Here is a 54,591-nt window from a genome sequence, read left to right on the forward strand (position 1 = left end):
TCAATCCGGACCCGGGGCGAAGTAAAAAGGGCGAACCTCAAATGAGGTTCGCCCTATGAGGCCGCCAACTGTGGGACAGCAGTGCCCGAACGGGGCCTTTTTTACGCCCACCGTCCCTGGCGGGCGCCCTTTGGGCCGTCGCTGACGCGACGTCAAAAAACGCTACTGGCGTTTTTTCGTTTCAGGGGGCGCCGGCCAGGGCCGCCGCCGTCTCTCCGGCGATGGCCCCCAGCACCACCGCGCTGAGCAGACCGTTGCCGGACATATAGCCATCGTCGCCGGCACCGGACACGCCGCGGGCGGCGCCACCGGCGGCCAGCAGATTGGGCAGCGGCCGGCGGTCCCGGTCCAGCACCCGACCGTCGGTGTCCACTTCCAGACCACCCTGGGTGTGGAACAGGGCACCGGTGACCCGGATCGCGAAGTACGGCGGCGCCAGCCGGTGGGCGGGCTCGAAGGTCCGACCGAAACGGTCCGCCTGGCCGCTGTCCGCGGCCGCCGCCATGGCGTCGAACTCCCCGCGCACCGTCTCCAGCGGCACCGCCAGCCCCTCGGCCAGGGCCTGCAAACTGTCGAATCGCTTCACCGCGCCGGCGGCCTCGGCGTTACGGTAATCCTCGAATCTGAGCGCCTGTTCATGAATGCGCCGGTCGTACAGGTTCCAGGCCTGGCTCTCCGGCTGGGCGTTGACCTTGGCGGCCTGCTCCGAATAGCCCAGGTGTTCGTTGGAGAAGCGCGCTCCGTGCAGGTTCACCTGCACCCCGCCCTGCATCATCACCGCCCAGGAAATCAGGGTCTGGTGGGGCCAGGCCAGGGAGCCGTGGCCCTGATAGGCACCCATGTCCCTGAGGCTGGCGTCCAGCGCCTCGCCCCATTGCACCGCCTCGCCGCGGTTGCCTTCGTGACCGAAGTAGAGAGCCCCGGCCATGGCGGGAATGTGGCGGGCGATCAGCTCCGGATTGCCGCCGTAGCCGTTGCAGGCCAGCACCAGCGCCTCACAGCCGAGACGCTCCTCGACGCCGTCGGGACGTTGGTAGGTCAGGCCGCGCACCCGGCGTCGATCATCCACATGCAGGGTGGTGACCCGCGCCCGGGTGAGCACATCCAGCTCCGCCGCCTCGGCGGCGTTGAGCAGGCAGCTCATCAGTTCCTCGCCGGTACGGCGCGGCGTGCAGTGCATCCGCAGGCGGCTGTGGCCAGGGTAGAGAAAGCCCTCCACCAGCTCGAAGGGCACGCCGTGCCGGTCCGCCAGCCATTCGATCACGGCGCCGGAACGCCGTGCCAGGGTGTCGACGATGGCCGGGTCGGCCTGACCGTGATTCTTGCCCTGAATGTCCGCCGCCATGCGCGCCGCGTCGTCCTCCACGCTGGCGGCGCGCTGGAAACGGGTGCCCGCCGCCGGCACGAAGCCGGACGACATAAAGGTGCTGCCCCGGGGTACCGCGTCCCGTTCCAGCACCACCACCTCCACGCCCAGGGAGCGGATCGCCAGGCCGGCGACCAGACCGCAAGCACCTGCGCCCACCACCACCACCGGCAGGGTCAGCTCGAATTCCAGCTCGGCGCCATCGGTTCGGACCTCGGCCATGCTCAGCGCTCCGACCGGGTCTGGGTGTTGAACGCGTCGAGGATCTCGCCGGCGGTGGCCAGCCAGACGTCGTCACGGCGACTCAGTTGCTCGAGCACCGCTTCCAGGCAGGCGATGCGGTGCGGTTGGCCGATCAGCCAGGGGTGCAGGCTGAGGCCCAGCATCCGTCCGCCCTGCTCGGCGGCTTCGCCAGCGAGAAAGTCCACCGCGTCCTGGACCTGTTCCACCCAGCTGTCCTCGGAGTGCAGGTTCTGCCCGATCACGAACTGATCCTCGATCTCGGTGGGCAGGGGCATCATGGTGAGCGGGCCGTGGTCGGTCCGGAACGGGTACGGCATGTCGTCGTTGACCCAGTCGGCGCAGTATTCCACGCCGTGCTCGGCGAGCAGGTCCGGCGTGTGCCAGCTCTGGTTGCGCGCCGGGCTGAGCCAGCCGCGCACCGGCCGTCCGGCCAATTGATTGAGGGTGTCCAGGGAGCGCTTCACCTGCTCCCGTTCTTCCCGGGGATCCTGGCCACCGTAGTGCAGGTGATCCATGTTCCAGCCGTGGCACAGCAGCTCGGTGTCGCGCTCCAGCAGACGCCGGGTCAGGTAGGGCGTGTCCCGTGCCAGCTGACTGTTGATCGCCACCGTGGGGCGCACGCCGTACCGGTCGAATGCCTTCAGGCAGCGGAACACGCCCACCCGGTTGCCATAGTCGCGCAGGGTGAAGTGGCGCAGGTCCGGGTACGGCATCTTCATGCCGTTGGGCACCTTGAAGGGCTCGCCGCGCTGGTTGAGCGGGTAAAACTCCAGGGACAGGTTCACCCACACCGCCAGACGCTTGCCGCCGGGCCAGGTGACCGGCGGGCGGTCCGCCAGCATGGTCCAGTCGTAGCGGTCGTGGTCATAGCCGTGCCGGCGCCAGGGGTACTCGAAGTAGCGGTCGTCCAGGCTCATTGGGCGCCTCCCTTGCGTCGTTCGATGTCGGCCACGGCGGTGTCGTAATGGTGGGCCAGATAGTGCTCGGCGATTTCCCGGCCGGTGGCCAGCCAGACGCCGTCGTGGCCGGTGATGTATTCCAGGGCCTCTTCCAGCGCCTTGATGCGGTGCGGGCAACTGACCTGATAGTTGTGGGTGGGAATGCACATCACCGTGCCGGACTCGGCGCCCTCTTCGTAGAGCCGGTCGAAGTGCCGCTTGAGCATGGTGGCGTAATGGCGCGGCTCCACCTTGTTGACGGTGTAGACGATGGTGTCGTTCATCTCCAGGGAATACGGCACCGAAATAAAGCGCTTGCCGTTGCGCACCGACACCGGCGTGGGCTGATCGTCGTGGAACAGATCGCAGGTGTAGAAGCCGCCCTCGTCACCGAACAGCTCGCTGCCGACCTCGGCGAACAGGTCCAGGGTGCGCTCGGAGTGGGACAGCGCCGGCGCCAGATAGCCGGCGCACTTCTGGCCGGTGTGGCGATGGATGGATTCCATGGCATCGCGGATCATGGTCCGCTCCTGGGCCTCGCTCATGCCGTAGGTGTAGCGGGTGTTGTAGATGCCGTGGCTGAACAGCTCCCAATCACGCTCCCGGCACATGTCGATGATCTCCGGATGGTGCTCGCACAGCGCCACGGACAGGGATACAGAGCCGCGAATGCCGTACTTGTCGAGCAACGCCATCTGGCGGCGGTGGCCCACCCGGTTGCCGTAATCGCGGATGGCGTAGCCGGGTACCGCCGGGCTCGGCTGCGGCCAGGCCTTACGGTGTGGATTGTCCGGCGGGTCCAGTTCGTAGAACTCGATATTGGGAGCCACCCAGAACGCCACCCGGGCGCCGTTGGGCCACTCCAGCTTGGGGCGATCCTCGTAGGGCCAGTAATCGTAGACGCCGAGACTTTCCTTCATGCGCTTTCACCGTCCAGCCAGGCCAGCACGTCGGCCACGTTCATCACGTCGGCGTACTTGAGATGCAGGTCGGTGAGGTTGGCGTAGTGATAGCTCTCGTGCTTATCCGCCACGCACTCCTGGGGCACGATGGTGCGGTAGCCCCGCGACAGGCTTTCCACCGCGGTGGCGCGGATGCAGCCGGAGGTCGAGCCGCCGGTGATGATCACCGTGTCCACCTGGTGCCAAACCAGCAAGGACTGCAGTGGCGTCTCGAAGAAGGCGGAGGGCATGCGTTTGGTATAGACCACGTCGCGGTCGTGGTCGATGTTGATCCGCTCGTCGAAGGCGGCCCGGTCCGAGCCGTACTTGATGTTCTGTAGGGAGTCCGGGGTGTCGGTGCGGGTGCCCCAGACGCCGGCGTCCTCGGCGGACTCCAGAAAAGCCACATGGGTCCAGACCACCGGCCAGTTCAGCGTGCGGAAGCGTTCGGCCAGCGCGTTGACGTACTCGAGCTGGCGCGGATCGGTTTCATAGGCCGTTTTGTAGAGATCGGTGCGCGTGTACGCCTTCTGCGGGTCCACGTTCACCAGCACCGCCTTCTTGCCGAACCCGAAAGGCACGCGCTGCGGGTTGGCGATCACGTCCTGGAAAATCTGCTTGGCTGTTTTGTCGGTGGTAATCATGCTGTCTCCGCCTAGCTGGTGGGGTCTTCGTATTGCTTGCCCACGGCCAGAATCCGTTCCGTGCCGAGGAATTCATTGAGCTGCTTGAAGTCGAGCATCCGGTCGCGGAAGTTGTCGGTGGTGCCGTCGTTTTTCAGGGTGCCGAAGAAGCGGTTGGCCATGAAGGTGAAGGCCCGCACCAGCGCCCCCGGGAAAATCACCATGGAAAAACCCAGCGCCTGCAGGGCGGCGGCATCCTGGATCGGCGTGTCGCCGCCTTCCACCATGTTGGCCATCACCGGCACGCGCCCCTTGAAACGGCCCATGACCGCGTCGATGTCATCGGCGCCGCGCAGCCCTTCCACGAACAACAGATCGCAGCCCGCTTCGCGGTAGGCCTCGGCGCGCGCCAGGGCGGCCTCGATGCCATCCACCGCCAGCGCGTCGGTGCGGCCGATGATCAGCGTCCGCGGGTCGCGGCGCGCGTCCACCGCCGCCTTGATCTTGCCGACCATTTCTCCGGCCGGCACCAGGCTCTTGCCGCGCAGGTGGCCGCAGCGCTTCGGATAGGTCTGGTCTTCCAGTTGAATGGCGTTGGCGCCGGCGGCTTCCATCAGCCGCACGGTGCGCGCCACGTTCATGGCGTTGCCGAAACCGGTGTCGCCGTCGACCACGATGGACACCTCGGTGCGCTCGCGAATGTGCGCCAGGGTGTCCACCACCTCGGTGAAGCTGGTCAGGCCGATGTCCGGCCGGCCCAGCTTGGTGTAGGCGATACTGGCTCCGGACAGGTACACGGTATCGAAGCCGCTCTGCTCGGCGATCGACGCGCTCAGCGCGTCGTAAACGCCCGGCGCCACCACGATATCATCCTGCCTCAGTCGATCCTTGAAATTACTACTCACTTGACTCATTCGCTCTCTCGGTTGCCGTTTCCCGGTGCGCTGGCGCCGACCGACACCGGACTAAACAGCGGTCCAGAACTGGCCTACAATGCAGATCACACCAAACATCAAAATGACTTATATATAATACATTTATATGTTTAAAGAAGAACAGCGTCAAGCCGGGTCACCGGTCCGTCATCGATCCCAGGGGGCCCCGCGCCATGAATGAATCGTCGTTGCAAACCGCGGTCAGCGGCACCAAATCCCACAACCTCTACCTGCTGCTGCGCGACGCCATCCTCAGCCGCCGCCTGGAGCCGGGAGACAAGCTGCCCGGCGAGCTGAAGCTGGCGGAGCAGTACAAGGTGTCGCGGGTGACGGTGCGCCGGGCCATGGAGGCCCTGCAACGGGCCGGGCTGATCGCGCGCCGCCCCGGGGTCGGCACAGTGGTGCTGGAGCAGCCCCTGGACGCCACCGTGATGACCGCCAGCGTCTCCAATCTGCTGCCCAATATGCTGAAGATGAGCCGCGCCTCGAAGGTGCGCCTGCTGGAGTTCGCCTACGTGACGCCGGAACCGTCGATCCGCGACAAACTCAAGCTGGCCAGCGGCGAAAAGACCCAACGTTCGGTGCGCGTGCGGCAGGTGGAGGACCAGCCGTTCTCCTACCTCACCACCCATGTGCCGGCGCGCATCGCGCACCACTACAGCGAGTCGGATCTGGCCCATACGCCCCTGTTCGTGCTGCTGGAGCAAAGCGGGGTAACCATCGACCACGCCACCCAGACGATCTCCGCCGCCCTGGCCACGCAGACCGAAGCGGAGGCCCTGGGCGTGGCGGTGGGCTCGCCGCTGCTGGCGCTGACCCGGGTGGTCTATGACCGCAACGGCGAGGGCGTGGAACACCTGGACGCCCTGTACCGCCCGGACCGCTACCGCTTCCAGATCGACCTCAATCGCACCGGCGAAGACGACGCCCGCTATTGGGAGCCCCTGCCCGGGGACAAGGAGCCGGGGGCATGATTACGGTTTGACATGCCCTGGGGGGCCGACTATCTTTGCGCGATAGATGTAGTACATTTAATACATATATCGGGCATAGATAAATACATAGCGGAGTGCCGTTCGGGGCATTCCGCGACGGCGAACCCCCAAAGGCATGGTCGTGAAAAAAGCACCGAGAACCCTCTTCGACAAGATCTGGGACGCGCACGAAATCCTGCGTAACGAAAGCGGCCAGAGCCTGCTCTGGATCGACCGGCACTTCGTTCACGAAGGCTCCTTCCACGCGTTCAACAAGCTCAACGCCCGCGACCTGAAGGTCGCCCATCCGGCGCTGACCACCGGCATCGCCGACCACTACGTGCCGACCCGGGGCCGCTCCATTCAGGTGGTCACCGACAAGGTGCGCTCGGTGATCGAGCAGCTGGAGCACAACACCCGCGAGCACGGCGTCACCCTGCTCGGCCTGGACGACCCGCGCCAGGGCATCGTGCACGTGGTCGGTCCGGAACAGGGCCTCACCCAGCCCGGCCTGCTGATGGTGTGCGGCGACAGCCACACCTCCACCCACGGCGCCCTGGGCGCTCTGGCGTTCGGCATCGGCGCCTCGGAAGTGGCCCATGTGCTGGCCACCCAGACCCTCTGGCAAACCCGCCCCAAACGTCTGCGCATCACGGTGGACGGCCGGCTCGGCGCGGGCGTCACCGCCAAGGATATCGCCCTGGCCTGGATCGCCCGGCTGGGCGCCGACGGCGCCCGGGGCCATGCCATCGAATACGCCGGCGAGGCGATCCGCGCGCTCAGCGTGGAAGCGCGACTGACTCTGTGCAACCTGTCCATCGAAGGCGGCGGCCGCTGCGGCATGATCGCCCCGGACGACAAGACCCTGGCCTATCTGAAAGGCCGCCCGGACGCCCCCGAGGGCGAGCAATGGGAGCAGGCCGAACACTACTGGCGCACGCTGCACAGCGACGAAGGCGCGGTGTTTGATCGGGAAGTGACCCTGCGCGCCGAGGAAATCGCGCCCCAGGTCACCTGGGGCGTATCGCCGGAGGAAGCCCTGCCCATCGACGGCACCGTGCCCGACCCGGCGCGGGCGGCCTCCCCGGCCAAGGCCCGCCAGATCCAGGACAGCCTGGACTACATGGGTCTGCGCGCCGGCCAGAAACTCACCGAAGTCGCCGTCGATTCGGTCTTCATCGGTTCCTGCACCAATGCGCGCCTGGAAGATCTGCGCGCCGCCGCCGAGGTGCTGCGCGGCCGCCACTGCCGGGTGCCCGGCATCGTCTCCCCGGGCTCCACCCAGGTGAAGCAGCAGGCGGAAGCCGAAGGGCTGGACCGGGTGTTCATCGATGCCGGTCTGGAATGGCGCGAGTCCGGCTGCTCCATGTGCGTGGGCATGAACGGCGACCAGGTGGGCAGTGGCGAACGCTGCGCCTCCACCACCAACCGCAACTTCAAGGGTCGCCAGGGCCCCGGGGCACGCACCCATCTCATGTCTCCGGCGATGGTGGCGGCGGCGTCGCTGACCGGCCATCTCACCGATATTCGCGAGCTGACGAGGTAACCCATGACGCCTTTTACTGAACTTTCCGCGCTCGCCTGCCCGCTGCCCCTGGAAAACGTGGACACCGACCAGCTGATTCCGGCGCGCTTCATGAAGGAGTCCCGGGATAAGGGCTACGGCGGTTTTCTGCTGCATGACATGCGCTTCGGAGCGGACGGCACGCCCACCGATTTCGTGCTCAACGACGCCCGCGCCAAGGGCTCGGAGATTCTGGTGGCACGGCGCAACTTCGGTGCCGGCTCTTCCCGGGAAGCGGCGGTGTACGCGCTGGTGGACTACGGCTTCCGCTGCGTGATCGCACCCAGCTTCGGCGACATCTTTTCGTCCAACTCGGTGAACAATGGCCTGCTTCCGGCGCTGGTCAGCGAAAAAGATTGCGAAGCGATTCTCGACGCCCTCGGCGACCGGCCCGGCGAGCTTCGCGTGGACCTGAACGCGCAGACCATCACCGCCGGCGATCGGGATTTCCCCTTCGAGATCAACGCCACCTGGAAGATCAAGCTGCTGAACGGCTGGGACGACATCGACCTGACCCGGGCCCGGGCGGAGGACATAGAGCGCTTCCGCGAGCACTACACCGCCGCCTATCCCTGGGTCACATCCTGATAGCGGGCGGCCCGCGCTGTCCGCCACGACGCCGATAACCCGAAGAACACAATAAAAGAGGATTTCATGAGACCTTCCCTGCGCCTGATGGCGGCCGGCCTCTCATTGCTGTTCGCGTCCCTGACGCACGCGGACGAGCAGGTGATCACGGCCCTGCATGCCTTTCCGCCTTCCCTGATCTATACGCAAAGCTTTCTCGAATTCGTCGATGACGTGAACGAGGAAGGCCAGGGCGTGATCCGCATCGATGTGCTTGGCGGGCCGGAGGTGATCGGCCTGTCCCAGCAACCTTACGCCGTGCGTAACGGCGTGGTGGACATGGCCTACACCGCCGCCAGTTTCTACGCCGGCACCCTGCCCGAGCGCGACGCCCTGATCTCGTCCAACACCAACGCCATCTATGCGCGGCAAAGCGGCGGCATCGACCTGCTTAACCGCATCCACCAACGCAAGATGGACGTGTTCTACCTGGGCTGGTTCGACAGCGGTATCAAATACAACCTCTACACCATCAACAAGCCGGTGGTGAACGACCAGGGTGATCTGGCCCTGCCCAACCTGCGTCTACGCAGCAACCCGGTGTACGACGCCTTCTTCACCGATTACCTGAAAGCTCAGCCCATCAGCCTGCCCACCACCGACGTCTATTCCGCCCTGGAACGGTCCGTGGTCAATGCCACCGGCTGGACCCAGATCGGCATGAACGACCTGGGCTGGAACAAGTTTCTGCGCTACCGCATCGACCCGGCGTTCTATTCCACCGACATGGGCGTGATCGTCAATCTTGAAAGCTGGAACGCGCTCAGCGACGACGCGCGACGCATCCTTCAAGACGTGGCCATTCGCCACGAACGGGACAGCGCCCTGCGCTTCGCCAAGGCCGCCACTGAACAACAGCGGCAGCTGGAAGCCAACGGCATGACGCCGTTCAAACTCGATCCGGCGGCGGCGGACCGCTACCTGCGCGCCGCCCGCGAAGCCTCCTGGCGGCGCATGAAGCGCTACATGGAACATCAGCCCGGCGGGCTCAGCCATTACCAGGACCTGATCGAAAAATTCAACGACCCCGCGGTCGATGCCGGCAAGGACGCCGACGACACCGCCCGGTCCACCACCCGGTAGCGCGCCATGCATGCACTTTCCCGACTCTATAACAAATTGATCGACGCCATGGCGTTGGTATCCGCCGTGCTGCTGGTGTGGCTGATGGTCGCCATCGTCACCTCCGTGGTGATTCGTAACCTGGGCGTGCAATCGCCGGCCTGGCTGTTCACCTCCACGGAATACGCCATGTTCTATCTCACCTTGCTGGGCGCCCCCTGGCTGGTGCGTGAGAAAGGCCACGTCTACATCGAAATCTTCATCAAGCCGCTGCCCGACGCCGCCCGCAATCTGCTCAGCCGCGTGGTGATGGTGATCTGCGCGGCCATCTGCCTGGTGCTGGCGGTCAAGGGCGTGGAGCTGGTGAGCACCAATATCGACCGGGTGGATTACGACGTGCGCACCTACTACTTCCCGATGTGGATGCTGACCATCACCTATCCGATCAGCTTTTCGCTGATGGGTCTGGAGTTCATCCGCTTTCTGTTTTCCGACCAGCCCTATCACAGTGAAGAACAGGAGACGCACTGATGGAATGGTATTACGCGCTTCTGTTCCTGCTGTCCCTGGTGCTGGTGCTGATGTTCATCGGCGTGCCGGTGGCGATTGCCTTTATCGGCGCCAACCTGGTCGGCGCCTGGGTGTTCATGCGCGGCGACGCCGGTCTGATTCAACTGCTCAATAACGGCTTCGGCGCCCTGTCCAGCTTCAGCCTGGTGCCGATCCCGCTGTTTCTGCTGATGGGCGAACTGTTCTTCCGCACCGGCCTGGGCATGCGCATGTTCAACGCCATCGATCAGTTGATGGGGCGGGTGCCCGGGCGCTTGTCCTACGTCACCGTGGTGGGCGGCACCGCCTTCTCCACCCTGAGCGGGTCCTCCATGGGTTCCACCGCCCTGCTCGGCTCCCTGCTGGTGCCGGAGATGGAACGCCGCGGCTACAAGAAGTACATGTCCATCGGGCCGATTCTCGGCACCGGCGGACTGGCCATCATCATTCCGCCCTCGGCCATCGCCGTGCTGCTCGCCACCCTGGCCAAGATCGACATCGGCGACGTACTGATCGGTGGCGTGCTGCCCGGGGTACTGCTGGCCTCCCTGTACATGTTCACCATCTGGCTGAAGACCCGCCTGAAACCGGATTCGGCGCCGGCCTACGACGTGGATGCGCTGCCCCTGGCCACCAAGCTCAAGGTGCTGAGCCGGGACATTCTGCCCATGCTAAGCATCATCGTGCTGATCATCGTGATGATGCTCACCGGCTTCGCCACCCCGTCGGAATCCGCCGCCTTCGGCGCGCTGGGCGTGATCGTGCTGGCGCTGGTGTTCCGCACCATGACCCGGGAGGCGTTCAAACAGTCGGTGATGGGCGCGCTCAAGGTCACCCTGATGGCGTATCTGATCGTGTTCGGCTCCGCCACCTTCAGCCAGTTGCTGGCGTTTTCCGGCGCTTCCCACGGGCTGATTCAGTGGGCCACCCATTTCGATCTGCATCCGTTGCTGATGCTGGGCGCCATGCTGCTAGTGTTGCTGGTGCTGGGCACCTTCATGGAAGCGATCTCGATCATGATGATCACCGTGCCGTTCTTTTTCCCCCTGGCCCAGTCCCTGGGCTTCGACCTGGTGTGGTTCTCGGTGGTCACCCTGATCGCCCTGGAGATCGGCTTCTCCACCCCGCCCCTGGGTTTGAACCTGTTCGTCATGAAAGGCGTGGCGCCGGCCGGCACCACCATGCGCGAGATCTACCTCTCCGCCATTCCCTACATCCTTTGTTCGCTGTTGCTGCTGGCGGTGCTCACCGCCTTCCCCGGCATCGTGACCTGGCTCCCCTCGTTGTCGGGCTGAGCGCCGACAACGGGTCTCCATGGCGGCCGACCTCCGGCCGCCTTTTTTTTACCACTCCGCTCTCCGAGAGGAACGTATGAAAATCATAACCTCCAAGCGTATTTCCGCTCTTTCCCTGGGTACCGTGTTCACGGTGCTGACCTGTTCCGCCCAGGCGGTCGGCTTCAAGGCCGGCGAAACCGACCTGGAACTGTACGGCTATGCCAAACTCGATGTGATCTATGATCTTGACGCGGACCTGGGCAATGCGATTCTGCGCAATCGGATCCCGCTGGACGACGACCCCGGCGCCGACGGCCATCTCACCATGCACGCCTTCGAAAGCCGGGTGGGCTTCACCACCGCCACCATGGTGGACGGGGACGTACTGCGCACGGTGATCGAAACCGATTTCTATGGCGGCGGCGGCTTCGCCGACGGCGGTGGCGAGCTGCGTCTGCGCCATGCCTACGGGGAGTGGAAGGGCCTGCTGGCCGGTCAGACCTGGACCAACTTCGGCAATGTGCTGAGCCTCTACGAGACCATCGACTTTAACCGGGACCTGGGCCAGGGCGGCGGCCGCCAGGCGCAGATCCGCTACACCACCGGCCCGTTCTCGTTCTCCGCGGAAGACCCGAAAGGCACCGGCACCGGCCACGCCGGTGGCGAAGTGATCGCCGAGGACACCAATCAATTCCGTTTTCCGGATCTCACCGCCCGCTACCAGGGCAGCGCCGGGCCGGTGCAGTTCGCCACCGCCGCGCTGGTGCGTTTCCTGGAATACGACGCGGACGGCGAAACCGTCAGCAACAGCGCCTGGAGCGACGACTCCGCCACCGGCTGGGGGGTAATGGCCGAGGCCCGCGCCCGGCTCACCGACACCCTGACCCTGCGCGGCTCGGTGACCCACGGTGACGGCATCGGCGGCTATCTGTACCTGAGCCCGGCGGCGCCCGGCTACGTCAGCAGCAGCGGCAAGCTGGAAACCATCGAAGGCACCGGCGGCGGCGTCAGCCTCAGCGCCAAGACCGGCCCGGGCCTGCTGACCCTGGCCTACGGCGTGGCCCGAGCCGATGTGGACGACGCCTATCGAGACGGCGCTATCGCCGGCACCGCCGACGAGCGCTACACCAGCACCACGCTCAACTACCTCTGGTCCACTACCAAGTACCTGACGTACGGCGTGGAAGCGGGCTATCACACCCGCGAGCAGGTGGACGGTCGCGACGGCGACGCGGTGCGCCTGCAGGGCATGGTGCGCTTCAATTTCTGAGCCCCTGGATCACCCGGACCCGGGCCGACCCCCATGTCGGCCCGCGGTTTTACCGGCTCCGCGTTCTACCCCACCTCTTTCATCGTCGGCCCGGCGTCTTCCGGCACCGGCAGGCTGTCCATGAACACCTCCAGCGCCCGGCTCCAACTGGCCGGCGGCGGCGTCGCCACCACCGTGGTGACCTGACCCAGAGCGTCCGGCAACGGCAGGGTGTGCAGGTCGAAACGCTGCCGGTATTGCGCCACCGTGGAGGCCGGCAGCACCGCCAGCCCCATGCCGGCACTGACGCAGCCGACGATGGCGTCCAGGCTGCCGAACTCGTGGATGCGCGGCGCCGGCACCCGCCGTTCCGCCAGCAGCAGCTCGATGGTGCGCCGGTACCCGCAGCCCTGGCGGAACGCCAGAAACGGCGTGCGCAGCAGCTCCGCCCGCTCCGGCATGGCCGGCAGCGGCCGCGCGCCGACCAGCACCAGCCGCTCCCGGAACACCGGCCGCAGGGCCAGCTCCTCGCCGGCGTCCTCGGCGGCCACGAAGGCCGCGTCCAGCTGCCCGGCGCGCACCGCCTCGATCAGTTCGCCGCTGGTGCCGGTGCGCAGGTGCACGGCCAGTTGCGGCCAGCGTCGGCTGAACGCGGCCAGCAGCCGGGGCAGGTGCACCGCCGCGGTGGTTTCCATGCTGCCCAGGCGCAGCTCCCCGAGCGGTTCGCCGCCCGGCCGGAAGCGGGCCAGGGCGTCGTCGTGCAGTTCCACGATGCGGCTGGCGTAGGCCAGCAGCTGGCGGCCCGCCGGGGTCGCCACCACCGGGTTGCGCCGGTCCAGCAGGTGCGCGCCGAGCTCGCTCTCCAGCTTCTTGATGTGGGCGGTGACGTTGGACTGCACCGTGTGCAGCCGTTCGGCGGCGGCGCTGAAGCTGCCGGTGTCCACCACGGCGCGGAAGATTTCCAGGGAACGGATCAGCATGGGGGCGTCTCTTCACCGGTTGAGATACCACCCATCTTAAAAAATCATTTCCAGTGATAGAAGGGGTCTGGTTAACTGGCGCCTTTCATCCATCCGACCGGAGCCCGACGATGTCCTCCCCCGCCACCGTTCCCTCCCCCGTCCGCCTGGTGGCCATGGCCGCCTCCGCGACCCTGGTGGGGATCGGCCTGGGCCGCTTCGCCTACGCGGCGCTGCTGCCCGGGGTGATCCAGCGCGGCTGGCTGAGCGAGGCGGACGCCGGCTATGTGGGCGCCGCCAATCTGCTGGGTTATCTGGTGGGCGCGGTGCTGGCCGGGCGCGTCGGCCAGCGCTGGGGGGCGACGCCGGTGATCCGGCTGTCCGCCCTGCTGGTGGCGGTGGGCTTCGCCGCCAGCGCCTGGCCGGGGCCGGTATGGTGGTTCAGTTTGTGGCGGTTCGTGGCCGGGGTCACCGGCGCCTTTCTGATGGTGCTGGCGCCGTCGCTGATCGCCAGTCATTTGCCGGAGTCCATGCGCAAGCGGGGCACCACCTGGATCTTCACCGGCGTGGGCGTGGGGGTGCTGTTCTCCGCCACCCTGGTGCCGTTGCTGATCGACAGCGGTCTGATGCTGGCCTGGCTGGGCCTGGCGCTGGCCTGCCTGCCGCCGATCTGGGTGCTGTGGCGGCGCTGGCCGCCGGTGGCCGCCGCCAATCCCCATGACCAGGGCCCCGGTCGCGGCGCCGGCCTGCTGCTGGGCGTGGTCTATCTGGCCTACCTGCTGGACGCGGTGGGCTTCGTGCCGCACACCGTGTTCTGGGTGGACTACCTGGAACGCCAGCGCGGTTTCAGCCACTGGGCCGGCGCCCTGCAGTGGGCGGTGTTCGCGGTGGGCGCGGTGTCCGGGCCGTTTCTGGCCGGCGCCCTGGCCCGGCGGCTGGGCTGGCACCGTACCCTGATCACCGCCCTGACCCTGAAGGGCACCGGCGTGCTGCTGCCCATGCTGATGCCCGGGCTGGCGGCGGTGACCGCCTCCTCGTTTCTGGTCGGCGCCATGATCCCGACCATGGTGTCCGGCGTCATGGGGCGCACCGCCGAGCTGGTGCCGCCGCGTCTGGCCACCCAGGCCTGGGGCCGTGCCACCGCCCTGTTCGCGGTGGGTCAGGCCATCGCCGCCTACGCGCTGGCGGCGCTCTATGCCCGCCCCGGCGGCGGCCCGCTGATTTTCCAGATCGGCGGCGCGGTCCTGCTGGCGGCGGCGCTGCTGATGGCCCTGTCCGGGGTGGCGGCACGGCGAGCCGGGCACCGCTGACGCGCCGGACGTTTTTCCAGGCGGTTTTGCCGTAGAATCCGGGTCAACGACCACACGGAATGCGGAGAACGCCATGGAACGACGTGCCCTTCTCAAGGCCCTGGGACTGCTGGGCGGCAGCCTGCTGCTGACACCCCGGCGCCTGCCCGCCGCGCCCCCCGGCGCCGGCCCGCTGCGACGCGGTGAACCGTTCAGCTACGCCGCCCTCAAGGGCATGGCCCGGCACTTCGCCGGGCGCCCCTATCACGCCCACGAAAAGACCCTGCCCAAGGCGATCCAGGCGCTCACCTGGGACCATTACCAGGCGATTCGCTTTCGCCCGGACCACGCCCTGTGGGCGGACCGGCCCGGCGCGGATTTCCAGGTGCAGTTCTTCCATATGGGCCTGAATTTCACCACCCCTGTGAAGATGCACGAGGTGATCGACGGCGAGGCCCATCCGATCCCTTACCGCACCGACCTGTTCGATTTCAGCGGCACCGGCGTGGACGCCGGCCAGCTCCCCGAAGGTCTGGGCTTCGCCGGCTTCCGCCTGCTGCATCACAGTGACTGGAAGCGGGACGTGGCGGCGTTTCTCGGCGCCAGCTATTTCCGCGCCACCGGCGCGTCGCGGCAGTTCGGCCTGTCTGCCCGCGGGCTGGCGGTCAACACCGCGCTGCCGGAGCCGGAGGAATTCCCGGAGTTCACCCATTTCTGGTTCGAGCGCACCGACCATCCGGATCGGGTGTTGGTGTATGCCTTCCTGGACGCCCCCAGCGTCACCGGGGCCTACCGCTTCACCATCGAGCGGGTGGACGGCGACGTGATCATGGACGTGGACGCCGCGCTCTACCCGCGCCGGCCCATCGAACGGCTGGGCGTGGCACCGCTGACCAGCATGTACCAGATTGGCGAGAACAGCCGCCGGGTGGCCTGGGACTGGCGCCCGGAAATCCACGATTCCGACGGCCTGGCCCTGCACACCGGCGGCGGCGAGTGGCTGTGGCGGCCACTGGTCAATCCGCCGCAATTGCGCTTCAACAGCTACAGCGACGACAACCCGCGCGGCTTCGGCCTGCTGCAGCGGGACCAGGATTTCGACCATTACCAGGACGACGGCGTGTTCTACGAGCGGCGCCCGAGCCTGTGGGTGGAACCGCGCGGCGACTGGGGCAAGGGCGCGGTGCAGTTGGTGGAGATTCCCACCCTGGACGAGACCTTCGACAACATCGTGGCGTTCTGGCGGCCGGACCGGCCGGTGGAACCCGGGGAGGAATACCTGTTCGGTTACCGCCTGTCCTGGACCGGCCGGCCGCCGCGCCCGCCCCTGGCCCGCTGCGTGGCCACCCGCACCGGCCTGGGCGGTGTCATCGGCCAGGTTCGGGAGTATTTCAGCTGGCGCTTCGTGGTGGACTTCCGCGGCGGGCCGCTGTCCGACGGCGGCCTGCCCGACGACGTGGAGGTGGTGCCGGTGATCGACGCCAGCGCCGGCCGGGTGGAAATCACCTCGGCGCGGCCCCTGCATCAGATCGACGGTTACCGGGCCATGTTCGATGTGGTGCCGCCGGAGGACGACCTGGCGCCGATCAACCTGCGCCTGTTCCTCAAGCGCAAGGACAACGGCGAGCCGCTCACCGAAACCTGGATCTATCAGTGGTCGCCGCCGCCCCTGGAGCAACGCGACCTGCGCAACCCGGGGCACCTGTAGGGCCGGCCACCGTCAGCGCGGGCGCGGCCCCAGACAATCCGGCAGCCCTTCGCGGAACCCCCGGGGCCGCCGGTCCAGCTCGATGAAGCCGGGCACGTCCGGGGCCGCCACATTGTCCTCTTCCATCAGAAACACCTGATCGCGGGTCAGCGGCGCCCCGGGCAGCCGGCGCGCCACCGCCGCCATCAGGTGCCAGGCCTCGAACGGCAGCGGCAGGGTCGGCCCGCGCCGCCCCAGGTAATCCCGCACCGCCACCACCATGTCCCGATAGCGCAGCACCTCGCCGCCGGCCAGCTCGTACAGCGGCGCCGGCGCCCCGGGCCAGGTGGCCAGGGTGGCCAGCCCGCCGGCCACGTCCTGCACCCACACCGGCTGCAGACAGGTGCGCCCGCGCCCGAACAGCGGCAGCACCGGCAGGCGACTCAGGGTGGCCAGGGCACGCACCAGCGCATCGCCGGCGCCGAACATGGAAGCCGGGCGCACCAGGGTGGCGCCGGGGCAGGTCTCGCGCACCGCCATTTCGCCCTGGGCACGGGCGCGCACATAGGGGGACGGGGACAGGTCGCTGACGCCGATGCCGGACAGGTGCAGCAGCCTCGGCACCCGCGCCCGGCGCGCCGCCAGGGCCACCCGCTCGGCGGACTCCACGTGGATGGCGCGGAAGGTCAGGTCGCCCTGCTCCGCGTACAGGGAAACCGCGTTCACCACCGTCCGGCTGCCGGCCACCGCCGCCGCCACCTGACGGTCGTCGGTGACGTCGGCGACCCGCCGCTCCAGACGCGTTTCGTCGTGGAAGCGGACGCGCTCCGGGCGCCGCGCCGCCAGACGTACCGCATGGCCCCGCTGCAGCAGGGCGGTGACCAGGCGACGACCGAGAAAGCCGGTGCCGCCGAAAACCGTGATCGGGGCCGTATCCATGGCGCCACTCCAGAATCCGTTTCGTCGACCCTAGAACAGTGGCGGCCCGGTGAAAAGCGGCGCGGATCACAAAAGGCCGGGCTCAGGACGGGTTGACCAACCCCAGGTTGACCGCCTTGAGGGCGGCCTCGGCGCGGCTGTTCACCTGCAGTTTCTGGTAGATGTCCTTCAGGTAGCCGGCGGCGGTGTGATGGGAAATATTCAGCTGGCGGGCGGCGTGCTTCACGCTCAGGCCCTTGGCGATCAGCGTCAGCAGATCGGTTTCCCGGGGCGTCAGCGGCGTCTCATCGGCCCTCGGGTCGGAGCGGAACTGGTGCAGCAGCCGCCGGGCAATGGACGAGGACAGCGGCGGCCGGCCGTCGAGAATGCCGGTGAGCTGGCGGGTGAATTCCGCCTCGGTGTCGTCCTTGAGCAAATAGCCGTCGGCGCCGGCGCGCAGACAGCCGAACAGATGCTCGGCGTCGTCGAAGATGGTGGTCACGATGCAGGGGGCCTGGGGCCGGGCGCTTTTGAAGTCCCGGATCAGATCGGCCCCGTTGCCGTCCGGCAGCCCCAGATCGAGCAGCAGCAGATCGTAACCGGTCTCGGCGAGGCAGCGGCGCGCCCCGGCCAGGTCGGCGGCGTGGTCGATCCGCCGAGGCGCCAGGGCGCCTTGCAGGCAGGCCCGCAGCCACTGGGCCACGTCCGGCAGATCCTCGACGATCAACACATGGTGCGGGCGGTTCATGGTGTGCGCTCCAGCGACACAAACAGAACGAACTTCGGCGGGAAGCCATTCCGCCGCTCTGTTATTCATGGATACTGCGGTTATAGATACTACAGCCGGACCGGCAAGGGGACCCCTTGAACACGGGGGCGGGCAACAGGGGCGCGGAGAAATGGGGATGTTTTCACTACGGGCAAGAATCATTGCCGGTCTGCTGGCGGTGGCGGCCTACGGCCTGCTGGCCCTGGGCGTGGCGCTGTCCTTACCGCAGGGGGCGCTGCCACAGGGGTCAGTGACCTTCCAGCAGGACGGCGAGCGGCTGCGCGCCGATGACGGCCGGGGCGGCGTGTTCACGGTGGTGGCCTTCGAGGTCGGTGACGAACGGCTGCCGGCGGACCCGCTGCTGGCGGTGGAGGAACCGGACGTGCTGCCGGACTACGCCGCCATGGCGGCGCTGTTCCAGGATCACGAGCGGCTGTACCGGGCGCTGCGCGACGGCCGGCTGGCGGTCCTCGGCGACGACGGCCAGCGCCTGCCGGTGTCAGCGGTGGAACGGGGCCTGACCGATCTGCCCGGCTTGTTCTGGCTGCAGCTGCTGTGCGGGCTGGCGGGCATGGTGATCTGTCTGCTGGTGTGGATTCCGGGCCAGCGCGAGGTGGCGATTCATGCCTTCGCCCTGACCGGGCTGAGCTACGTGCTGTTTTCGTCGGCGGCGGCGATCTACAGCACCCGGGCGCTGTTCATCCCCGGCGACCTGTTCGCGCTGCTGTCCGGGCTCAATCACGTGGGCGCGCTGCTGTTCTCCGCCTCCCTGGGCGCCTTCCTCTGGAATTACCCGCGCCGGGCCCCGTCGGCGTGGCTCACCGGAGCCTTTTACGGCGCCTTCCTGGTGGCCATCGTCATCGACCAGGGGCGCCTGACCGCCTCGCCGGTGTCCGGTTTCCACCTCTGGGTGATGGGCATCTTCCTGATCGGCCTGGCCGGCGCCGGCTGGCAAGGGTGGCGCACCCGGGGCCGCCCCCTGGAGCGGGCCGCCCTGCGCTGGGTGGTGATCTCGATCGTCGCCGGCACCGCCTTCTTCGCCGGCGGCATGATCCTGCCGGCCATCAAGCAATCCGCCCAGGCGGCCTCCCAGGGGCTGCTGTTCACCACCTTCCTGCTGATGTACGCGGGCATGGCCCTGGGCGTGGTGCGCTATCGGCTGTTCGATCTGGAGCGCTGGTGGTTCTCGCTGTGGTCCTGGCTGCTGGGCGGCATCGTGGTGATGCTCACGGACCTGGTGCTGGCGTCACTGCTGAGCCTGTCCGGCCCGGCCACCCTGAGTCTGTCCCTGGCGCTGGTGGGCTGGTGCTATTTTCCGCTGCGCCAGTATGTGTGGGGGCGGCTGTTCGCGCGCCGGGAGCCGGGCCTGGACGCCTGGCTGGCGCGGGCCCTGCCGGCCATGCTGCGGGCCCGCCATGAGCGGCTCGACGATTCCGGCGTGCAGGACGCCCTGCGCGCCGTGTTCCGGCCCCTTTCCCTGGAGCAGACGGTGGCGGATGCGGCGGTGTCCGGCCGGCTCTGCGTGCTGGAGGACAACGGCGCCACGCTGCGGGTCCCCGACCCGGCCGGCGACCGGGTGCATGTGCTGCGCCATTCCCACGAAGGCGCCCGGCTGTTCACCCGCCAGGATGTGGACGTCGCCGGCCTGGTGCTGTCCCTGCACGAACTGGTGAATCAGTCGCAGACCGCCCGGGCGGAAGGCGCCAGCGAGGAACGCAATCGCATTCGCCAGGACATCCACGACGACCTGGGCGCCAAGCTGCTGCACCTGCTGCACGCCGGGGCCGAGGAATACCGGCCACTGGTGCGCGACGCCATTCGTGACCTGCGCGATCTGCTGCAAAACATGGAGGGCCGCTCGGTGCGGCTGGACGCCGCCGCCTCCCAATGGCGGGAGGAAACCGGCCGGCGCTGCGAGGACCACGGCGTGGAGCTGCACTGGCACCAGGTGCTGCCCGCCGTGACCCTGGACGCGGACCAGTACAGCGAGCTGACGCGCATCGTGCGCGAGGCGGTCAGCAACGCGCTGCGTCACGCCCGGGCGTCGGCGCTGGAGGTATCGCTGACCAGCGAACAGGGGGGCCTCGTGATCGTGATCGTCAACGACGGTCTGGCGGAAGGCGGCGACGGAGCCGTGGGGCGGGGTCTGATGATCATGGCCAATCGCGCCCGCAAGCTGGGCGGCGAATGCCAGTACGGCAGCGAGGGGGACCGCTGGCGCGTGCGTCTGCACGCGCCGCTGGTCCGTTATTCCGCCTGAGCGGTCAGCCCCGGGCGCACAGCGCCTCTTTGGCGGCGGCGTATTCCCGCGCCAGCCGCGCCACGTGCTCGGCGGCGGGCAGGATGTCGTCGACCACGCCGATGCCCTGGCCGCAGCCCCAGATGTCCTTCCAGGCCTTGGACTTGCTGCTGCCCCCGGAACCGAAGTTCATCTTCGAGGGGTCGCTTTCCGGCAGGTTGGCCGGGTCCATGCCGGCGTTGACGATGGACGGCGCCAGATAGTTGCCGTGCACGCCGGTGAAGAGGTTGCTGTAGACGATGTCGGAGGCCTTGCTGTCGACGATCATCTGCTTGTAGCCCTGCACCGCGTTGGCTTCCTTGGAGGCGATGAACATGGAGCCGATGTAGGCCAGGTCCGCGCCCATGGCCTGGGCCGCCAGCACCGAGGCGCCGCTGGCGATGGAACCGGACAGGGCGATGGGGCCGTCGAACCACTGGCGCAGTTCCTGGATCAGCGCGAACGGTGACAACTGGCCGGCATGGCCACCGGCGCCGGCGGCCACGGCGATCAGGCCGTCGGCGCCCTTCTCGATGGCCTTGCGGCCGAAGCGGTCGTTGATCACGTCGTGCATCACCACGCCGCCCCAGCCATGCACCGCCTGGTTCAGGTCCTCGCGGGCGCCCAGGGAGGTGATCACCATGGGCACCTTGTACTTCTCGCACAGGGCCAGGTCTTCCTCCAGCCGGTCATTGGTTTTATGCACGATCTGGTTGACCGCGAACGGCGCGGACGGGGTGTCCGGGTTGTCCCGGTCCCAGGCGGCCAGTTCCTCGGTGATGCGGGCCAGCCACTCGTCCAGCTGCGACACCGGCCGCGCGTTCAGCGACGGGAAGGAGCCGACGATACCGGCCTTGCACTGGGCGATCACCAGGTCCGGGTTGGAAATAATGAACAGCGGGGAGGCGATCACCGGCAAACGCAGCCGGTCCGCCAAATGCGCGGGTAAAGCCATGTCGGACTCTCTCCAGGGGGCCATCGTTGTATTAATTTACGGCGTATACTTTATGTCGGCGAAGGGCGTTCGACAACCCCCTTGGTGGCGGCGACGCTCCGCTTCAGTCGCGATCCCCCTCGTCCCAGTAGGGCGGCAGCACGCCCATGCCGGCGAACAGAGTGCGCATGGTGGTCTGGCGCAGGAACTCCACATCCACGTCGCGCCCCAGGGCGCCGGTCTGCTCCAGCACCACGGTGCCGTGCAGGGTGGCCCAGAACATGTAACCGATCAGCTTGGCGTCGCCACGCACCAGCCCGGCGTCGATCATTTCCTGCACGTAGCCAGCCATGGTCTCGTTGGCCCGGGCGTGGGCCTTGACCAGTTCCGGGTAGCGTTCCTCGTCCGCCTGGGTGTGCTCGAACAGCAACTGATAGGTGTCCGGAAAGCGATGGGCGAAATCCAGGTAGGCGACGCCCGCCGCCCGGGCCTTGGCGCGGGCATCGTCGGCGGCGCGCACCGCCTGTTCCAGATTCTCGGCGAACTGGTTGAAGGCGGCGGCGCGCACCAGCGCCAGGATCTCGTCCTTGTCGCGAAAATAGCGGTACGGGGTCATCGGGCTGACGCCCATCTCGGCGGCGATCTGGCGCATGGTCACGTTGTCCGGACCCCGTTCCAGGAACAGCCGGGTGGCGGCGTCGCGCACCCGCTCGCGGAACGCCGCCACCTCGCGGTCGGTCTTCGGTTTCTTGGCCACGGCGCTCAACCGCGCCCGATAAAGGGCATGCGGGTGGCCATCAGGGTCATGAACTGGACATTGGCGTCCAGCGGCAGGGCCGCCATGTGCACCACCGCCTCGGCCACATGGGCCACGTCCATGCGGTCCTCCACCAGAATCTCGCCGTTGGCCTGGGGGATGCCGCGCTTCATCGGCTCGGTCATTTCGGTGGCGGCGTTGCCGATGTCGATCTGCCCGCAGGCGATGTGATAGCGGCGACCGTCCAGGGAAGTGGCCTTGGTGAGCCCGGTCATGGCGTGTTTGGTGGCGGTGTAGGGCGCCGAGTTGGGACGCGGCGACTGCGCGGAGATGGAGCCGTTGTTAATGATGCGCCCGCCCATGGGGTCCTGGGCTTTCATGATCCGGAACGCCGCCTGGGTGCAGTAGAAGGCACCGGACAGATTGACGTCCACCACCCGGCGCCATTGGTCCGGCGTCAGATCTTCCAGGGGCACCGGCGGCGCGCCGGTGCCGGCGTTGTTGAACAGCAGATCGAGCCGGCCGAAGGCCGCCAGGGTCCGCTCGAACAGGGCGTCCACCTGGTCCGGGTCGCCCACGTCGGTGGGCACCGCCAGGGCCTGCTCCGGGCCCAGGCCGGCCTCGGCCAGTACCCGCTCCAGACGGGCGCCGTCCCGGCCGGCGAACGCCACCCGGTAGCCCGCCGCCACCAGTGCCAGGGCGCAGGCCTTGCCGATGCCGGTGCCGGCCCCGGTGACGATGGCCACCTTGCCGTGGCGGGAAGACTCTTGCTGCATGGATTCAGCCTCTTGTTGTGATGGCGCGGACCGTCAGGCCAGCAAATCCGCGAACGGGTAATAGTCCAGGGGATCGCCGGCGGCCACGGTGGCGTCCACCGGCACCACCGCCAGACCGTCCGCCCACACCGCCGAGCTGAGCATGCCGGAGCTCTGGTTGGGATGCCGTTGCAGCCACGCCTGGCCGTCCCGTTCCACCCGGCGCACGCGCAAATACTCCTGGCGCGGCCCGGGCCGGGTCACGGTGAAGTCCGCCGGCAGCCGCTGGGGCACCGGCAGCACCGGCTCCGCGCCCAGGCAACGGCGCAGGTAAGGCAGCACCAGGGTCAGGTAGCACACCAGCACCGCCGAAGGGTTACCGGGCAGGCCGAAGAACGGCAGCCCGGCGTCGCCGAGCCGGCCGAAGGTGAACGGCTTGCCGGGCTTGATCGCCAGCCGCCAGAAATCCAGCTCGCCCCGTTCCTCCAGGGCGGCGCGCAAATGGTCTTCCTCGCCCACCGACACGCCGCCACTGGCCAGCACCAGATCCGGCGGGTCCGCCAGCAGCGCGTCCAGCTGCTCGCGGGTGCGGGCGCGGTCGTCGGGCAACCACAGGGCGGTGACCTCCGTGAAGCCGCTTTGCGCCAGCAGCGTACTCATCAGCGGGCCGTTGCTGTTGTAGATCTTGCCCGGCCCCGCCGGCGTGCCGGGGGGCACCAGTTCGTCGCCGCTGCTGATCACCGTGACCCGCAGGCGGCGCACCGGCAGGGTGGCCACGCCCACGGAGGCGGCCAGGCCGATGGCCATGGGCGTGATCCGCTCGCCGGCTTTCAGCACCACCTCGCCCTGCCGGGAATCCTGACCGGCGGGGCGGATGTTCTGCCCGGTCCGCACGCCGTCGGCGGCGGGCGGCGTCACCGTGCCGTCGCCGAATACGCAGTCTTCCTGCATCAGCACGGTGTCGGCGCCGGCGGGCACCGGCGCGCCGGTGAAAATCCGCGCCGCGCCGCCGGGGGCCAGTTCCCCCGGCGGGTCGCCGGCGGGCACCCGCAGGGTGATCGGCAGGCTCACCGTGCCGTCGCCGAGGTCCGCCCGGCGCACGGCGATGCCGTCCACCGCGGAATTGTCGTGGGGCGGCACCGTGACCCGGGCCGCCACCGGCGCCGCCAGCCAGCCCCCCAGGGCCCGCTCCAGCGGTTCCTCGACCACCCGCCCCAGGGGCCGGGCGGTGGCCAGCAGCCGCTGGCGGGCCTCGTCCACGGGCATCAGCGTCATGATCAGGCTCCGCGGCTGACCAGGCCCGCGAAGTTGCACGGGCGGGTGCGGCTGTCGAGCTGGTTGGCGATGATCTTGTCCCAGCCGGTGGCGCAGGCGTTGTTGGAGCCGGGCAGGCAGAAGATCAGGGTGCCGTTGGCGACCCCGGCCAGGCAGCGGGACTGAATGGTGGACGGGCCGATTTCGTCCAGGCTGACCTGACGGAACAGTTCACCGAAGCCTTCCACGTGCTTGTCGAACAGCACGCCCAGGGCCTCCGGGGTGCTGTCGCGGCCGGAGAAGCCGGTGCCGCCGGTGACCAGCACCACCTGCACCGCCGGGTCGGCGATCCACGCCGACACCACCCGGCGCAGCTGGTAGATGTCGTCGCGTACTAGGTCCCGGGCCACCACGTTATGGCCGGCACCGGTGGCGCGCTCGGCGAGCAGATCGCCGGAGGTGTCGTTGTCCGTGGTGCGGGTGTCGCTGACGGTGAGGACCGCCAGCGCCAGCGGTTGGAAGTCGGTGTCGTGGTGAGCCATGGGTACTTTCCTTAACGAAGGACCTTATCAACGGGACCGCCGATGGTACCAGCGCCCTTACCCGACCGCACAGCACCGTTTGACCGCTGCCGACAGAGGCTGGCGAACGGCGCCGGCCGCCGGGTATGTTGCCGGGCTATACAGGCTGTTTATCGGAGTACGCCATGACCACCCTGGAAGACGCCCAGAACCGGGCCGCGCGCCTGCCGCGCCTGCCCCAGCGCAAACTCGACCATATTCCCGGTGACTACGGCTGGCCGCTGTTCGGCCAGACCCTGGCGTTTCTGCGCGACTATCAGGGTCTGGTGCAGCGTCAGGCGCGCCGCTACGGGCCGGTGCACCGGGGCAGCATCCTGTTCCAGCGCGGCGTCACCCTGCTGGGTCCGGAGGCCAACGAGTTCGTGCTGCGCGATCAGGCCCATGTGTTTTCCAGCCGCGCCGCCTGGAACCCGATTCTGGAGCGCCTGTTCACCGACGGGCTGATGCTGCGGGATTTCGCCGACCACAAGTTCCACCGCCGCATCATGCAGCAGGCGTTCAAGAAGCCGGCGCTGGCCAGCTATCTGGCGCGCATGAACCCCCATATCGAGGCGGGCCTGGCGGACTGGCCGGTGGGCGACACCTTCACCTTCTTCGACCGCATCAAGGCGCTGCTGCTGGACGTGGGCGCGCAGATCTTCTTTGGCCTGGACATGGGCCCGGAGGCGGACCGGGTCAACCGCTCCTTTATCGACGCGGCGGACGCCTCCCTGGCGGTGCTGCGGGTGCCGGTGCCGGGCACCCTGTGGCATCGCGGGCTGAGCGGGCGCCGCTATCTTGAGCGCTTCGTCACCGACCTGATTCCGGAGAAACGCCGGGCGGCCACGCCGGACTTCTTCAGCCAGCTTTGTCAGGCGGCGGCGGAGGAAGGCGGCCTTACCGACCAGGACGTGGCCAATCATATGATCTTTTTGCTGTTCGCCGCCCACGACACCACCACCAGTACGCTGTGCTCGCTGATCTATCTGCTTTGCCGGCACCCGGAGTGGCAGGCGCGGCTGAGCGCCGAGATGGAGCGGGTGGCCGCCGGCCTGGGCGAGGACGAGGCGCTGGGCTATGAGCATCTGGAGGCAATGGTGGAGACCGGCTGGGTGTTCCGCGAGACCCTGCGCATGCGGCCGGCGCTGACCACCTTCCCCCGGCGCACGGTGGAGGACGTGGACTTTCAGGGCTATCGGATTCCGCGCAATACGCTGGTCAATCTGTCGCCGCTGTTCACCCATTACATGCCGGAGTACTGGCGCGAGCCGGAGCGGTTCGATCCGGAGCGTTTCAGCGAGGGGCGCGCCGAGCACAAGGGCCACCATTTCCAGTGGATTCCGTTCGGGGGCGGGCAGCATAAGTGTCTGGGGCTGAATTTCGCGGAGATTCAGGCGAAGGCGTTTCTGTTCCATTTCCTGCGGCGGTATCGGGTGTCGGTGCGGGAGGGGTACGAGATGCCGGTGCAGTTGGTGCCGTTGGCGATGCCGAAGGATGGGTTGCCGGTGTGGATTGAGCGGCGGTAGGTCTCTCGGGGTTTCTCTCCAGCGGGGGCGCGGATCTGCGTTACGCCCGACCGGGAACGCCGTGGACCCGTCCATGGGGGCTCCCTTTCGAACGTCCTGTTCTCAAGGGTCCCGGTCGGGCGTAACGCCGCTTTGCTTCGAGGTAATCCGAAAGCCCTGCCTCCAACGGTCCCGACGGGGCCCACCGCGCATCCGGCCTCTGGAGAGTTGGCCGGGCTCAAGTGTTTGAGGGGGTGGGGGTTGGGAGTAGACTGGGCTCTTTTCTGAGTCTGGTTCGGTGTGATGTCCACGTTTCTGGTGAAGATGCTGTTGTCCGTCGCGGTGGTGGTGGGCGCTCTGGTGTTGTCGTCGTTGTTGCGGGGGGTGACGCGGCGGTTGGGCGCTCGGCGCGGTTTGGCGCGGGGGCGGGTGTTCCAGGTGGCGGTGCTGATCAATGTGCTGTGCCTGGTGTTGAGCGTGCTGCTGCTGGGCGTGGTGTGGGGCTTGAGCGGCGACGGCTTCATGGTGTTCGCCACCTCCCTGGTGGCGTTGCTGGGCGTGGCGCTGTTCGCCAGCTGGTCGATGCTGAGCAATGCCACGGCGGCGGTGATTCTGTTTTTCAGCGCGCCCTTTCGCATCGGCGACCGCATCCGTTTTCTTGATGGCGACAATACGGTGACCGGCTGCATCCGCCATATGGGGCTGGTGTTCGTGGTGCTGGAGGACCAGGAGGGCCATCATTACACCCTGCCCAACAACCTGCTGTTGCAGAAAACCGTGATCCAGTTGCGCGGCGAAGGCATTCCCGCCGATCAGAAGCACTGCCGTTGATGGATCGCCGTTGAGCCCCCGCCTTCGAGGACACCCGCCATGCCGCCGATTCTGACCACCGTTTGTCTGCTCACCCTGAGCAATATTTTCATGACCTTCGCCTGGTACGGCCATCTGAAGAACATGGCGCACAAGCCGTGGATCGTGGCGGCGCTGGTCAGTTGGGGCATCGCCCTGTTCGAGTATCTGCTGCAGGTGCCGGCCAATCGCATCGGTCACCAGGTGCTGAACGTGGGTCAGTTGAAGATCACCCAGGAGGTGATCACCCTGGCCGTGTTCGTGCCTTTTTCGGTTTTTTACCTGAAGGAAAAGCTCAGCTGGGATTACCTGTGGGCGGGGCTGTGTCTGCTGGGCGCGGTGTTTTTCATCTTCCGCGGCCGTCTGATGGGCTGAGCCCGGCCGCCGGGGCGGGTATAGTAAGCGGCGACCACCAAGGAGGAAGACGCATGCGCATATTGATGATGGGGCTGCTGGCGGGATCGCTGGCGCTGACCGGCTGCCAGAGCGGCCGCACCGCCCACCCGCTGCCGGATGCCTGTTTCCAGGCCCCGGACACCGGCCGGTGCCGGGCGGCCATGCCGCGTTACTATTACGACGCGGACGCGGACCGTTGCGAGCAGTTCACCTGGGGCGGCTGCGAAGGCAGCGTGCCGTTCGAGACCCTGGACGCCTGCATGGCCACCTGCTACGCGCCGGCACCGGATTTGCAAGGCGATTCGCAAGAGGGCGACGGCCAGGGCAGTGACATGCCGTGAACGAGCACAGCCGGCAAATGCTGAGGGTGGTGTACGCCCTGCTTTTGATCGGCCTGCTCACCGGCGGCCTGACCGCCCTGGTGGGGGCCGTGATCGCCCACCTGAACGCGCCCGAGGCGGGGGAGCCGGAACGCTCCCACTACCGTTTTCAGTACCGGACGTTCTGGATCGGTTTGCTGTATTACCTGATCGCCGGCGTCACCACCCTGGCGCTGATCGGCTGGCTGCTGCTGGTGATCATCGTGATCTGGTGGCTGGTGCGCTGCGTGCGCGGGCTGCGCGACGTGGCCCGCGACCGGCCACCGGCCAACCTGACCACCTGGGGGTTCTAGCCGTCGGCGGCCCCCGGGGACTTTGTCATAAAATCGTTATCGGAGCCGGTCACACTGCCGGGTCCGCCAATCGGGAGACCTTTCATGGCTTTACTGCGTTCGTTCGTGTTGATTCTGGGTTCCGCGCTGTTGCTTTCGGCCTGCGCCCGCAGCCCGGTGGTGCAGCTCTATGACGGCGCCGCGAAACCGGACGCCCAGGTGCTGACGGTGCGCGTGCCGTCGGATCTGGAAGTGTTCACCATCAACGGCCAGGAGGTGGACGGCGTGAACACCTTCTTCAGCAGCGGCTACAAGGACCTCAAGCTGGCCCCCGGCCGCTACGAAATCATGGCCTACTACAAGCGCCTGTGGGATCTGGACGCGGACAACCACGAGGTGCTCAAGTCCGACCCGGCCAAATTCACCGTGGACGGCGCCGCCGGTGAGTTCTACCGGCTGGCCTTCGACCGCCCCGAAAACGTGGATCAGGCGCGGGTGCTGGCGGAGGACTTTTCCGGCCGGGTGGAGAACGTGACCACCGGCGAAAGCCATCCCTCCGAGCCCAGCGGTCTGGTGCTGAACCGGGGCATTCTGGCGCCGATCACCGGCACCGAGGTGGAACAGAAAACCTCCCGGGCGATCACCCCGCAGGGCGGTGGCGGCACCGAGCAACCGGCCTTCGCCGGCCGCGCCAAGGTGACCACCGTGGCCCCCGCCGGCCAACCGCCGGCCACCCCCGCCCGGCCGGCACCGGCACCTGCTCCCGCCCCCGCGCCGGCCGGCAAGAGCGCCAGCTATCTGGACACGCTGAAGGCGCAGTGGAACCAGGCCACCCCGGAAGAGCGCCGTGAATTCCTGCAGTGGATTTCTCAATAACGCTTTGAGCCGCAAGCGGTAGGGGCGACCCTGCAGGAGCGACTTCAGTCGCGATATCAGGGCCATGATCGCGACTGAAGTCGCTCCTACGGTAGCTCCGACGACGCCGCGTGGCGCCCGCCCTGCCCCTGCAGTGTCGCCACGATCCGCCGGCCACCGGCGTGATCGCGGTGCTCGCACAGATAAATGCCCTGCCAGGTGCCCAGCGCCGGTGCGCCGTCACGGATCGGTAACGTCAGACTCTCGCCGATCAGTACCGTCTTGATGTGCGCCGGCATGTCGTCCGGGCCTTCCAGGGTGTGCGCATAGTAGGGCGCGTTCTCCGGCACCATCACGTTGAAGTGCCGCTCCAGGTCACCGCGCACGTCCGGGTCCGCGTTTTCGTTGATCGCCAGGGACGCGGAAGTGTGCTGGATGAACAGGTGCAGCAGACCCACGCTCAGTTCGCGCAGCTCCGGCAGTTCACCGAGCACCTCCCGGCTGATCAGGTGGAAGCCCCGCGGGCGCGGGGCCAGGGTCAGAATCCGTTGCTGCCACATGGCCGCTCTCGCTTAACGTTATGGCCGCTCAGGCGCTGGTCAGACCGTTGACCAAGTTGCGCGGCTGGCCGTTCTGCCAGGCGCGCAGATTGGCCACCACCCCGTCCAGCAGGCGCTGGCGGGATTCGCGGCTGACCCAGGCGCTGTGCGGCGTGATGATCAGGTTGGGCAGATCCTCCGCCAGCAGCGGATGGTCCGCCGGCGGCGGCTCCTGGCTGAGCACGTCCAGGGCGGCGCCGCCCAGGGTGCCCTCGCGCAGCGCCCGGGCCAGGGCCGGCTCGTCCACCAGCCCGCCCCGGGCGGTGTTGATCAGACCGGCGCCGGGCTTCATGGCGGCCAGAAAATCCGCGTTCACCAGCTTGTCGGTTTCCGCGGTCAGCGGGCAATGCAGGCTGATCAGGTCGGAGCGCGCCAGCAGCTCGTTCAGGGGCACCCTGTCCGCCTGCGGCGCGGCACCGGGGCGCAGCGATTGCGCCACCAGCACGGTCATGCCGAACGCCTTCGCCAGCGCTTCCACCCGACGGCCCAGATCGCCGTGGCCGATCAGCCCCAGGGTCTTGCCGTTGAGATCAAACACCGGGTGGTCCATGCGGCAGAACATGGACGAGCGGGGCCAGGCCTGGCGCGCCTCGCGATCGTACTGGTGCCAGCGGGTGGCCAGCCCGAGCATCAGCGCCAGGGTGTGCTGGGCCACCGTTTCGGTGCCGTAGCCGCTCACGTTGCAGACCACCACGCCTTGCCGGCGGGCGGCCTCCAGGTCCACGTTGTTGGTGCCGGTGGCGGAGATGCAGATGAGCTTGAGATCCGGTGCCGCCGCCAGCGCTTCCGCGTCGATCACCACCTTGTTGGTGACCGCCACGGTGGCGTCCCGCAAACGGTTTTTTACAGCGTCCGGGCCGGTTTGCTCGTAGTATGTCCAGTGGGACAGTTGGCGCTCCAGGGCCGAAGAATCCAGTTCGTCGAGCTTCAGGGTCTGACTGTCGAGAATCACGCCTTTCATGAAAACACCATCGCCGTCGGTGATCCGCAGGGGAGACCCATGCTACCGGATTTGCTGCAGCAAATGGGCTTTATCGCCGCCGACCGGGAGGTCGATCGGCCAGCGGTGGGCGTGAGTGCCTGCCTGATCGGCCGGCCGGTGCGCTACGACGGTGGCCACCGGCGCCACGCCCGGGTGCACGACGAACTGGCCGGCCTGGTACGGCTGGTGGAGGTGTGTCCGGAGGTGGCCGTGGGCCTGCCGGTACCGCGCCCGCCGATCCAGGTGGTACAGATCAAGGGCGCCCGGCGCGTGCGTCATGTGACCGCGCCGCGCCAGGATCTCACCGAGGCCCTGGCCGACCAGGCCGGCGCCGTGGGCCCTGCCATCAGCGGCTTCGTGGTGAAAAGCCGCTCACCCAGCTGCGGCCTCGGCACCACCCCCGTGCACGACGACCAGGGCCGCCCCTTCGCCCTCGGCGACGGTGCGTTCGCCGGCGCCCTGGCACGGCGCCACCCCGATCTGCCAATGGCCAACGACAGCGACCTGGACGCGCCCCTGTTCACCCAGGCGTTTTTGTTGCGGGTGTTCTGTCACCACCATTGGCGCACCCATGGCGCGGACGGGCTGACGACCCTGCGCGCCCGCAGCGGCCGCCTTGACGAACCGTTGCTGTCCGGTACGCGACGCTTTCTCGACCGGCTTGCCGCTATCGAAAAGCCATTAACGCCAGCGCGCTAATCAAACCGAAAAGCAAGGAAAGGCCCACCAGCGTTTTCCAGGGAAAGGGCTTCTTCTCCTCGCGTCCCAGCTCGCGCAACAACTCCGCGCGCAGCAGCCGGGTGTTGCGGGTGTTGGCCTTGTAGATGGCGTCAAAGGCGTCGCCCACCACCGGCACCAGGCCACCGACGAAGTCGATCAGCATATTGCGCAGCATGCGCCGCTGGGTGGTGCCGCTGGCCCCGGCCCGCCGCGCCTCCACCAGCACGTAACCGGACAAAATGAAGCCGGCCAGATCACCGATGCCGGGGATCAGGCCGATCAGCGCCTCCGCGCCCAGCTCGAAACGGGTGAACGGAATACGGAGGCTGGAATCGGTGAAGCGGCTGAAGCGGTCCAGCCGCCGCAGCACCGCTTCCTGTCGGGCCCGGCGTTGTTCATCCATGGTTGGTTTCCGCCTTTATTCCAGGTAGGTGTAGCCGGCGAGCCCGTCGCGGATCTCACCGAGAAAACGCTGCCGCTCGTCGTCGCGCAGCTGCGAATGGTGGCAACGTTCCTCCAGGGTGGCGAGCAGTCGCTCCGGATCGAAGTTCACGTAGCGCAGCACCGAGCTCACGGTGTCGCCCTGGATCGCATGGGTCAGCTCGATCTCGCCGCGCGCGTTCAGGTTCACATCCACCGAATCGGTGTCGCCGAACAGGTTGTGCATGTCGCCGAGAATTTCCTGGTAGGCGCCCACCATGAAAATGGCCAGATGACCGTTCAGGGTCTCCGGCAGCGGCAGGGTGGCCTCCACGCCCTCGCCGTCCACGTACTGGTCGATGCGACCGTCGGAGTCGCAGGTGATGTCCTGCAGCACCCCGCGCCGGGTGGCGGGCTGGTCGAGGCCGGACAGCGGGAGCACCGGAAACACCTGATCGATGCCCCACACATCCGGCACCGACTGGAACACGGAAAAATTCACGAACAGCTTGTCGGCCAGCAGTTCGTTGAGGCGGTCCAGCAGTTCCCGCTGCTGACGCCGGCGCGGGTCGAGCCGGTCGCGCAGGGCCAGCAGGCCGTTGATGTAGAGCTGCTCACCGGCGGCGCGGCCCCGGATATCCAACTCACCGTTCAGGTAGCGGCGGTGCAGATCCTGCCAGGCGCCCACCAGCTCCGGGTGAATCTCCAGCAGATTGACCCCGCCGCTCTCCAGCAGGCCGTTGAGCCGCCACAGTTCACGCAGCTCGATGCAGGCGTCCGCTTCCGGTTCCGCCACCGGCGCCGCCGCCATCCGTTCCTCGTCGGTGATGTTGAGCAGCAGCACCGCGTGGTGGGCGGTGAGCGCCCGCCCGGACTCGGAGATCAGGTGCGGCTCCGGCAGGTCGTGCCGGGCGCATTGTTCGGCCAGGGTGTGCACGATGTGCCAGGCATAATCCGCCAGGTTGTAGTTCATCGAGCAGTAGGAACGGGAGTGGGTGCCTTCGTAGTCCACCCCCAGGCCGCCGCCCACGTCCACCGTGTCCAGCGCCGCGCCCAGGCCGCGCAGTTCGGTGTAGTAGCGGGCCGCCTCGCGCATGCCGGCCTTGATGTCCTGAATGTTGGCGATCTGCGAGCCCAGGTGAAAATGCAGCATGCGCAGGCAGTCCAGCTTGCCGGCGCGGCGACAGTGTTCCACCGCCTGCAGTAACTGCGGCGCGCTGAGACCGAATTTGGATTTCTCGCCGCCGGTGTTCTGCCAGTTGCCCTTGCCGATGCTCATCAACCGCACCCGCAGGCCGATGCGCGGCGCCACTTCCAGGGCTTCCGCCTCCGCCAGCAACATGGGCAGCTCGGACAGTTTCTCCACCACGATCTGCACCTGCAGGCCGAGTTTCTCGCCCATCAGCGCCAGGCGCAGGTACTCCCGGTCCTTGTAGCCGTTGCAGACCACCGTGTCGCCGGGGTTGGAGAGCGCCAGCACCGCCAGCAATTCCGGCTTGGAGCCGGCCTCCAGGCCGACCCGCTCGCCTTCTTCCCGGGCGCGCAGGATTTCGTGCACCACCCGCCGTTGCTGGTTGACCTTGATCGGATAGACCGGCGTGTAATGGCCCCGATAGTCGTGATCCTCGATCGCGCCGCGGAAGGCGCCGGCCAGGCGTCGCACCCGGTCGCGCAGGATGCCCGAGAAGCGGGCCAGCACCGGCGTGCGCAGGCCCGCCGCGCGGCAGGCGGCGAGTACCGCTTCCAGGGTCGCCTCGTCGCCGTCCGCCCCCTGGGGCCGCACCCGCAGATGGCCGTCGCCGCCGATCCGGAAATAGCCGTCGCCCCAGCGGTCCACATTGTAGATGGCGTCGAACGGGGTGGGGGTCTGACTCATGGGCTTTCCTTCGGCGACGAATGGCTGCGGATAACAAGGTTATCGGCATTATGCCTGGACGGGCGCTGGCAAATCATCCTTGCCGCCGTACAATGCCGGTCTTTGAGACTTTCACGCAGCGGACCCCGTGTTATGGCTACCCAAGACGACAACTGGTTCATCGAACATTTCGACTCCGCCGGCACCGCCTTCGGCCTGCGCCTCAAGCGCAAGCTGGAAGAGGCGCGCACGCCCTACCAGCACATCGAGATGTGGGACACCGAGACCTTCGGCTACCTGATGACCATCGACGGCGCCACCATGCTCACCACCCGGGACAACTTTCTCTACCACGAGATGATGGCCCACCCGGCCCTGTTCAGTCATGCCGGGGCCCGCAACGTGCTGATCATCGGCGGCGGCGACTGCGGCACCCTGCGCGAGGTGCTGCGCCACGGCGGCGTGGCCAGCGCCATCCAGATCGACATCGACGAGCAGGTGACCCGCTATTCGGAGAAATACTTTCCGGAACTGTGCGAGTCCAACGACGACCCGCGGGCGGAGCTGCGCTTCGAGGACGGCGTCAAGTTCATGCAGGAGTGCGACGCGGAGCGCTTCGACGTGATCATCGTCGACTCCACCGACCCGGTGGGTCCGGCGGAGGGTCTGTTCAAGGCCGAGTTCTTCCGCCACTGCCACCGCGCCCTGGCGGACGGCGGCGTGCTGGTGCAGCAGTCCGAATCACCGCTGCTGCACAGCGACACCATCATTCGCGACCTGCACCACAACATGCGCGAGGCCGGCTTCAGCCACACCCGTACCCTGCCGTTCCCGCAGCCGGTCTATCCGAGCGGTTGGTGGAGCTGCACCCTGGCGGGCAAGAACCGGGACGTGGGCGCCTTCCGCGAGGGCGACGCCGCCGGCAAGGACTTCGCCACCCGCTACTACAGCGCCGACATCCATCGCGGCGCACTGGTGCTGCCGCCGTTCATGCAGGACGCGTTGTCCTGATCGCGGCGTCAGCCGCGATCAGACCGGCTCACCGCTGAGGGCCGCTTCGACGAAGTCCAGGCGGTCCTGGCCGAAGAACATTTCCTCGCCGACAAAGAAGGTGGGCGCGCCGAACACGCCGCGCGCCACCGCCTCCCCGGTGGTTGCCTTGAGGGCGTCCTTGACCGCCGGCGTCTGGGCGCGGGCGGCCCAGTCCGCGGCGTCCAGGCCGGCTTCCGTCAGGGTGCGCCCGAGCACCTCCGGATCCGACAGATCCCGCTCTTGCAGCCACATCCCCTCGAACAGCGCGCGCAGCAGCGTGTCGTGCTGATCGGTCCCCAAGGCCGCCGTGGCCAGCCGCATGCACATCAGGGTGTTCACCGGGAAATGCGGGTTCATGGTCAGGGTGACGCCGTAGCAGCGGGCGAAGCGCTGCATGTCGTGGCGGCTGTAGCGGCCCTTGGCGGGCACCGCCGCCGGTGAGGCGTTACCGGTGGCCTTGAACACGGCGCCCAGCAACATCGGCCGGTAGCGCAGGGTGGCGCCGGTACGCGCCGCCAGCGCCGGCGCCTGGGTCCAGGCCAGGTAGGAAGCCGGGCTGCCCACGTCGAAGAAAAATTCCAGGGTCTGGCTCATCCGTTGTCCTCGCGGTTGGCAAGCGCGTTCAGAAGGTTTCCATCCAGGGCCGCAGATCCAGCTCGTGGGTCCAGGCGTCCCGGGGCTGGCGGTGCAGCATCCAGTACTGCTCGGCGATGTGGTCCGGGTCAAGGATACCGTCGCGGTCCTTGAGCGCGTAGCGCTCGGGAAAGTTGTCGCGGATAAAGGCGGTGTCGATGGCGCCGTCGATCACCGGGTGGGCCACATGAATGCCCTCCGGCCCCAGTTCCCGGGCCAGACTCTGGGCCAGCGCCCGCAGGGCGAACTTGGCGCCGGCGAAGGCGCTGAAGCCCTTGCCGCCGCGCAGGGAGGCGGTGGCGCCGGTGAAGATCAGGGTGCCGCGCCCGCGCGGCACCATCACCCGCGCTGCCTCCCGGCCGGTCAGAAAACCGGCGAAGGCGGCCATTTCCCAGACCTTGCGGTAAACCCGGGCGGTGGTCTCGCGGATCGGAAAGTTCACGTTGGCGCCGATATTGAACACCACCGCCTCCAGCGGCCCCACCCGCGCCTCGATGGTGTCGAACAGCGCCACCATCTGGCTTTCGTCCCGGGCGTCACAGCCGAAGCCGCGGGCCTGGCCCCCGTCCGCCCGGATGGTCTCCAGCAGCGGCGCCAGTTCCGCTTCCCGTCGCCGGGTCACGCAGGCGATGTAGCCCTCGCGGGCAAAGCGCCGGGCGATGGCGCCACCGGTGGCGTCGCCGGCTCCGATGACCAGCATGGCGGGGGTGGGCATGACGATGTCCTCAGGCAGGGTCTGTTCGAATCCTTCCCGAGTGTATAGCAGGTGTGCCGTCGATGCGGCGAGCGGCGGCGACGGCGCGCCAGGATGGGATGGACGGGGTCAGCCGCTGACGACGATCGCCAGGCCGCAGGCGATCACGCCCAGCACCAGAATCAGCAGTGCGCGACGCGTCACCGTGGTCCAGTCCACCAAGGACAGTTCTTTAAGCAGGCTCACTATGGGTCCCCCCCGGGATCGTTTACTCATTGTTACCCACAACCAAAATTGTGATACAAATCACGTCCAGGGATGCTGCTCCGGGGGTGGCCTTCACGCAATACGGCGAAGGCGTGAAGAGCCTGTCAAAGCGCTACGAATAAAGCGCGAACGTTGCTCTCCAGGTTTCCGGGTTGGCTAGGTTTCCGGATTGGAAAGCTGCTGTTCAGCCAGCATCGCCATCACCCGCTGCCGTAGCCAGCTGTGGCCCGGGTCCGCGCTCTGATCCCGGTGCCAGTACAGGTGCAGTTCCAGCCCCGGCACGTCCGCGGGCAGCGGTTCCAGGTGGCTGCCGGCCGGCGCCAGCTGGCGGGCCAGCAGCCCGGGCAGGGTCAGCAGCAGATCGGTGCCCATGACCGTGGCCAGGGCGGCCATGTGATGCTGGCAGCGCAGGCGGATATTGCGCCGGTAGCCCAGCCGCGACAGCCCGAAGTCCTCCATGCCCGGCCCCTCCCGACGGGACGACACCAGCACGTGCTGGGCGGCCAGATAGGCGGGCAGATCCAGCTTGCCGGCCAGCGGGTGCCCCTGGCGCATCAGCACCACCAGCGGGCCGCTCATGATCGGCCGGTGCTCAATGGACTCCGGCAGCGGCAGCAGCACGTCGGCGGCCATGTCCAGGCGCCCGCTGGCCAGCTCGGTGGCCAGTTGCCGCCGGGCCACCGTCATCGATTGCAGTTTCACCCCCGGCGCTTCGTCCACCAGGCTGGCCAGCAACGGCGGCAGCAGGCACCCCTCCAGCCCGTCGCGCAGCCCCAGCACGAAGGTGCGCTCCGCCTCGTCCACGTCGAAGCCGCCTTCGTCGCTCAGACAACGCTGCAGCCCGCCCAGGGCATGGCGCACCGGCGTGACCATGGCCCGCGCCCGGCTGGTGGGCACCATGCGCGCGCCCTGGCGCACGAACAGCGGGTCGTCGAGCCGCTCGCGCAACCGGCCCAGGGCGTGACTCACCGCCGGCTGGGTCAGGTTGAGCACCCGCGCCGCCCGGGTCAGCGAGCCCTCGGTGTAGATGGCGTCGAAGACCACGAACAGGTTCAGATCGAAGCGCGACACATGCATACGATTTATTCCAGATTATTTCCAAGATTCATTCGATTTATTCAAAACCGCTCCCTAGCATGAGGTCAAGCTGCACTTAGGAGGCTTGAATGCCCGTCGTTTACTTGATCCGCCATGGCCAGGCGAGCTTTGGCGCGGAGAACTATGACGCCCTGTCCGACCTGGGCTGGGAGCAGAGCCGGGTGCTGGGCCGTCATCTTCGCGAGCAGAGCCTGGGCGCCCCCCGAGTGCTGTGCGGCGCCATGCAGCGACACCGGGAGACCGCCGAGGCGGCGCTGGAGGCCCTGGCCCTGCCCCGCGAATGGCACACTGATCCCGGCTTCAATGAGTATGATCACCAGAGCCTGATGCGGGTGCACTGGCCGGAATCCCAGGACCGGGCCGCGCTGGCGCGCTGGATGGGCGAGCAGGCGCAACCGCGCCGTGCCTTCCAGGCGCGCTTCGAGGAGGCCCTGCGCCGCTGGCAGCGTGCCGAGGACGACTACCCGGAAACCTGGGCCGCGTTCCGCGAGCGCGTGCTGGCCTCGCTGTACAGCCTGGCCAATGGCCTGGAGAAGGGCGACAGCGCCCTGGTGTTCACCTCCGGCGGCGCCATCAGCGTGGCCATCCAGCATCTGCTGGGGCTGGACGACGAGGCGCTGATCACCTTCAACCGGGGCCTGATCAACACCAGCGTCACGCGGCTGCTGGTCAATACCGGGCGGCTGCGGCTGGCCACGCTCAACGAACACCTGCATCTGAGCGGCGACCTGCTGACCTACCGCTGAACGAGGATTTACGATGACCACCCGCTCCAACATTCTGATCACCGGCGCCAGCTCCGGCCTGGGCGCCGGCATGGCCCGGCTGTTCGCCGCCCGGGGCCGCAATCTGGCCCTGTGCGCCCGGCGCCTGGACCGGCTGGAAGCGCTGCGCGAGGAACTGCTGGCCATCAATCCGTCGATCCAGGTGGTGATCGAGCCGCTGGACGTGAACGATTACGATCAGGTGTTCCAGGTGTTCCGGCGTTTTCAGCACGCCCTGGGCCGGCTCGACCGGGTGATCGTCAATGCCGGCTTGGGCAAGGGCCAGCCGCTGGGCACCGGCTATTTCCACGCCAACCGGCAGACCGCCGAAACCAACTTCGTGGCGGCGCTGGCGCAGTGCGAAGCGGCCATGGAGATTTTCCGCGAGCAGAACAGCGGCCATCTGGTGATGATGTCGTCCATGAGCGCCATGCGCGGCATGCGCAAGAACATCAACACCTACGCCGCCACCAAGGCCGGCGTGGCCAGCCTGGCGGAAGGGCTGCGCATGGAAATGCTCGGCAAGCCGATCACCGTGAGCACCATCTTTCCGGGCTACATCCGTTCCGAGATCAACGAAAAAGTGGAAAAGGCGCCGTTCATGGTGGACACCGAGACCGGCTGCCGGGCCCTGGTGGCCGCCATCGAGAAGGAACCGGCCAAGGCCTATGTGCCGTCCTGGCCCTGGGCGCCGCTGGGCTTCGCCATGCGGGTGCTGCCGCTGTCGCTGGTGCGGCGCATGACCTGATCCGCGCGGCTCACTGCCAGCCGAGGATCGGCGCCCACTCGGTCCATTCATCCTCGGCTTCGGCATTCAATTCGAAACGCTGGCCGGCCCCGGCCAGCGGTCCGGCCTGGTCCGGGGTGGCGAAGCTGACGCCGCCGCGCAGCAGGTTCTCCACCGAACTGGCGCGGATATCGGCGCCGGTGAACAGGCCGAAATCCACGTCCAGGCCAGAGCTGTTCCAGAATTTCGAATTGGTGCGCACCAGCTTGGCGTAGCGGGGCTGGATCACCACCTCGATTTCCACATGGCGAGCGTCCCGCGAAAGCTGGCTGTCGCCGATGGTGCCCACCGCCAGGTCCCGGTAGAACACCTGGCGCCCCGGCTTCAGGGAGCCCAGGGTGTCGGCCACCAGGGTCAGCTTGAGGCCGGACTCCGGCTGCTGATCCGGCGGCGCCGACAGGCCCTGGAAGCGGGTCTCCGGTTCCCCCTCGCCGGGCTTCACGGCGATGTATTTGCCCTCCACCAGGGTGTCCAGATTGCGCGCCCCGGCCACGCCGATCTCCGGCTCGACGATCCAGAAGCGGCTGTTCTCCCGGGCCAGTGCGCGGGCGTCCCGGTTCAGGCTGGCGTGCACCTCCACCCGGTCCAGGTCGTCGCTGAGACGGATCTCGTCGATCTGCCCCACCGGCACGCCCCGGTACTTCACCGGCACGCCGGGCTTCAGGCCGCTGCCCTGTTCGAAGGTGATCACCACGGTCTGGTCGCTGCTGAGAAATTCCTGATAGAGCAGCCAGCCGGCCAGTACGATGCTGATCAAGGGCACCAGCCAGATCGGCGAGGGCCAGCGGGTATTACGGGTTTGCACCTGATCCATGGTCGGGTTCCCAGAGTTGCGAAGTGACGAAGGCGTGGGCGGACAGCATGGTCAGCACCACGGCCAGGGCGAAGGCGGTGATGCCCGGTTCCGGCACCGCCCGGGCCAGCACGCCGAAACGCATCAGCCCGGCCAGCAGGGCCACCACGAACACGTCCAGCATCGACCAGCGACCGATCCAGTAGACCAGCCGGTAGGCGCGGATCGCGCCGCGCGGGCGCGGGTGCGCCGGGGTGCGCCAGTAGATCACCGCCAGCACCAGAATCTTGAGAATCGGAATCAGCAGGCTGGCGGTGAACACCACCAGGGCCAGACCGGGCATGCCCGACCGCAGCAGCCGCAACACCCCGTCGGCGATGGTGCCGGCCTGCTCCCGGCCCAGCGTGTCCAGGGTCATGATCGGCAGCAGATTGGCGGGCACCAGCCACACCGCGGCGGCCACCAGCAGCGCCCAGGCCAGCGACCGCCGCCGGTCCGCTTTCGGCGACTCAATGGCGGCCGTCATCGCCGGCCTCCCGCCGCCGTTGTTCCAGCAGCCGGTCCAGGGCCGCCGGGTCCGCCAGCCCCTCCGCGATCCAGCGGGTGACCACCAGACCGATCAAACAGAACAGGCCGGTGCCGAGCCGCAGGCTGGCGTTGCCGCCCAGCTCGGTGGTGGCGATCAGCGCGCCGAGCAGAAAGATCTCCGGCATGGCCCACTCACGGCCCTGCCGGTACCACCACAGCCAGCGGCCGGGACGGCCGCCGGCGCGCAGACGGGCCATGGCCATCAGCAGCGCCAGCATCTGCGCCGGCGGCATCAGCACCAGAGTGACGAACACCACCGCCGCCACCAGCCCGTGGCGTTCCTGGAATAGCGCCGCCACGCTGGACAGAATCGACACCGAGCCGCCCACGCCGAACTGGTCCACGTACACCAGCGGCAGGCTCACCGCCGGCAGCCACAGCACCAGGGCGGTGGCGGCCAGGGCCAGCACCGCCTGGGTGCGCAGACGATGGCGCGAGCCCAGACGGGCGCCGCAGCGCGGGCAGAACCAGTGCCCCCGCGGGGCCGCCGGCGGCACCAGGCGCAGGGCGCAGTCGTGGCACACCAGCGCCGGCGCGGTGGGGGAAGACGAAAGTGAATCGGACATGCTGGCACTCTAGCCAGCCGCGCCCCACCGCTCCATGCACGCAACGTAACCAACCGGTAAAAGAGCGCAAAATGGTCGGCCAGGGATGGTGGTCAAAAAAAAGGGCGCCCGAAGGCGCCCAGCATTGTTCCAAGGAAGGAAACAGAATCAGCTTTTCACGAATTCCGGGTAGGCTTCCATCCCGCAGTCGATCAGGTCCATGCCCTCGTACTCTTCCTCTTCGCTGACACGGATACCGATCACCGCCTTGAGCACGCCCCAGACGATCAGGCTGGCCACGAACACCCACACGAAGATGGTGATGGCGCCGACGATCTGACCGGTGAAGGTGGAACCGTCGTTGGTGAAGGGCACCAGCAGCAGGCCCAGCAGACCGACCACACCGTGCACGGAGATGGCACCCACCGGATCGTCGATCTTCATCTTGTCCAGGGCGATGATGCTGAACACCACCAGCACGCCACCCAGGGCACCGAACAGCGTGGCGGTCAGGGCGGTGGGCGTGGACGGCTCGGCGGTGATGGTCACCAGGCCGGCCAGGGCGCCGTTGAGCAGCATGGTCAGGTCGGCCTTGCCGAACAGGAAGCGGCCGACGATCAGGGCGGCCACGGCGCCACCGGCGGCGGCGGCGTTGGTGTTCAGGAACACCATGGCCACGGAGTGCGCGTTGGCGGCGTCGCCCAGCTTCAGCACGGACCCGCCGTTGAAGCCGAACCAGCCCATCCACAGGATGAAGGTACCCAGTGTGGCCAGCGGCAGGTTGGCGCCGGGGATCGCGTGGATCTGGCCGTTGGGGCCGTACTTGCCTTTACGCGGGCCGAGCAGCAGCACACCGGCCAGGGCGGCGGACGCACCGGCCATGTGCACGATGCCGGAACCGGCGAAGTCGGAGAAGCCCAGGTCGCCCAGGTTGTACATGCCGAACACGTCGGCACCGTTCCAGGTCCAGGAGCCTTCCATCGGGTAGATGAACCCGGTCATCACCACGGCGAAGGCCAGGAACGCCCACAGCTTCATGCGCTCGGCCACGGCACCGGAGACGATGGACATGGCGGTGGCCACGAACACCACCTGGAAGAAGAAGTCGGACGCGGCGGAGTACACGGAGTCGCCGTCGAAGCCGTTGGAGGCGGAGTCCGCCAGCACGCCGGCCAGGTCGAAGGACTCGATGCCGTTCAGGAAGATGCCGCCGTCGTACATGATGGCGTAACCGCACACCAGGTACATGATGCAGGCGATGGCGTACAGCGCCACGTTCTTGGTGAGAATTTCAGTGGTGTTCTTGGCACGCACCAGACCCGCCTCAAGCATGGCGAAGCCGGCGGCCATCCACATGACCAGCGCGCCACACACCAGAAAATAAAAGGTGTCGATGGCGTACTGAAGCTCGAAAATTTGATTTTCCACGTTGCAACCCTCCGAGAATTTGGAAGCGTGATCAGGACCTTGGCATGGGTCGTTTTACACGTTGCTTGACTTAGATCGCGTCCTCGCCGGTCTCGCCGGTGCGGATACGAATGGCCTGTTCCAGGGTGGTGACGAAAATTTTGCCGTCGCCAATCTTCCCGGTGTTGGCCGCCTTGGTGATGGCTTCGATCACCTGATCCAGGCTGGCTTCCGCGATGGCCACTTCAATCTTTACCTTGGGCAGGAAATCGACCACGTATTCCGCCCCGCGGTAGAGTTCGGTGTGCCCTTTCTGACGCCCGAAGCCCTTCACCTCGGTGACGGTGATGCCCTGGACGCCGATCTCGGACAGTGCTTCACGCACGTCGTCCAATTTGAACGGCTTGATGATGGCTGTAACCAGTTTCATTTCTATCTCCTTCAAACGCTTATGCTGCGTCCGTTGACGCGTCCGCCGGGTTTCAGGCCCCGCTTTGGTTCCCGATCCGTCCACATGATCGAACGCTCTAGCCCGTTTTCTGCACGACCCATGCCAGTTTTAAAAAGTCACGCATTTTCAGAGGGTTGGAACCTGGACCCTGGCATCCTGCCGGGTCGGTAGCGGCTTTATGGTGCACCACTTTGGCGCACACCCCAAAACGGTGCACGCCGATGCGGTGCTCCGCATCCCGGCCGCCATGCTACCATCGGACTCCTTTTCGCCCGACCCGCAAATAGTGGAGCTTCCGGCCATGCAAAGCCAAGCCTTTATCGACCGCCTGATGGCCGACATCAGCCGCCATCTGCCCGCCGACCTGGGCCGTCTGCGCCAGGATGTGGAGCACAGCGTGCGCGCCGTGCTGGGGGAGACCCTGACCCGCCTGGATCTGGTCAGCCGGGAGGAATTCGAGGTGCAGCGCCAGGTGCTGGAGCGCACCCGGGCTCGTCTGGAAGCGCTGGAGAAGCAGGTGGCGGCGCTGGAAAGCGCCGCCGATCAGTCACCGCGATAACGGATCAGCCGGAGGGGGCCGGCGGCGTGACAATGTCGAAACCCGGGGCGAAATCGTCGAGCAGAGCGAACAGGCGCGCCAGGGCGTCGGCGTCGCCCTGCACCTGAATGGTGCCCTCCTCCAGGGCCGCGTCCAGGGTCAGACGCCCCATGACCACCCGGTCCAGGTCGGTCTTGTTCATGGTCGCCGACACCCGCGGGTGCGGGTGGTGGCGGCCCGCCAGATGAGTGAGCACGCCGTTGCGCAGGGTCAGCGCGAAGCGTTGCTGCTCCGGCGCCTCCAGGTCCGGGAACGTCCAGTTCAGCGCCAGTTCCTCGCCCGCCGCGCGCTCGCCGTTCAGGCGCACCGCCAGGAACGAGAAAAACAGATCCGGCGTCATCGAGCGCACCAGATCCGGGGCCTGGCCGCCGCCCACCCGGCGCACGCCAAGCCGCAACTCCTGGGCGCCGGTCAGGTAGGCGTTGCGCCAGGTGGTGTTTTCGCACTGATAGCCAAGCTGTTCCAGGGCGTCGGCCTGCAGCTCGCGGGCCTCCCGGTTGTCCGGTTCGGCGAACACCAGTTTGTTGACCACCTCGGCCACCCAGCGGTACTCGCCGCGCTCGAACTCCGCCCGCGCCTTCTCCAGCACTGCCCCGGCGCCGCCCATCCAGGCCACCGTGCGGCGGGCGCTGTCCACCGGCGGCAGCGGGTTCAGGTGGGCCGGGTTGGCGTCGTAGAAGCCCATGAAACGCTGATAGACGGCGCGCACGTTATGGCTCACCGAGCCGTAATAGTCACGGGCGTACCAGCGGCTGGCCAGGGGCTCCGGCAGGCGCTTGAGACGGTCGGCGATGTCCAGCGGCGTCAGGCCATGATTGAGCAGGCGCAGGGTCTCGTCGTTGAGGAAGGCGTACATGTCGCGCTGGTCGGCGAGGAATTCGCGGATATTGTCACCGCCCCAGGTGGGCCAGTGGTGCTGGGCGAACAGCACGTCGCTGCGGTCGCCGTAGCGGTCCAGGGTTTCGCCCAGGTAGTAGGACCAGATGCGCGGGTCGCGCACCAGGGCGCCGCGAAGGGTCAGCACGTTGTGCATGCACTGGCAGGCGTTCTCCGCCACGCACAGGGCGCGCAGGGTCGGGAAATACAGGTTCATTTCCGCCGGCGCCTCGGTGCCCGGGGTGAGCTGAAACTCGATCTCCAGGCCGTCGATCACATGGGTCTCGAACGGCTCGACGATGGAATCCGTGGGCGGGATCAGAGTCACGGTGCCCCGCGAGGTGCCCTTGCCCAGGCCGGCGTCCACCTGGCCCCGGGGGCCACGCGGCAGCAGGCCGCCGTACATGTACTGGGCGCGGCGCTGCATGGCCGGGCCGGCGAACACATTCTCGCTGACGGTTTCCTCCATGAACCCTTCCGGCGCGTAGATGCGCACCCGGCCGGCGCGCACGTCCTCCTCGCTGGCCACGCCCTTGACGCCGCCGAAGTGGTCCACGTGGCTGTGGGTGTAAATCACCGCCACCACCGGCTTGCGCGGCCGGTGCCGGTAGTAGGTGTCCAGGGCGGCGGCGGCCACCTCGGCGCTGACCAGGGGGTCCATGATGATCAGCCCGGTATCCCCTTCGATCACGTTCATATTGGACAGATCGAAACCGCGAATCTGATAGATCCGCTCGCACACCTTGAACAGGCCGGCGTGGTTGTTGAGCCGGGCCAGCCGCCACAGGCTCGGGTGCACGGTGTCCGGGGCCACCTCGGTGTCCTGGAAATCGTAGGCGCGGAAATCCCAGACCGCGCGGCCGTCCCGGTCGCGGCGGATCACATCGGCGTGGAAGCCGTCGATAAAGCCGCGGGCGGCGTTGTCGTAGTCGCGGCGGTCGTGGAACGGCAGGCTGTCGCAGCAGCCCCGATTGTGCGCCACGGTGGCGGGCTGGGCGGGTTTGGCGTGCTCTTGCATGGGGGCTCCGTCGTCGGGATCAAACACCGCTCCGTTGTACGCCCCTGGCCGCCATGCTTCCAATGCATTAAATTCAGCTTTTCCATGCAATCGGTGCAATTATGAATCTGCGTCGCCTGGAGCACCTGGTCGCGCTCGCCGACGAGGGCGCCTTCGCCGCCGCCGCGCGCCGCTGCCATCTCAGCCAGCCCGCCTTCAGCCGCAGCATCCAGGCCCTGGAAGAGGAGCTGGGGGTGGCGCTGTTCGACCGCACCCGGCAAGGGGTGGTGGCCACCGCCGCCGGCCGCCATCTGGTGGACCGGGCCCGGCGGGTGCTGCGCGAGGCCCGCGGCCTGCGCCGGGACGCGGACCTGATCCGCCAGCAGGACCTGGGCGAGGTGCGGTTCGGCGCCGGCGCCTTTCCCTCGGCGGTGCTGTTGCCCGGGGTGCTGGCCGACCTGATGAACGCCCACCCGCGCCTGAAAGTACGGGTGGAGGTGGGCGAATGGGCCGGTCTGCTGCGCAAGGTGGAGGCGGAACAGCTGGACTTCGCGGTGGTGGAACGGCGCACGGTGCCCCCGGACTCGGCCCTGGAAACCCGCCTGCTGGCGGTGGAGGCCGCCGGCTGGTACGTGCGCGGCGGCCACCCGCTGGCGGCGCGCCGTGGCCTGGCGGTAACCGATCTGCGCGCCTACCCGCTGGTGTCGGTGCCGCTGCCGGCGGCGGCCCGGGAGCGGCTCGGCCGGGAGCTGGGCCTGGCCCACGGCGAGGCCTTGCCGCTGGCCCTGGAGTGCAACGACCTGATCGCCCTGCGTGAGGTGGTGACGCGCACCGACGCGGTGCTCAGCGCCACCCCCTCGGTGTGCCGTGACGAGGTGGCCCGTGGCCGCCTGGTGCGGCTGGACCTGGAGCGGGTGCGGCCCAAGGTGGAGTTCGCCGTGGCGCGGCTGGCCCAGCGCACCCTGTCGCCGGCGGCGGAGAAGGCCCTGGCCCTGATCGAACGCAGCGTGGGCCGCCTTTAATCGCCAACGGGCAAAACACCTACACCACGACAGGCGGATTTCGCACAGGCCATACCGGCCCGTCGCGCTAGGCTGGCCCCATGAACATCACCAGCCTCAACAGCCGCGCCGCCCGGGGCGTGGACGCCGTGCCGGTGCGGGTGGAAACCCACCTGGCCCCGGGCCTGCCCGGCTTCACCATCGTCGGCCTGCCGGACACCGCCGTGCGCGAAAGCCGCGACCGGGTGCGCTCGGCCCTGGTCAACGCCGGCTTTGATTTTCCCCAGCGCCGCATCACCGTGAACCTGGCGCCGGCGGACCTGCCCAAGGACGGCGGCCGTTTCGATCTGCCCATCGCCCTGGGCATTCTGCTGGCCAGCGGCCAGCTGGGCCGGGTGAACACCGACGGCCTGGAATTCGTCGGCGAGCTGGCCCTGAGCGGCCGCCTCAATCCGGTGCCGGCGCTGCTGCCGGCGGCCCTGGCCTGCGCCCGCGCCGGCCACACCCTGGTGGCGCCGCCGGACAACGCCGACGAAGCCGCCCTGGCCGGGGCCCGCACCCTGGCGCCGGCGAGCCTGGCGGCGCTGTGCGCGCACCTGCGCGGCGCCACGCCACTGACGGCGCACCCGGCCCCGGCGGTGCCGGACGCACCGCTGGACACCCTGCCCTGCCTGGCCGACGTGCGCGGCCAGCCCGCCGGCAAACGGGTGCTGGAGATCGCCGCCGCCGGCGGCCATTCGCTGTTGCTGTGCGGGCCGCCCGGCGCCGGCAAGAGCCTGCTGGCCTCGCGCCTGCCGGGCCTGCTGCCGCCGCTGAGCCGCGCCCAGGCCCTGGAAGTGGCGGCGGTGCATTCGCTGCGCGCGGCGCGGCCGGCGTCGGTCTTTCTGCAACGCCCCTACCGCAGCCCGCACCACACTATTTCCGCCACCGCCCTGGTGGGCGGCGGCAGCCGCCCCCGGCCCGGGGAAATCTCCCTGGCCCACCACGGGGTGCTGTTTCTGGATGAATTGCCGGAGTTCGGCCGGCAGGTGCTGGAGGTGCTGCGGGAACCGCTGGAAACCGGCGAGGTGCACATCGCGCGCACCGCCGAGCAGCTGTGTTTTCCGGCCCGCTTTCAATTGGTGGCGGCGATGAACCCCTGCCCTTGCGGGTATCTGGACGACCCGGAGCGGGGCTGCGGCTACCGCTGCGACAAGGCCCGCCGCTACCAGCAGCGGCTGTCCGGGCCGCTACTGGACCGCATCGACTTGCATCTGAACGTGCCGCCGGTAGCGGCGGACACCTTGCTGGGGGAACCGGACGGGGAGCCCAGCGCGGCGGTGCGCCCCCGGGTGGCGGCGGCGCGGGAGCGGCAATGGCACCGCCAGGGCCGGCTCAACCGGGACCTGCCGGCGGACGCCCTCAACGCCACCCTGCGCCCGCACCGGGACTGGCTGCGCACCGCCATGGAACGGCTCGATCTCACCGCCCGGGGCCTGCACCGCAGCCTGCGCGTGGCGCGCACCATCGCCGACCTGGCCGGCGACGACGAGATTCAGCGCGCCCATCTGCGCGAGGCGCTCAGCTATCGGGCGCCACCGGAGTAGCGCGGCGGCGCCACAGCTCCGCCAGCATCACGCCGGTGAGGGTCAGCATGCCGCCGAACAGGTGGGCCAGGGTGAGCTGCTCGCGCAGCACCACCGAGGCGATGGCGGCGGTGAACAGCGGCACCAGATTGAAGAACCGGCTGACCCGGCTGGGATCGAGCCGGGTGATGCCGTTCATCCACAGCCAGGGCGCCGCCAGGGACGCGGCCACGCCGGCGTAGAGCACCAGGGGCACCGCTTCGGCGCTGAGGCCCTGGCGCGGCGACAGCAACATCAGCGGCAGCAGCACCACGATGCCGACCAGAATCTGCAGATACAGCATCAGCAGCGGCGACAGGGTGGGCTTCCAACGTTTCAGCAGCACCCCGTAGGTGGCGTAGGCGAGAGTCGCCAGCAGCATCAGCAGGTCCCCGAAGTTGACACCGTGGGCGATCAGCGCCGCCGGGTCGCCGGACGACACCAGCACCACCACGCCGGCCAGGGAAATCACCGCGCCGACCACCGCCCCCAGGGTCAGCGGCTGGGCCAGCAGCACGGCGGACAGCAGCAACACCAGCAGCGGCATCAGCGACAGGATGATGCCCATGTTGGTGGCGCTGGTGGTGGTGCCGGCGTAATAGGCCAGGGTCTGGTAGGCGACCATGCCGAGCAGGCCGAGGACCACGTTGTGCCAGAACCAGGGGCGCACCGCTTGGCGCTGGCGCCACAGCGGCACCAGCATCACCGGCGTCAGCAGCACGCCGGCCAGCAGCCAGCGATAGAAGCCGATCTCCGCCGGATAAAGCACCCCGGCCACCAGCTTGTTGACGACGTTGTTGCCCGACCAAAGCATCACCGCGGCCAGCGGAAACAGGTAGGCCAAAACGGACTCCTCGTGGCGGGCGCCGGGAGCGCCCGCGGGATCAGGAAAGCCTCAGAGGCTGTTGCAGAGGTGGGCGCCGTCCACCGGAATGGCGGCGCCACTGATGTACGACGAGGCGTCCGAGGCGAGCAGCAGCAGCGGGCCAACCAGTTCGTCGATCCGGCCGAGACGCCGGAACGGGATACGCTTGATCAGCTTTTCGCCGTGGGGACCCTGGAAGAAATCCCGGTTGATGTCGGTTTCCACGTAGCCGGGACAGATGGCGTTGCAGCGGATGCCGTGGCGGGCGTAGTCCAGGGCGATGGATTTGGTGAGCTGCACCACCGCCGCCTTGGAGGCGGTGTAGGGGGCCAGCAGCGCGCCCACCCGCAGGCCCAGAATGGAGGCGATATTGATGATGTTGCCCGGGCGCCCGTCCCGGCGCCATTGCTGGATGGCGAACTTGCTCACCGCCCAGACGCCGTTGAGGTTGGTGTCGATCACCGCGTTCCAGTCGTCCTCGTCCAGGGTATCCAGGGCGCCTTCACGGGTGATGCCGGCGTTGTTCACCACCACGTCCAGAGCCGGCATTTCCGCGAATGCCTTCTCCACGCTGGCCGGGTCGGATACGTCCATGGGCACCACCACGGCGTCGCGGCCCTGGGCGCGCACCGCCTCGGCGGTTTCCCGGAGCTTGTCCACCCGCCGCGCCGCCAGCACCAGGTCGGCGCCGTTTTCCGCCAGCACCCGGGCGAAATGAGCGCCGAAGCCGCTGGACGCGCCGGTGATCAGCACCCGTTTGCCGGTGATATCGAAACGCGAGTCACTCATGCTCTCTCCTGTTGCACCACCGCCTCTGGCGGGCGGGTGACGATTCAAAAAAGGGAATTCAGTCAAAGGACTTTACTGTAACGGAAAGGGGACGCGGCGGGGAGCCGGCGGTCCGCCAGGGCGGGCCGGCAACGCCGGATCCGCGATCAGTGCCGATAGAAGCTGGGCGGGTGCCCGGTCCAGCGCCGGAAGGCGCGGGTGAAATTGCTGGGGTCGGCGTAACCGAGCAGGTCGGCCACCTTCTGCACCGGCAGATTGGCCTGCAGGTAGCGCACCGCCCGGGCCATGCGCACCTCTTCGAGAAGATGACGGTAGCTGACCCCCAGCGCCGCCAGATGCCGGCGCAGGGTCCGCGAGGTGAGATGGAAGCTGGTGGCCAGTTGTTCCAGGGACGGCAGCATGCCCTCCGCCTGCATCAGGCGGGCACGCACCCGGGACGCCCAGTCCTGGTCCGCCTCCAGCCGCTGCAGTTCCTCTTCGCATTTCTGTGCCGCCATGCGCCGGGAGGCCGGGTCCGACAGGGCGAAGGGTTCGCGCATCAGCGCCGCCGGAAAGCGCAGCGCCGCCACCTCGCCGCCGAACACCACTGGCATGTCGAGCACGGCGGCGTAGCGGTCGGCATGGGCCGGCGCCGGGTAGGGAAGAATCAGAGTGGCGTCACGGAAGCGGTCGCCGAGCAGATAGCGCAGCCCGCCCACCAGGGCGGCGGTGACCACTTCCAGATAGGGCACGCGGATGTCGCCCAGCTCGTAGGGCTCCGCCAGGCAGAACCGCACCCAGGGGCCGTCCACCCGCAGACGGGGCAGGCAAAGGCGGGTGCGGGTGCGGAAGTAGCGCTCCAGCAGCTCCAGGGCCTCGCCCAGGTCGGCGCTGCTGATCGCCGCGTAGCCGAGCAGGCCGTGGGCGGTGACCGTGAGCTGACGCCCCAGGGCCAGGCCGATGGCCGGGTCGCCGCCCATGGCGCGGGCCCCTTCCATGACACGGCGGAACTGATCGAAGCGCAGCGCCGGCTCCGGACTGTACACGGCCTCCGCGTCCAGCCCGACGCGGGCCAGCAGCCGGTCCGTGTCGAGGCCGAAGTCCTCGATCAGTTCCAGCAGATTGCGTACGTAGTTCACCGGCATGGGGGTGCGGTCATCGACACGCTGCCCCTGGCCGGTCCCGGAGGTGTCCATGGGGGAAGAATACGCCGGTTCGCGGCTTTGTCCGAAAATGACAGGTCGCCAGTCTACCCGCGCCGGCGCTGCAAAGCCCGCCACGCTTCGGTACCATGGCCGCTTCGTTCCGCTGGGAGCCGGCCATGGCCCGCGTGCAAGCCCTGTTTATCGCCGCCGAGAAGCGCGGCCCGGTCAGTCGTCATGACGCACTCAAGGTGGAAGCCGGGCGCGGCATCGTCGGCGACCGCCGTTATCGCCGCGACACGCCGCCGGCGGAACAGATCACCCTGATCGAAAGTGAACAGGTGGCGGCCTTCAACCGGGAATTCGGCCTGGCGGTGGACGCCGGCACGCTGCGCCGCAATGTGGTCACGGAGGGCGTGGACCTGAACGCCCTGGAAGGCCACACCTTCCGCGTTGGCGACATCCTGATGCGCGGCATCGAGCTGTGCGAACCCTGCTCGGTGGTGGGTCACCTGCTGGCCGGCCCGGACCTGAGCCCGACCCGGGTGGTGCGCGGCCTCACCGGCCGGGGCGGCCTGCGCGCGGAAGTGCTCGGCTCCGGGGTGCTGCGCGAGGGCGACACCATCCGCACCCACCTTGAGGACCGCTCCGCTTGAACGAACCGGAACGCCGCGTGCGCGCCTGGCTGGAGGGGGCCGTGCTGGGCCTGAAGCTGTGCCCGTTCGCCGCCCGCCCCTACGCCGACGATCAGGTGCGCCTGGTGATCAGCGAGGCCGCCTCGCCGGAGGCGGTGCTGGAGGCCCTGCAGCGGGAACTCCAGCATCTGGACCGGACCCCGGCGGTGGAAACCACCCTGCTGGTGACGCCCCACGCCCTGGCCGACTTTCTGGACTACAACGACTTCCTGGATCCGGTGGACGCGCTGCTGGCCGAACACGGCGGTGGCGGGGTTTATCAGGTGGCCAGTTTCCACCCGCGCTATCAGTTCGCCGGCACGCTCCCCGAGGACCCGGAGAACTACAGCAACCGGGCGCCCTACCCGATCCTTCATGTGCTGCGCGAGGACAGCCTGGAGCGGGCGCTGGCCGCCTACCCGGACGCCGAGGCGATCCCGGACCGCAATATCGACACCCTCAATCGCCTGGGCGCCGACCGGCTGCGCCGCCTGTTCGCCGACTGGTCCTGAGCTCCTCGTCGGTGAGCGGCCGGTACCGCCCCGGCGCCAGGGCCGGGTCCAGGCGGATCCCGGCCACGCTCTCCCGGTGCAGGGCCACCACCCGATTGTTGAAATGGCCGAACAGCCGCTTGATGTGATGGTATCGGCCCTCGCGCAGGGTCACCCGCGCCTCCCGCGGGCCGAGGATATCCAGGGCGGCGGGCAGCGTGGTCAGGTCCTCGTAGCGGAAATACAACCCGTCCCGGAACACCGCCACATAGTCCGCCGTGATCGGGTCCTCGGTGCGCACGTGATAGACCTTTTCGCCGCTGCCCGGGTCGGTGAGCCGCCGTGACCAGCGGCCGTCATTGGTGAGCAGCAGCAGGCCGGTGGAATTGAAGTCCAGCCGCCCGGCCAGATGCAGGTCGGCCTTGCGGTCGGCGGGCTCGTCGATCAGGTCCAGCACGGTGGGGTGCCGGGGGTCACGGGTGGCGCTGACACAGCCCGCCGGCTTGTGCAGCATCAGATACCGGGGCTCGCGGCGGCACAGCGCCACGCCGTCCAGGGCCACCGCGCTGAACCCGTCCACCGGGTGGTGGCCGTCACGGACCGGGCGATCGTCCACGCTGACCCGGCCGGCGGCCAGGGCCTCGCGGGCGCCGCGCCGGCCCAGCCCGGCCCGGCGCGCCAGAAAACGATCCAGTCGCATGCACACCTCTGTTGGTCAATCGCGCATCCGCCACGGGGACACTACGGCGCGGCGTTTGGCTGGTATGATACGCCCTTTCACCGTCCTCTCCCCGGAGCCCTACGCGAAGCCCTATGTCGACGCTCAATCCCCGTCAACAGGAAGCGGTGCTGTACACCGACGGCCCCCTGCTGGTGCTGGCCGGCGCCGGGTCCGGCAAGACCAGCGTGATCACCCGCAAGATCGCCTGGCTGATTCAGGAGCGCGGCGTGCCGGCGCGGCGCATCGCGGCGGTGACCTTCACCAACAAGGCCGCCCGGGAGATGAAGGAGCGGGTGCAGACCCTGGTGCAGCGCGGCCAGACCCGCGGCCTGATCGTCTCCACCTTCCATAACCTGGGCCTGCGCATTCTCAAGCAGGAGCTGGCCGCCAGCGGGCTGCGGCGCGGCTTCTCCATTCTCGACCAGGCCGACAGCAAGGAATTGCTCAAGGAAATTCTGCGCCAGGGGGAATCCGAGGATGACCTGAACGCGGTGGACGCGGTGCAAAAGCGCATCTCGGACTGGAAGAACGAACTGATCCTGCCCCAGGAGGCGGTCAGCCACGCCGAGGACGCCGGCGCCCTGCGCGCCGCCATGGCCTACGAGGGCTACAGCCGCATGCTGCGGGCCTGCAACGCGGTGGATTTCGACGATCTGATCCTGCTGCCGGCGGTGCTGTTCCGGGAACAGCCGCGCATTCTGGAGAAATGGCGGCACCGCCTGCAGTACCTGCTGGTGGACGAATACCAGGACACCAACGGCGCCCAATACGAGCTGGTGCGCATGCTGACCCAGCCCGAGGGGCGCTTCACCGTGGTCGGCGACGACGACCAGTCGATCTATGCCTGGCGGGGCGCCCGGCCGGAGAACCTGGCCCGGCTGCAGGAGGACTGGCCGGCCCTCAAGGTGATCAAGCTGGAGCAGAACTACCGCTCCACCGGCCGCATTCTGAAGGCCGCCAACACGGTGATCGCCAACAACCCCCACGTGTTCGAGAAAAGCCTGTGGTCGGACCACGGCTACGGCGAGGCGATCCGGGTGGCGGCGCTGCGCGACGAGGACGCCGAGACCGACTGGATCGCCGGCGACATCTTCCACCGGCGCCTGCAGGGCAACCGGCGCTGGAAGGATTTCGCGGTGCTCTACCGGGGCAACTTCCAGTCGCGGATCCTGGAGATGAAACTGCAGTCCCTGCAGATTCCCTACAAGGTGTCCGGCGGCACCAGCTTTTTCGCCCGCGGCGAGATCAAGGACCTGATGTGCTACCTGCGGCTGCTGGTCAATCCGGACGATGACAACGCCTTCCTGCGCGTGATCAATACGCCGCGCCGGGAGATCGGCCCGGCCACCCTGGAAAAGCTGGCCGGCTGGGCGGCCAAGCGGGACCAGGGCCTGTACCACGTGTGCGACGACTTCGCCCTGGGCGAGGTGATGCCCGGCAAGGCGGCGGAGAAGCTGCGCGGGCTCAAGCAGTGGCTGGACGAAAAACGCCGCGCCTGCTTCGGCCACAACAGCCTGCAGGCGATCCACGAGCTGATCACCGAAATGGACTACGAGGGCTGGGTGATGCAGAACGCCTCCAGCCCGCGCATCGGCGAAAAGCGCATGGAAAACGTCTGGCAGCTGGTGCGCAACATCCAGCGCATGCTGGAAAAGCAGGAAGAGGAAGACGACGGCGCCTCCGACCTGGAAGCGGTGATCGGCAAGCTGGTGCTGATGGACATGCTCGAGCAACAGGAGGAGGAGGACGACTCCGACCGGGTGCAGCTGATGACCCTGCACGCCTCCAAGGGGCTGGAGTTCCCCCATGTCTACATGATGGGCGTGGAGGAGGAACTGCTGCCGCACCGGGCCAGCATCGAGGACGACAACATCGTCGAGGAGCGGCGGCTGATGTACGTGGGCATCACCCGCGCCCGGGAAAGCCTGTCGCTGACCCAGGCCCTGACCCGCAAGCAATACGGCGAGAAGGTGGACACCATCGCCAGCCGTTTTCTGGACGAACTGCCGCTTGACGACCTGCTGCGCATCGGCGAGGGCGTGGAGAAGGACCAGGAAAAAGAGGATCAGGTGGCGGAGAACAGCATCGCCAACCTGAAGGCGCTGCTCGGCTGAACGCCGGCGCCCGGTTCGGGCCCGGGCGAACCCGGGCCGAAAGGGTGTGCGGTGCGGTTACTTGCTGTGGTCGACGATGTATTCCACGGCGGCGTGGATTTCGTCTTCCGAGCAGTTGGAGCACATGCCCTTGGCGGGCATGGCGTTGAAGCCCTCGTAGGCGTGCTTGACCAGGGTTTCGATGCCCTTGTCGATGCGCGGTGCCCAGGCGGCGGTGTCGCCCAGCTTGGGCGCGCCGGCGGCGCCGGAGGCGTGGCAGGCGGCACAACCGGTGTTGTACACCTCTTCCCCGGAGCGGGGCTCGCCGGACCCTTCGGCGGCGGCCACCTGGCTGCCGCAT

Annotated in this window: 57 protein-coding genes (1 of these 57 only partly in view); 26 read left to right on the forward strand and 31 right to left on the reverse strand. The window is 67.9% G+C overall.

Going from position 1 to position 54,591, the window contains the following annotated elements:
- Positions 1-181: 181 nt before the first annotated feature.
- Genes IM760_RS00005 through IM760_RS00025 form a run of 5 tightly spaced genes read right to left on the reverse strand, consistent with a single transcriptional unit; the run spans position 182 to position 5,025 of the window.
- A complete protein-coding gene (locus IM760_RS00005) occupies positions 182-1,588 on the reverse strand; it encodes an FAD-dependent oxidoreductase (protein ID WP_204426504.1) in 1,407 nt (468 codons plus the stop codon).
- 2 nt (positions 1,589-1,590) lie between these two features.
- Positions 1,591-2,526: a polysaccharide deacetylase family protein gene (locus tag IM760_RS00010; RefSeq protein ID WP_204426505.1), complete on the reverse strand. Its 936-nt coding sequence runs from the start codon at positions 2,524-2,526 to the stop codon at positions 1,591-1,593.
- The gene (locus tag IM760_RS00015) at positions 2,523-3,467 is read right to left on the reverse strand and encodes a polysaccharide deacetylase family protein (RefSeq protein WP_204426506.1); all 945 of its coding nucleotides are present in this window, start codon (positions 3,465-3,467) and stop codon (positions 2,523-2,525) included. Before IM760_RS00015 ends, IM760_RS00010 begins: the two co-directional genes overlap by 4 nt.
- A complete protein-coding gene (locus IM760_RS00020; protein WP_204426507.1) occupies positions 3,464-4,132 on the reverse strand; it encodes an isochorismatase family protein in 669 nt (222 codons plus the stop codon). Before IM760_RS00020 ends, IM760_RS00015 begins: the two co-directional genes overlap by 4 nt.
- Positions 4,133-4,143: 11 nt before the next feature.
- Entirely contained in the window at positions 4,144-5,025 is an 882-nt protein-coding gene (locus IM760_RS00025) for an isocitrate lyase/PEP mutase family protein (protein WP_204426508.1), read from the reverse strand.
- 194 nt (positions 5,026-5,219) lie between these two features.
- Here IM760_RS00025 and IM760_RS00030 point away from each other — a divergent pair, with 194 nt between their 5' ends.
- From IM760_RS00030 to IM760_RS00060, 7 genes are all read left to right on the forward strand, one after another.
- The gene (locus tag IM760_RS00030) at positions 5,220-6,020 is read left to right on the forward strand and encodes a GntR family transcriptional regulator (protein ID WP_204426509.1); all 801 of its coding nucleotides are present in this window, start codon (positions 5,220-5,222) and stop codon (positions 6,018-6,020) included.
- 142 nt (positions 6,021-6,162) lie between these two features.
- Positions 6,163-7,566, forward strand: a complete 1,404-nt coding sequence (gene leuC, locus IM760_RS00035; RefSeq protein ID WP_338021352.1) for a 3-isopropylmalate dehydratase large subunit — start codon at positions 6,163-6,165, stop codon at positions 7,564-7,566.
- A 3-nt stretch (positions 7,567-7,569) separates the two neighbouring features.
- Positions 7,570-8,172 (forward strand): 3-isopropylmalate dehydratase small subunit, encoded by a 603-nt coding sequence (gene leuD, locus IM760_RS00040; protein WP_204426511.1) that lies wholly within the window; start codon positions 7,570-7,572, stop codon positions 8,170-8,172.
- 66 nt (positions 8,173-8,238) lie between these two features.
- Complete coding sequence (gene dctP, locus IM760_RS00045; protein ID WP_204426512.1) at positions 8,239-9,294, forward strand: TRAP transporter substrate-binding protein DctP; 1,056 nt, start codon at positions 8,239-8,241, stop codon at positions 9,292-9,294.
- Positions 9,295-9,300: 6 nt separating this feature from the next.
- A complete protein-coding gene (locus IM760_RS00050; protein WP_204426513.1) occupies positions 9,301-9,804 on the forward strand; it encodes a TRAP transporter small permease in 504 nt (167 codons plus the stop codon).
- Entirely contained in the window at positions 9,804-11,117 is a 1,314-nt protein-coding gene (locus tag IM760_RS00055; RefSeq protein WP_204426514.1) for a TRAP transporter large permease, read from the forward strand. The genes IM760_RS00050 and IM760_RS00055 overlap by 1 nt, the downstream gene beginning before the upstream one ends.
- Before the next feature lie 76 nt (positions 11,118-11,193).
- Positions 11,194-12,369: a DcaP family trimeric outer membrane transporter gene (locus tag IM760_RS00060; RefSeq protein WP_204426515.1), complete on the forward strand. Its 1,176-nt coding sequence runs from the start codon at positions 11,194-11,196 to the stop codon at positions 12,367-12,369.
- 65 nt (positions 12,370-12,434) lie between these two features.
- Here IM760_RS00060 and IM760_RS00065 read toward each other — a convergent pair whose 3' ends face one another.
- Entirely contained in the window at positions 12,435-13,328 is an 894-nt protein-coding gene (locus tag IM760_RS00065; RefSeq protein ID WP_204426516.1) for a LysR family transcriptional regulator, read from the reverse strand.
- A 110-nt stretch (positions 13,329-13,438) separates the two neighbouring features.
- Between IM760_RS00065 and IM760_RS00070 the strand changes: the two genes are divergently transcribed.
- Entirely contained in the window at positions 13,439-14,617 is a 1,179-nt protein-coding gene (locus IM760_RS00070) for a YbfB/YjiJ family MFS transporter (protein WP_204426517.1), read from the forward strand.
- A 73-nt stretch (positions 14,618-14,690) separates the two neighbouring features.
- Positions 14,691-16,304, forward strand: a complete 1,614-nt coding sequence (locus IM760_RS00075; protein WP_204426518.1) for an OpgD/OpgG family glucan biosynthesis protein — start codon at positions 14,691-14,693, stop codon at positions 16,302-16,304.
- Positions 16,305-16,316: 12 nt separating this feature from the next.
- On the opposite strand, the gene IM760_RS00080 is transcribed toward IM760_RS00075, so the two are convergent.
- Entirely contained in the window at positions 16,317-17,222 is a 906-nt protein-coding gene (locus tag IM760_RS00080) for an NAD(P)H-binding protein (RefSeq protein WP_204426519.1), read from the reverse strand.
- Positions 17,223-17,304: 82 nt separating this feature from the next.
- Complete coding sequence (locus IM760_RS00085; RefSeq protein ID WP_204426520.1) at positions 17,305-17,949, reverse strand: response regulator transcription factor; 645 nt, start codon at positions 17,947-17,949, stop codon at positions 17,305-17,307.
- Positions 17,950-18,106: 157 nt separating this feature from the next.
- Here IM760_RS00085 and IM760_RS00090 point away from each other — a divergent pair, with 157 nt between their 5' ends.
- A complete protein-coding gene (locus IM760_RS00090; protein WP_204426521.1) occupies positions 18,107-20,230 on the forward strand; it encodes a sensor histidine kinase in 2,124 nt (707 codons plus the stop codon).
- 4 nt (positions 20,231-20,234) lie between these two features.
- Here the strand turns inward: IM760_RS00090 and IM760_RS00095 are convergent, their stop codons facing one another.
- From IM760_RS00095 to moaB, 5 genes are all read right to left on the reverse strand, one after another.
- On the reverse strand, positions 20,235-21,203 hold the full coding sequence (locus tag IM760_RS00095) for an NAD(P)H-dependent flavin oxidoreductase (RefSeq protein WP_204426522.1): 969 nt from the start codon (positions 21,201-21,203) through the stop codon (positions 20,235-20,237).
- 103 nt (positions 21,204-21,306) lie between these two features.
- Positions 21,307-21,939, reverse strand: coding sequence for a WHG domain-containing protein (locus IM760_RS00100; protein WP_204426523.1), 633 nt, complete (start codon positions 21,937-21,939; stop codon positions 21,307-21,309).
- 5 nt (positions 21,940-21,944) lie between these two features.
- Complete coding sequence (locus IM760_RS00105) at positions 21,945-22,715, reverse strand: SDR family oxidoreductase (RefSeq protein WP_204426524.1); 771 nt, start codon at positions 22,713-22,715, stop codon at positions 21,945-21,947.
- A gap of 33 nt (positions 22,716-22,748) precedes the next feature.
- On the reverse strand, positions 22,749-23,969 hold the full coding sequence (locus IM760_RS00110) for a molybdopterin molybdotransferase MoeA (RefSeq protein ID WP_204426525.1): 1,221 nt from the start codon (positions 23,967-23,969) through the stop codon (positions 22,749-22,751).
- Between the two features lie 2 nt (positions 23,970-23,971).
- Positions 23,972-24,490 carry a molybdenum cofactor biosynthesis protein B gene (gene moaB / locus IM760_RS00115; RefSeq protein ID WP_204426526.1) on the reverse strand — a complete coding sequence of 173 codons (519 nt, stop codon included), beginning with the start codon at positions 24,488-24,490 and terminating at the stop codon, positions 23,972-23,974.
- Positions 24,491-24,654: 164 nt separating this feature from the next.
- On the opposite strand from moaB, the gene IM760_RS00120 reads away from it, so the two are divergent.
- The 6 genes from IM760_RS00120 to IM760_RS00145 all read left to right on the forward strand — a co-directional run bounded on the left by IM760_RS00120 (position 24,655) and on the right by IM760_RS00145 (position 28,786).
- The gene (locus tag IM760_RS00120) at positions 24,655-26,034 is read left to right on the forward strand and encodes a cytochrome P450 (protein WP_204426527.1); all 1,380 of its coding nucleotides are present in this window, start codon (positions 24,655-24,657) and stop codon (positions 26,032-26,034) included.
- 282 nt (positions 26,035-26,316) lie between these two features.
- Positions 26,317-26,844, forward strand: coding sequence for a mechanosensitive ion channel domain-containing protein (locus IM760_RS00125; RefSeq protein WP_204426528.1), 528 nt, complete (start codon positions 26,317-26,319; stop codon positions 26,842-26,844).
- A gap of 39 nt (positions 26,845-26,883) precedes the next feature.
- Entirely contained in the window at positions 26,884-27,237 is a 354-nt protein-coding gene (locus IM760_RS00130; RefSeq protein ID WP_204426529.1) for a DMT family protein, read from the forward strand.
- A gap of 53 nt (positions 27,238-27,290) precedes the next feature.
- Positions 27,291-27,599, forward strand: coding sequence for a BPTI/Kunitz domain-containing protein (locus IM760_RS00135; RefSeq protein WP_204426530.1), 309 nt, complete (start codon positions 27,291-27,293; stop codon positions 27,597-27,599).
- The gene (locus IM760_RS00140; RefSeq protein ID WP_228234118.1) at positions 27,596-27,931 is read left to right on the forward strand and encodes a DUF4870 family protein; all 336 of its coding nucleotides are present in this window, start codon (positions 27,596-27,598) and stop codon (positions 27,929-27,931) included. Before IM760_RS00135 ends, IM760_RS00140 begins: the two co-directional genes overlap by 4 nt.
- An 84-nt stretch (positions 27,932-28,015) precedes the next feature.
- Entirely contained in the window at positions 28,016-28,786 is a 771-nt protein-coding gene (locus IM760_RS00145) for a DUF2057 domain-containing protein (RefSeq protein ID WP_204426531.1), read from the forward strand.
- Positions 28,787-28,872: 86 nt separating this feature from the next.
- Here the strand turns inward: IM760_RS00145 and IM760_RS00150 are convergent, their stop codons facing one another.
- Together IM760_RS00150 and IM760_RS00155 are read right to left on the reverse strand one after the other, a co-directional pair.
- Positions 28,873-29,325 carry a secondary thiamine-phosphate synthase enzyme YjbQ gene (locus tag IM760_RS00150; protein WP_204426532.1) on the reverse strand — a complete coding sequence of 151 codons (453 nt, stop codon included), beginning with the start codon at positions 29,323-29,325 and terminating at the stop codon, positions 28,873-28,875.
- Positions 29,326-29,353: 28 nt separating this feature from the next.
- Entirely contained in the window at positions 29,354-30,325 is a 972-nt protein-coding gene (locus IM760_RS00155) for a 2-hydroxyacid dehydrogenase (protein ID WP_204426533.1), read from the reverse strand.
- A gap of 39 nt (positions 30,326-30,364) precedes the next feature.
- Here IM760_RS00155 and IM760_RS00160 point away from each other — a divergent pair, with 39 nt between their 5' ends.
- Positions 30,365-31,045, forward strand: coding sequence for a 2-thiouracil desulfurase family protein (locus IM760_RS00160; protein ID WP_204426534.1), 681 nt, complete (start codon positions 30,365-30,367; stop codon positions 31,043-31,045).
- Here the strand turns inward: IM760_RS00160 and IM760_RS00165 are convergent.
- A complete protein-coding gene (locus tag IM760_RS00165) occupies positions 31,014-31,469 on the reverse strand; it encodes a DUF4112 domain-containing protein (RefSeq protein WP_204426535.1) in 456 nt (151 codons plus the stop codon). The two genes, IM760_RS00160 and IM760_RS00165, sit on opposite strands and share 32 nt — an antisense overlap.
- A gap of 15 nt (positions 31,470-31,484) precedes the next feature.
- A complete protein-coding gene (gene speA, locus IM760_RS00170; protein ID WP_204426536.1) occupies positions 31,485-33,362 on the reverse strand; it encodes a biosynthetic arginine decarboxylase in 1,878 nt (625 codons plus the stop codon).
- Between the two features lie 132 nt (positions 33,363-33,494).
- Between speA and speE the strand changes: the two genes are divergently transcribed.
- Complete coding sequence (gene speE, locus IM760_RS00175) at positions 33,495-34,352, forward strand: polyamine aminopropyltransferase (protein WP_204426537.1); 858 nt, start codon at positions 33,495-33,497, stop codon at positions 34,350-34,352.
- 18 nt (positions 34,353-34,370) lie between these two features.
- On the opposite strand, the gene IM760_RS00180 is transcribed toward speE, so the two are convergent.
- From IM760_RS00180 to IM760_RS00190, 3 genes are all read right to left on the reverse strand, one after another.
- Entirely contained in the window at positions 34,371-34,967 is a 597-nt protein-coding gene (locus IM760_RS00180; protein ID WP_204426538.1) for a 2-hydroxychromene-2-carboxylate isomerase, read from the reverse strand.
- 28 nt (positions 34,968-34,995) lie between these two features.
- Positions 34,996-35,721, reverse strand: coding sequence for an SDR family oxidoreductase (locus IM760_RS00185; RefSeq protein ID WP_204426539.1), 726 nt, complete (start codon positions 35,719-35,721; stop codon positions 34,996-34,998).
- A 402-nt stretch (positions 35,722-36,123) separates the two neighbouring features.
- The gene (locus IM760_RS00190; protein ID WP_204426540.1) at positions 36,124-37,044 is read right to left on the reverse strand and encodes a LysR family transcriptional regulator; all 921 of its coding nucleotides are present in this window, start codon (positions 37,042-37,044) and stop codon (positions 36,124-36,126) included.
- Positions 37,045-37,133: 89 nt separating this feature from the next.
- On the opposite strand from IM760_RS00190, the gene IM760_RS00195 reads away from it, so the two are divergent.
- Both IM760_RS00195 and IM760_RS00200 read left to right on the forward strand, forming a co-directional pair.
- Positions 37,134-37,811: a histidine phosphatase family protein gene (locus tag IM760_RS00195; protein ID WP_204426541.1), complete on the forward strand. Its 678-nt coding sequence runs from the start codon at positions 37,134-37,136 to the stop codon at positions 37,809-37,811.
- A gap of 13 nt (positions 37,812-37,824) precedes the next feature.
- Positions 37,825-38,577: an SDR family oxidoreductase gene (locus IM760_RS00200; protein WP_204426542.1), complete on the forward strand. Its 753-nt coding sequence runs from the start codon at positions 37,825-37,827 to the stop codon at positions 38,575-38,577.
- Positions 38,578-38,587: 10 nt separating this feature from the next.
- Here the strand turns inward: IM760_RS00200 and IM760_RS00205 are convergent, their stop codons facing one another.
- From IM760_RS00205 to glnK, 5 genes are all read right to left on the reverse strand, one after another.
- Positions 38,588-39,430, reverse strand: coding sequence for a PqiB family protein (locus IM760_RS00205; protein WP_204426543.1), 843 nt, complete (start codon positions 39,428-39,430; stop codon positions 38,588-38,590).
- A complete protein-coding gene (locus tag IM760_RS00210; RefSeq protein ID WP_204426544.1) occupies positions 39,408-39,935 on the reverse strand; it encodes a paraquat-inducible protein A in 528 nt (175 codons plus the stop codon). The genes IM760_RS00205 and IM760_RS00210 overlap by 23 nt, the downstream gene beginning before the upstream one ends.
- A complete protein-coding gene (locus IM760_RS00215) occupies positions 39,919-40,563 on the reverse strand; it encodes a paraquat-inducible protein A (protein ID WP_204426545.1) in 645 nt (214 codons plus the stop codon). The genes IM760_RS00210 and IM760_RS00215 overlap by 17 nt, the downstream gene beginning before the upstream one ends.
- Before the next feature lie 147 nt (positions 40,564-40,710).
- The gene (locus IM760_RS00220) at positions 40,711-41,970 is read right to left on the reverse strand and encodes an ammonium transporter family protein (protein ID WP_204426546.1); all 1,260 of its coding nucleotides are present in this window, start codon (positions 41,968-41,970) and stop codon (positions 40,711-40,713) included.
- Between the two features lie 70 nt (positions 41,971-42,040).
- Positions 42,041-42,379: a P-II family nitrogen regulator gene (gene glnK, locus IM760_RS00225; RefSeq protein ID WP_067612559.1), complete on the reverse strand. Its 339-nt coding sequence runs from the start codon at positions 42,377-42,379 to the stop codon at positions 42,041-42,043.
- Between the two features lie 322 nt (positions 42,380-42,701).
- On the opposite strand from glnK, the gene IM760_RS00230 reads away from it, so the two are divergent.
- Positions 42,702-42,959 (forward strand): accessory factor UbiK family protein, encoded by a 258-nt coding sequence (locus tag IM760_RS00230; protein WP_204426547.1) that lies wholly within the window; start codon positions 42,702-42,704, stop codon positions 42,957-42,959.
- 4 nt (positions 42,960-42,963) lie between these two features.
- Here IM760_RS00230 and IM760_RS00235 read toward each other — a convergent pair whose 3' ends face one another.
- Positions 42,964-44,892, reverse strand: a complete 1,929-nt coding sequence (locus IM760_RS00235; protein ID WP_204426548.1) for an alkyl/aryl-sulfatase — start codon at positions 44,890-44,892, stop codon at positions 42,964-42,966.
- Between the two features lie 101 nt (positions 44,893-44,993).
- On the opposite strand from IM760_RS00235, the gene IM760_RS00240 reads away from it, so the two are divergent.
- Entirely contained in the window at positions 44,994-45,893 is a 900-nt protein-coding gene (locus IM760_RS00240) for a LysR family transcriptional regulator (protein ID WP_204426549.1), read from the forward strand.
- A gap of 80 nt (positions 45,894-45,973) precedes the next feature.
- Positions 45,974-47,458 (forward strand): YifB family Mg chelatase-like AAA ATPase, encoded by a 1,485-nt coding sequence (locus IM760_RS00245; RefSeq protein ID WP_204426550.1) that lies wholly within the window; start codon positions 45,974-45,976, stop codon positions 47,456-47,458.
- Here the strand turns inward: IM760_RS00245 and IM760_RS00250 are convergent.
- From IM760_RS00250 to IM760_RS00260, 3 genes are all read right to left on the reverse strand, one after another.
- Positions 47,433-48,320 (reverse strand): DMT family transporter, encoded by an 888-nt coding sequence (locus IM760_RS00250; protein WP_204426551.1) that lies wholly within the window; start codon positions 48,318-48,320, stop codon positions 47,433-47,435. The two genes, IM760_RS00245 and IM760_RS00250, sit on opposite strands and share 26 nt — an antisense overlap.
- A gap of 51 nt (positions 48,321-48,371) precedes the next feature.
- A complete protein-coding gene (locus IM760_RS00255) occupies positions 48,372-49,130 on the reverse strand; it encodes an SDR family NAD(P)-dependent oxidoreductase (RefSeq protein ID WP_204426552.1) in 759 nt (252 codons plus the stop codon).
- A 146-nt stretch (positions 49,131-49,276) separates the two neighbouring features.
- The gene (locus IM760_RS00260; RefSeq protein WP_204426553.1) at positions 49,277-50,305 is read right to left on the reverse strand and encodes an AraC family transcriptional regulator; all 1,029 of its coding nucleotides are present in this window, start codon (positions 50,303-50,305) and stop codon (positions 49,277-49,279) included.
- 125 nt (positions 50,306-50,430) lie between these two features.
- Between IM760_RS00260 and IM760_RS00265 the strand changes: the two genes are divergently transcribed.
- Positions 50,431-50,907, forward strand: coding sequence for an MOSC domain-containing protein (locus IM760_RS00265; protein WP_204426554.1), 477 nt, complete (start codon positions 50,431-50,433; stop codon positions 50,905-50,907).
- Positions 50,904-51,437, forward strand: coding sequence for a DUF1415 domain-containing protein (locus tag IM760_RS00270; protein WP_204426555.1), 534 nt, complete (start codon positions 50,904-50,906; stop codon positions 51,435-51,437). Before IM760_RS00265 ends, IM760_RS00270 begins: the two co-directional genes overlap by 4 nt.
- Here the strand turns inward: IM760_RS00270 and IM760_RS00275 are convergent.
- Positions 51,385-52,116 carry a pseudouridine synthase gene (locus IM760_RS00275; protein WP_204426556.1) on the reverse strand — a complete coding sequence of 244 codons (732 nt, stop codon included), beginning with the start codon at positions 52,114-52,116 and terminating at the stop codon, positions 51,385-51,387. The two genes, IM760_RS00270 and IM760_RS00275, sit on opposite strands and share 53 nt — an antisense overlap.
- 113 nt (positions 52,117-52,229) lie before the next feature.
- Between IM760_RS00275 and rep the strand changes: the two genes are divergently transcribed.
- Positions 52,230-54,251, forward strand: a complete 2,022-nt coding sequence (gene rep / locus IM760_RS00280; protein WP_204426557.1) for a DNA helicase Rep — start codon at positions 52,230-52,232, stop codon at positions 54,249-54,251.
- 57 nt (positions 54,252-54,308) lie between these two features.
- On the opposite strand, the gene IM760_RS00285 is transcribed toward rep, so the two are convergent.
- Positions 54,309-54,591, reverse strand: partial view of a c-type cytochrome gene (locus IM760_RS00285; RefSeq protein ID WP_204426789.1) — the 3' portion only. Its footprint extends 161 nt past the window's final position; the window shows 283 of its 444 coding nt (coding positions 162-444); its start codon lies off the right edge, out of view; the stop codon is at positions 54,309-54,311.

It is taken from the genome of Alloalcanivorax marinus (assembly GCF_016906305.1).
GTDB lineage: Bacteria > Pseudomonadota > Gammaproteobacteria > Pseudomonadales > Alcanivoracaceae > Alloalcanivorax > Alloalcanivorax marinus.

Bases quoted from the DNA above. Each gene is read 5' to 3' on its own strand.
- IM760_RS00005 (WP_204426504.1), bottom strand. From the start codon at position 1,588: ATGGCCGAGGTCCGAACCGATGGCGCCGAGCTGGAATTCGAGCTGACC.
- IM760_RS00010 (WP_204426505.1), bottom strand. From the start codon at position 2,526: ATGAGCCTGGACGACCGCTACTTCGAGTACCCCTGGCGCCGGCACGGC.
- IM760_RS00015 (WP_204426506.1), bottom strand. From the start codon at position 3,467: ATGAAGGAAAGTCTCGGCGTCTACGATTACTGGCCCTACGAGGATCGC.
- IM760_RS00020 (WP_204426507.1), bottom strand. From the start codon at position 4,132: ATGATTACCACCGACAAAACAGCCAAGCAGATTTTCCAGGACGTGATC.
- IM760_RS00025 (WP_204426508.1), bottom strand. From the start codon at position 5,025: ATGAGTCAAGTGAGTAGTAATTTCAAGGATCGACTGAGGCAGGATGAT.
- IM760_RS00030 (WP_204426509.1), top strand. From the start codon at position 5,220: ATGAATGAATCGTCGTTGCAAACCGCGGTCAGCGGCACCAAATCCCAC.
- leuD (WP_204426511.1), top strand. From the start codon at position 7,570: ATGACGCCTTTTACTGAACTTTCCGCGCTCGCCTGCCCGCTGCCCCTG.
- dctP (WP_204426512.1), top strand. From the start codon at position 8,239: ATGAGACCTTCCCTGCGCCTGATGGCGGCCGGCCTCTCATTGCTGTTC.
- IM760_RS00050 (WP_204426513.1), top strand. From the start codon at position 9,301: ATGCATGCACTTTCCCGACTCTATAACAAATTGATCGACGCCATGGCG.
- IM760_RS00055 (WP_204426514.1), top strand. From the start codon at position 9,804: ATGGAATGGTATTACGCGCTTCTGTTCCTGCTGTCCCTGGTGCTGGTG.
- IM760_RS00060 (WP_204426515.1), top strand. From the start codon at position 11,194: ATGAAAATCATAACCTCCAAGCGTATTTCCGCTCTTTCCCTGGGTACC.
- IM760_RS00065 (WP_204426516.1), bottom strand. From the start codon at position 13,328: ATGCTGATCCGTTCCCTGGAAATCTTCCGCGCCGTGGTGGACACCGGC.
- IM760_RS00070 (WP_204426517.1), top strand. From the start codon at position 13,439: ATGTCCTCCCCCGCCACCGTTCCCTCCCCCGTCCGCCTGGTGGCCATG.
- IM760_RS00075 (WP_204426518.1), top strand. From the start codon at position 14,691: ATGGAACGACGTGCCCTTCTCAAGGCCCTGGGACTGCTGGGCGGCAGC.
- IM760_RS00080 (WP_204426519.1), bottom strand. From the start codon at position 17,222: ATGGATACGGCCCCGATCACGGTTTTCGGCGGCACCGGCTTTCTCGGT.
- IM760_RS00085 (WP_204426520.1), bottom strand. From the start codon at position 17,949: ATGAACCGCCCGCACCATGTGTTGATCGTCGAGGATCTGCCGGACGTG.
- IM760_RS00090 (WP_204426521.1), top strand. From the start codon at position 18,107: ATGTTTTCACTACGGGCAAGAATCATTGCCGGTCTGCTGGCGGTGGCG.
- IM760_RS00095 (WP_204426522.1), bottom strand. From the start codon at position 21,203: ATGGCTTTACCCGCGCATTTGGCGGACCGGCTGCGTTTGCCGGTGATC.
- IM760_RS00105 (WP_204426524.1), bottom strand. From the start codon at position 22,715: ATGCAGCAAGAGTCTTCCCGCCACGGCAAGGTGGCCATCGTCACCGGG.
- IM760_RS00110 (WP_204426525.1), bottom strand. From the start codon at position 23,969: ATGACGCTGATGCCCGTGGACGAGGCCCGCCAGCGGCTGCTGGCCACC.
- moaB (WP_204426526.1), bottom strand. From the start codon at position 24,490: ATGGCTCACCACGACACCGACTTCCAACCGCTGGCGCTGGCGGTCCTC.
- IM760_RS00120 (WP_204426527.1), top strand. From the start codon at position 24,655: ATGACCACCCTGGAAGACGCCCAGAACCGGGCCGCGCGCCTGCCGCGC.
- IM760_RS00125 (WP_204426528.1), top strand. From the start codon at position 26,317: ATGTCCACGTTTCTGGTGAAGATGCTGTTGTCCGTCGCGGTGGTGGTG.
- IM760_RS00130 (WP_204426529.1), top strand. From the start codon at position 26,884: ATGCCGCCGATTCTGACCACCGTTTGTCTGCTCACCCTGAGCAATATT.
- IM760_RS00135 (WP_204426530.1), top strand. From the start codon at position 27,291: ATGCGCATATTGATGATGGGGCTGCTGGCGGGATCGCTGGCGCTGACC.
- IM760_RS00145 (WP_204426531.1), top strand. From the start codon at position 28,016: ATGGCTTTACTGCGTTCGTTCGTGTTGATTCTGGGTTCCGCGCTGTTG.
- IM760_RS00150 (WP_204426532.1), bottom strand. From the start codon at position 29,325: ATGTGGCAGCAACGGATTCTGACCCTGGCCCCGCGCCCGCGGGGCTTC.
- IM760_RS00155 (WP_204426533.1), bottom strand. From the start codon at position 30,325: ATGAAAGGCGTGATTCTCGACAGTCAGACCCTGAAGCTCGACGAACTG.
- IM760_RS00160 (WP_204426534.1), top strand. From the start codon at position 30,365: ATGCTACCGGATTTGCTGCAGCAAATGGGCTTTATCGCCGCCGACCGG.
- IM760_RS00165 (WP_204426535.1), bottom strand. From the start codon at position 31,469: ATGGATGAACAACGCCGGGCCCGACAGGAAGCGGTGCTGCGGCGGCTG.
- speA (WP_204426536.1), bottom strand. From the start codon at position 33,362: ATGAGTCAGACCCCCACCCCGTTCGACGCCATCTACAATGTGGACCGC.
- speE (WP_204426537.1), top strand. From the start codon at position 33,495: ATGGCTACCCAAGACGACAACTGGTTCATCGAACATTTCGACTCCGCC.
- IM760_RS00180 (WP_204426538.1), bottom strand. From the start codon at position 34,967: ATGAGCCAGACCCTGGAATTTTTCTTCGACGTGGGCAGCCCGGCTTCC.
- IM760_RS00185 (WP_204426539.1), bottom strand. From the start codon at position 35,721: ATGCCCACCCCCGCCATGCTGGTCATCGGAGCCGGCGACGCCACCGGT.
- IM760_RS00190 (WP_204426540.1), bottom strand. From the start codon at position 37,044: ATGCATGTGTCGCGCTTCGATCTGAACCTGTTCGTGGTCTTCGACGCC.
- IM760_RS00195 (WP_204426541.1), top strand. From the start codon at position 37,134: ATGCCCGTCGTTTACTTGATCCGCCATGGCCAGGCGAGCTTTGGCGCG.
- IM760_RS00200 (WP_204426542.1), top strand. From the start codon at position 37,825: ATGACCACCCGCTCCAACATTCTGATCACCGGCGCCAGCTCCGGCCTG.
- IM760_RS00205 (WP_204426543.1), bottom strand. From the start codon at position 39,430: ATGGATCAGGTGCAAACCCGTAATACCCGCTGGCCCTCGCCGATCTGG.
- IM760_RS00210 (WP_204426544.1), bottom strand. From the start codon at position 39,935: ATGACGGCCGCCATTGAGTCGCCGAAAGCGGACCGGCGGCGGTCGCTG.
- IM760_RS00215 (WP_204426545.1), bottom strand. From the start codon at position 40,563: ATGTCCGATTCACTTTCGTCTTCCCCCACCGCGCCGGCGCTGGTGTGC.
- glnK (WP_067612559.1), bottom strand. From the start codon at position 42,379: ATGAAACTGGTTACAGCCATCATCAAGCCGTTCAAATTGGACGACGTG.
- IM760_RS00230 (WP_204426547.1), top strand. From the start codon at position 42,702: ATGCAAAGCCAAGCCTTTATCGACCGCCTGATGGCCGACATCAGCCGC.
- IM760_RS00235 (WP_204426548.1), bottom strand. From the start codon at position 44,892: ATGCAAGAGCACGCCAAACCCGCCCAGCCCGCCACCGTGGCGCACAAT.
- IM760_RS00240 (WP_204426549.1), top strand. From the start codon at position 44,994: ATGAATCTGCGTCGCCTGGAGCACCTGGTCGCGCTCGCCGACGAGGGC.
- IM760_RS00245 (WP_204426550.1), top strand. From the start codon at position 45,974: ATGAACATCACCAGCCTCAACAGCCGCGCCGCCCGGGGCGTGGACGCC.
- IM760_RS00255 (WP_204426552.1), bottom strand. From the start codon at position 49,130: ATGAGTGACTCGCGTTTCGATATCACCGGCAAACGGGTGCTGATCACC.
- IM760_RS00260 (WP_204426553.1), bottom strand. From the start codon at position 50,305: ATGGACACCTCCGGGACCGGCCAGGGGCAGCGTGTCGATGACCGCACC.
- IM760_RS00265 (WP_204426554.1), top strand. From the start codon at position 50,431: ATGGCCCGCGTGCAAGCCCTGTTTATCGCCGCCGAGAAGCGCGGCCCG.
- IM760_RS00275 (WP_204426556.1), bottom strand. From the start codon at position 52,116: ATGCGACTGGATCGTTTTCTGGCGCGCCGGGCCGGGCTGGGCCGGCGC.
- rep (WP_204426557.1), top strand. From the start codon at position 52,230: ATGTCGACGCTCAATCCCCGTCAACAGGAAGCGGTGCTGTACACCGAC.